Annotated in this window: 44 protein-coding genes and 1 pseudogene; 27 read left to right on the top strand and 18 right to left on the bottom strand. The window is 63.7% G+C overall.

The annotated features are described in order from the left end of the window. Window positions 1-445: hypothetical protein (locus L1080_RS37960; RefSeq protein WP_459032702.1), on the bottom strand; the 445-nt coding region annotated here is incomplete at its 3' end. 758 nt (window positions 446-1,203) lie between these two features. Here L1080_RS37960 and L1080_RS37955 point away from each other — a divergent pair. After that, window positions 1,204-1,860, top strand: a complete 657-nt coding sequence (locus L1080_RS37955) for a TetR/AcrR family transcriptional regulator (protein ID WP_250775900.1) — start codon at window positions 1,204-1,206, stop codon at window positions 1,858-1,860. A gap of 103 nt (window positions 1,861-1,963) precedes the next feature. Here the strand turns inward: L1080_RS37955 and L1080_RS37950 are convergent, their stop codons facing one another. From L1080_RS37950 to L1080_RS37940, 3 genes are all read right to left on the bottom strand, one after another. Next, window positions 1,964-2,317 carry a hypothetical protein gene (locus L1080_RS37950; protein WP_005562459.1) on the bottom strand — a complete coding sequence of 118 codons (354 nt, stop codon included), beginning with the start codon at window positions 2,315-2,317 and terminating at the stop codon, window positions 1,964-1,966. Window positions 2,318-2,516: 199 nt separating this feature from the next. Next, window positions 2,517-2,963, bottom strand: coding sequence for a hypothetical protein (locus L1080_RS37945; RefSeq protein WP_250775898.1), 447 nt, complete (start codon window positions 2,961-2,963; stop codon window positions 2,517-2,519). A 52-nt stretch (window positions 2,964-3,015) separates the two neighbouring features. Next, window positions 3,016-3,513: a winged helix-turn-helix domain-containing protein gene (locus L1080_RS37940; RefSeq protein ID WP_250775896.1), complete on the bottom strand. Its 498-nt coding sequence runs from the start codon at window positions 3,511-3,513 to the stop codon at window positions 3,016-3,018. Between the two features lie 135 nt (window positions 3,514-3,648). On the opposite strand from L1080_RS37940, the gene L1080_RS37935 reads away from it, so the two are divergent. After that, on the top strand, window positions 3,649-4,623 hold the full coding sequence (locus tag L1080_RS37935; RefSeq protein ID WP_250775894.1) for an ATP-dependent DNA ligase: 975 nt from the start codon (window positions 3,649-3,651) through the stop codon (window positions 4,621-4,623). Window positions 4,624-4,881: 258 nt separating this feature from the next. Here L1080_RS37935 and L1080_RS37930 read toward each other — a convergent pair whose 3' ends face one another. Both L1080_RS37930 and L1080_RS37925 read right to left on the bottom strand, forming a co-directional pair. Beyond that, the gene (locus L1080_RS37930; RefSeq protein WP_109336392.1) at window positions 4,882-6,144 is read right to left on the bottom strand and encodes a zinc-ribbon domain-containing protein; all 1,263 of its coding nucleotides are present in this window, start codon (window positions 6,142-6,144) and stop codon (window positions 4,882-4,884) included. Between the two features lie 106 nt (window positions 6,145-6,250). Then, window positions 6,251-6,430, bottom strand: a complete 180-nt coding sequence (locus tag L1080_RS37925; RefSeq protein WP_109336393.1) for a hypothetical protein — start codon at window positions 6,428-6,430, stop codon at window positions 6,251-6,253. Between the two features lie 179 nt (window positions 6,431-6,609). Between L1080_RS37925 and L1080_RS37920 the strand changes: the two genes are divergently transcribed. Further along, entirely contained in the window at window positions 6,610-6,954 is a 345-nt protein-coding gene (locus L1080_RS37920; protein ID WP_109336394.1) for a histone-like nucleoid-structuring protein Lsr2, read from the top strand. A gap of 105 nt (window positions 6,955-7,059) precedes the next feature. Here L1080_RS37920 and L1080_RS37915 read toward each other — a convergent pair whose 3' ends face one another. Beyond that, window positions 7,060-7,602: a DUF2188 domain-containing protein gene (locus tag L1080_RS37915; protein WP_250775892.1), complete on the bottom strand. Its 543-nt coding sequence runs from the start codon at window positions 7,600-7,602 to the stop codon at window positions 7,060-7,062. Window positions 7,603-8,065: 463 nt separating this feature from the next. Continuing rightward, on the bottom strand, window positions 8,066-8,626 hold the full coding sequence (locus L1080_RS37910) for a recombinase family protein (RefSeq protein WP_109336396.1): 561 nt from the start codon (window positions 8,624-8,626) through the stop codon (window positions 8,066-8,068). Between the two features lie 522 nt (window positions 8,627-9,148). On the opposite strand from L1080_RS37910, the gene L1080_RS37905 reads away from it, so the two are divergent. Continuing rightward, complete coding sequence (locus tag L1080_RS37905) at window positions 9,149-9,874, top strand: hypothetical protein (protein ID WP_162603433.1); 726 nt, start codon at window positions 9,149-9,151, stop codon at window positions 9,872-9,874. Window positions 9,875-10,209: 335 nt separating this feature from the next. Here L1080_RS37905 and L1080_RS37900 read toward each other — a convergent pair whose 3' ends face one another. Further along, window positions 10,210-11,016, bottom strand: a complete 807-nt coding sequence (locus L1080_RS37900; RefSeq protein WP_162603434.1) for a DUF2510 domain-containing protein — start codon at window positions 11,014-11,016, stop codon at window positions 10,210-10,212. Between the two features lie 497 nt (window positions 11,017-11,513). On the opposite strand from L1080_RS37900, the gene L1080_RS37895 reads away from it, so the two are divergent. Next, window positions 11,514-11,894: a hypothetical protein gene (locus tag L1080_RS37895; protein WP_109336399.1), complete on the top strand. Its 381-nt coding sequence runs from the start codon at window positions 11,514-11,516 to the stop codon at window positions 11,892-11,894. 425 nt (window positions 11,895-12,319) lie between these two features. On the opposite strand, the gene L1080_RS37890 is transcribed toward L1080_RS37895, so the two are convergent. Beyond that, window positions 12,320-12,535, bottom strand: coding sequence for a recombinase family protein (locus L1080_RS37890; RefSeq protein ID WP_230990491.1), 216 nt, complete (start codon window positions 12,533-12,535; stop codon window positions 12,320-12,322). Beyond that, on the bottom strand, window positions 12,447-12,749 hold the full coding sequence (locus L1080_RS37885) for a recombinase family protein (RefSeq protein WP_230990492.1): 303 nt from the start codon (window positions 12,747-12,749) through the stop codon (window positions 12,447-12,449). The genes L1080_RS37890 and L1080_RS37885 overlap by 89 nt, the downstream gene beginning before the upstream one ends. A gap of 399 nt (window positions 12,750-13,148) precedes the next feature. Here L1080_RS37885 and L1080_RS37880 point away from each other — a divergent pair, with 399 nt between their 5' ends. Next, window positions 13,149-13,736 carry a helix-turn-helix domain-containing protein gene (locus L1080_RS37880; protein WP_109336400.1) on the top strand — a complete coding sequence of 196 codons (588 nt, stop codon included), beginning with the start codon at window positions 13,149-13,151 and terminating at the stop codon, window positions 13,734-13,736. Window positions 13,737-14,258: 522 nt separating this feature from the next. Here L1080_RS37880 and L1080_RS37875 read toward each other — a convergent pair. Genes L1080_RS37875 through L1080_RS37865 form a run of 3 tightly spaced genes read right to left on the bottom strand, consistent with a single transcriptional unit; the run spans window position 14,259 to window position 16,861 of the window. Beyond that, window positions 14,259-14,798, bottom strand: coding sequence for a PaaI family thioesterase (locus tag L1080_RS37875; protein ID WP_204165075.1), 540 nt, complete (start codon window positions 14,796-14,798; stop codon window positions 14,259-14,261). A 21-nt stretch (window positions 14,799-14,819) separates the two neighbouring features. Further along, the gene (locus L1080_RS37870; protein WP_250775890.1) at window positions 14,820-15,269 is read right to left on the bottom strand and encodes a universal stress protein; all 450 of its coding nucleotides are present in this window, start codon (window positions 15,267-15,269) and stop codon (window positions 14,820-14,822) included. Further along, the gene (locus L1080_RS37865; protein WP_109336402.1) at window positions 15,266-16,861 is read right to left on the bottom strand and encodes an MFS transporter; all 1,596 of its coding nucleotides are present in this window, start codon (window positions 16,859-16,861) and stop codon (window positions 15,266-15,268) included. Before L1080_RS37865 ends, L1080_RS37870 begins: the two co-directional genes overlap by 4 nt. A gap of 127 nt (window positions 16,862-16,988) precedes the next feature. On the opposite strand from L1080_RS37865, the gene L1080_RS37860 reads away from it, so the two are divergent. After that, window positions 16,989-17,648, top strand: coding sequence for a TetR/AcrR family transcriptional regulator (locus L1080_RS37860; RefSeq protein WP_250775888.1), 660 nt, complete (start codon window positions 16,989-16,991; stop codon window positions 17,646-17,648). Between the two features lie 260 nt (window positions 17,649-17,908). Here the strand turns inward: L1080_RS37860 and L1080_RS37855 are convergent, their stop codons facing one another. Both L1080_RS37855 and L1080_RS37850 read right to left on the bottom strand, forming a co-directional pair. Then, window positions 17,909-18,427, bottom strand: coding sequence for a hypothetical protein (locus tag L1080_RS37855; RefSeq protein ID WP_109336404.1), 519 nt, complete (start codon window positions 18,425-18,427; stop codon window positions 17,909-17,911). Beyond that, window positions 18,414-18,791, bottom strand: coding sequence for a hypothetical protein (locus L1080_RS37850; RefSeq protein ID WP_109336405.1), 378 nt, complete (start codon window positions 18,789-18,791; stop codon window positions 18,414-18,416). Before L1080_RS37850 ends, L1080_RS37855 begins: the two co-directional genes overlap by 14 nt. A 320-nt stretch (window positions 18,792-19,111) precedes the next feature. On the opposite strand from L1080_RS37850, the pseudogene L1080_RS37845 reads away from it, so the two are divergent. From L1080_RS37845 to L1080_RS37825, 5 genes and pseudogenes are all read left to right on the top strand, one after another. After that, window positions 19,112-20,257, top strand: a pseudogene (locus tag L1080_RS37845) (IS701 family transposase). A 400-nt stretch (window positions 20,258-20,657) separates the two neighbouring features. Further along, the gene (locus L1080_RS37840; protein ID WP_109336406.1) at window positions 20,658-21,764 is read left to right on the top strand and encodes an NDMA-dependent alcohol dehydrogenase; all 1,107 of its coding nucleotides are present in this window, start codon (window positions 20,658-20,660) and stop codon (window positions 21,762-21,764) included. Between the two features lie 28 nt (window positions 21,765-21,792). Further along, window positions 21,793-22,803, top strand: a complete 1,011-nt coding sequence (locus L1080_RS37835) for an NAD(P)/FAD-dependent oxidoreductase (RefSeq protein ID WP_109336407.1) — start codon at window positions 21,793-21,795, stop codon at window positions 22,801-22,803. Between the two features lie 26 nt (window positions 22,804-22,829). Beyond that, window positions 22,830-23,147, top strand: a complete 318-nt coding sequence (fdxA, locus tag L1080_RS37830) for a ferredoxin (RefSeq protein WP_109336408.1) — start codon at window positions 22,830-22,832, stop codon at window positions 23,145-23,147. Between the two features lie 85 nt (window positions 23,148-23,232). Continuing rightward, complete coding sequence (locus tag L1080_RS37825) at window positions 23,233-24,228, top strand: R2-like ligand-binding oxidase (protein ID WP_109336409.1); 996 nt, start codon at window positions 23,233-23,235, stop codon at window positions 24,226-24,228. 178 nt (window positions 24,229-24,406) lie between these two features. On the opposite strand, the gene L1080_RS37820 is transcribed toward L1080_RS37825, so the two are convergent. After that, the gene (locus L1080_RS37820) at window positions 24,407-24,541 is read right to left on the bottom strand and encodes a LuxR C-terminal-related transcriptional regulator (protein WP_109336410.1); all 135 of its coding nucleotides are present in this window, start codon (window positions 24,539-24,541) and stop codon (window positions 24,407-24,409) included. A gap of 122 nt (window positions 24,542-24,663) precedes the next feature. Continuing rightward, window positions 24,664-25,320 carry a response regulator transcription factor gene (locus tag L1080_RS37815; protein ID WP_109336411.1) on the bottom strand — a complete coding sequence of 219 codons (657 nt, stop codon included), beginning with the start codon at window positions 25,318-25,320 and terminating at the stop codon, window positions 24,664-24,666. Between the two features lie 102 nt (window positions 25,321-25,422). Here L1080_RS37815 and L1080_RS37810 point away from each other — a divergent pair, with 102 nt between their 5' ends. From L1080_RS37810 to L1080_RS37740, 15 genes are all read left to right on the top strand, one after another. Beyond that, window positions 25,423-26,760: a sensor histidine kinase gene (locus L1080_RS37810; protein ID WP_109336412.1), complete on the top strand. Its 1,338-nt coding sequence runs from the start codon at window positions 25,423-25,425 to the stop codon at window positions 26,758-26,760. Between the two features lie 510 nt (window positions 26,761-27,270). Continuing rightward, window positions 27,271-28,755, top strand: a complete 1,485-nt coding sequence (locus L1080_RS37805; RefSeq protein WP_040270050.1) for an aldehyde dehydrogenase family protein — start codon at window positions 27,271-27,273, stop codon at window positions 28,753-28,755. Window positions 28,756-28,766: 11 nt separating this feature from the next. Continuing rightward, window positions 28,767-29,177, top strand: coding sequence for an SCP2 sterol-binding domain-containing protein (locus tag L1080_RS37800; protein WP_040270049.1), 411 nt, complete (start codon window positions 28,767-28,769; stop codon window positions 29,175-29,177). Window positions 29,178-29,280: 103 nt separating this feature from the next. Continuing rightward, window positions 29,281-30,960 (top strand): long-chain fatty acid--CoA ligase, encoded by a 1,680-nt coding sequence (locus L1080_RS37795; protein ID WP_096824230.1) that lies wholly within the window; start codon window positions 29,281-29,283, stop codon window positions 30,958-30,960. Between the two features lie 402 nt (window positions 30,961-31,362). Further along, on the top strand, window positions 31,363-32,040 hold the full coding sequence (locus L1080_RS37790) for an MlaE family ABC transporter permease (protein ID WP_230831853.1): 678 nt from the start codon (window positions 31,363-31,365) through the stop codon (window positions 32,038-32,040). Between the two features lie 142 nt (window positions 32,041-32,182). After that, entirely contained in the window at window positions 32,183-32,962 is a 780-nt protein-coding gene (locus L1080_RS37785; RefSeq protein WP_096824229.1) for an MlaE family ABC transporter permease, read from the top strand. A gap of 1 nt (window position 32,963) precedes the next feature. After that, window positions 32,964-34,127: an MCE family protein gene (locus L1080_RS37780; RefSeq protein ID WP_052455227.1), complete on the top strand. Its 1,164-nt coding sequence runs from the start codon at window positions 32,964-32,966 to the stop codon at window positions 34,125-34,127. Further along, window positions 34,124-35,128, top strand: coding sequence for an MCE family protein (locus L1080_RS37775; protein ID WP_040270046.1), 1,005 nt, complete (start codon window positions 34,124-34,126; stop codon window positions 35,126-35,128). The genes L1080_RS37780 and L1080_RS37775 overlap by 4 nt, the downstream gene beginning before the upstream one ends. Beyond that, the gene (locus L1080_RS37770; RefSeq protein WP_208964485.1) at window positions 35,128-36,126 is read left to right on the top strand and encodes an MCE family protein; all 999 of its coding nucleotides are present in this window, start codon (window positions 35,128-35,130) and stop codon (window positions 36,124-36,126) included. Before L1080_RS37775 ends, L1080_RS37770 begins: the two co-directional genes overlap by 1 nt. Next, the gene (locus tag L1080_RS37765; RefSeq protein ID WP_109336414.1) at window positions 36,123-37,232 is read left to right on the top strand and encodes an MCE family protein; all 1,110 of its coding nucleotides are present in this window, start codon (window positions 36,123-36,125) and stop codon (window positions 37,230-37,232) included. The genes L1080_RS37770 and L1080_RS37765 overlap by 4 nt, the downstream gene beginning before the upstream one ends. Further along, window positions 37,229-38,377 carry an MCE family protein gene (locus tag L1080_RS37760; RefSeq protein WP_109336415.1) on the top strand — a complete coding sequence of 383 codons (1,149 nt, stop codon included), beginning with the start codon at window positions 37,229-37,231 and terminating at the stop codon, window positions 38,375-38,377. The genes L1080_RS37765 and L1080_RS37760 overlap by 4 nt, the downstream gene beginning before the upstream one ends. Beyond that, entirely contained in the window at window positions 38,377-39,846 is a 1,470-nt protein-coding gene (locus L1080_RS37755) for an MCE family protein (protein ID WP_109336416.1), read from the top strand. The genes L1080_RS37760 and L1080_RS37755 overlap by 1 nt, the downstream gene beginning before the upstream one ends. Beyond that, window positions 39,822-40,436, top strand: a complete 615-nt coding sequence (locus L1080_RS37750) for a hypothetical protein (RefSeq protein ID WP_109336417.1) — start codon at window positions 39,822-39,824, stop codon at window positions 40,434-40,436. Before L1080_RS37755 ends, L1080_RS37750 begins: the two co-directional genes overlap by 25 nt. After that, window positions 40,433-40,963: a hypothetical protein gene (locus tag L1080_RS37745; protein WP_040270034.1), complete on the top strand. Its 531-nt coding sequence runs from the start codon at window positions 40,433-40,435 to the stop codon at window positions 40,961-40,963. The genes L1080_RS37750 and L1080_RS37745 overlap by 4 nt, the downstream gene beginning before the upstream one ends. A 61-nt stretch (window positions 40,964-41,024) precedes the next feature. Continuing rightward, a complete protein-coding gene (locus L1080_RS37740; RefSeq protein ID WP_040270032.1) occupies window positions 41,025-42,077 on the top strand; it encodes an ABC transporter ATP-binding protein in 1,053 nt (350 codons plus the stop codon). Window positions 42,078-42,150 lie beyond the last annotated feature (73 nt).

Below are 42,150 nucleotides of genomic sequence, written 5' to 3'. Positions count from 1 at the left end.
CGATGAGAGCGAACTGCCCTGCCGGTGCACCGCCGGTGTACTGGTGCAGTGCCGTGCGGGCGCGGGTGACCGCGCAGCCGAGTGCATCGGGGGAGTCGCCGAGTGCCTCGACGCTGGCCTCGCCCATTGCCAGGGCTACCGAGTCACCCTGCGTGTCGTACAGGCCGACAGCCCAACTCGTAATGGGTTCACCGGTCGCCAAGGCAGGGCCACCGTTGGTGGTGGCAAGGAGGTAGATCGACCGGCCATCGGGGGCGTAACCGGCACCGCCGGTGAGTGCGTAGCAATTGCCGCCGGTCGAGGCCACTTCGGGATCGGCGACGCCGACTGCCTCGAGTCGCGTCAGCTCGCGGGCGTACATCTCTTCCAAGGCGCCGTAGCTTCGGTAGTCGAGCACGTCGGACGTCTCCTCGACGGGATCCTCGGGCGTTGTGGGCGGGTTCATATGTCAGTGACCTTTCGTACGGATCGGACCACTCACCGTGTCCCGATCGTTCTTTTTGCCCTGCGGGCAAAGGAGAGTCGGATCGGCGGTATCAGGACGGGGTGCAACCCCTGGGCCGAGAAGTTTCTCAGCGAGCGAAGCGAGTACGCGTTGAGAAAGTTCTCGGAGCCTTGTGCCGGCGCTTGCGCCGCCAGGGGTTGTTCCCCGGCCGCCGTCGATCAGGATCGGAAGGCCAGCAGGTCAAAAGAACGATGCTCTTCAACAGGGCGGAGCGCAGCGGAGCTCGATGTAGGGTCTCGAGACTCGTGGCCAAATCTCATCTGGGATGGCCACTCAGTGGCCAGTTGGCCAATTGGGTGAGATTGCATTCGACGTGGCGGCGTGGCTGATCTCGAATGCGGTGGCGGATCCGCCACCGTGGTGAGACTCGCCCATCTTCGGCGTGATCCAGATCGTTCGGGGTGTCCCGATTGACGCCCCGAAAGCTAAAACATCACCGGACGGGGCTACCGGAACGGCGCTGGTCAGCGAGTTCCGGTCAACGGCCGGCTCTCGGGACGAGCCGGTGAATATTTTTTCGGCAGCGGTCCGGTTTCCGTCTCCATAAAGGTCTTCAGGTTAGTTTCTAGTAAGGTTTTTATGAGCGACAGACTGCTCTGTCGGTTCTTTCAAAACGGGGATACTGTTATGTATGGCTCCACGCTCGTCCCGGAAGGCGAAAGGCGGGGTTACTACATCTGGGAGAGGGATTCACCGTCATGACACGTCAGCAGGAGCGCGCGCGACGCACTCGCGCTGCGCTGGTGGAGTCGGCCGCGATCGAGTTCGCCAAACGCGGCTATGCGGCGGCGCCGCTCAACACGATCCTCGAAGGCTCGAACGCCACCAAGGGGGCGATGTACTTCCACTTCCAGTCGAAGGAAGAACTCGCCCGAGCCGTCCTCCAGTCCGGAATCGAGCAGTTCTCTGCTCTGACCGATCGGTGGACGCGTCGCACGGACATCGGGCCGTTCGAAGCCCTCCACGGCTTCGTTCTCGATCTCGCGAAGCTGTTCCATTCGAGCGTCCTCGTCCGGGCCGAGTTCCGGCTGATCGTCGAACTCGAGTTTTATCCGGACGTACAGTCCGGCGGCTCGCAGTTCTGGGGGCGGACCGCGCACGAGTTCGCGATCCGCGCTCAGCGCGACGGACTGCTCCGCCCCGGCGCCGACCCCGAGCAGTTCACCCGGGTCCTGGCGGCGTCGCTCGCCGGCCAGCGGTACATGTCCGACATGGTGGCGCTGGAGGGCGACCTCGGCGAGCGGTTCACGGAATCGCTCGAAGTGATCCTCACTGCGATGGCTTCACCCGAATGGCTGGAGAACTTTGCGAGGGAAGGATGGCCGGATTCCGGCTCAGAACTGCCCGATTCGTAGTCTGACCTAGCTATTTGGGAAGTTCTCGATCCGTGTCCTAAGCGACGCGAACCTGCCGTCGCACCTGGCCGCGAACGCGAGCGGTTCGCCTGACTCCGCCCTACTAGGAGCTCTTGAAGAGAGAGTTCTTCGTCGAGGAAGCCGGCACGACCTCCAGCCGCTGTAGCTCAGCACCGGCACCGGTGACGTCACCGTCAGCTTGGTCGAGTATTTGCAGTCCTTTCTCAACTGCGCGCCAGTCCGCTGACAGATCGAAATATCCCAGGAGATCAACGACCTCGGCGACCCACCGTTTCGCGCCGCGTCTGTCACGTCGCAGCTGGGCGTAGTAGGTCACCATGGCGTCGCTCACCGACTTCTTGCGCTGCCCCCACTTCTCGCCCTTCCGGGCCGCCTCACTGGCTAGCTGCCACAGCTGTGCAACGTCGACGTGCCGATCCAGCACCGGTTCCCTCACACCTGGCACAGTAGCGATCCAACAGGACATGGCCGCCGTCGCACCGCGGTGGAGTGCTTCGGAAGCGATCGCACTGAGGCGATCTGGGCGGTGGGGCACGATGAGGTCCTTCCTCTTGAATCGGGCGAGTCGCCGCGTGGCCATGACTGCGGGGGCTGTCCGGCATGGTTGTAGTGGCCGGCGACGTCGACAAGGCTGGTCAGATCAGTGGTGTGCCGGTATTTCCCGGCCACGCGGCAACGAGACGTTCCATGCTGGCGTGCAGCTGGTTGAGTTCGTCGACGACCAGGACCAAGAATTCGCCCGGCCGCTGCGTGGGGTCCGGGAAGCTCGCCGGCACGTCTGCCTCTTCTTCCGTGGTCAGCTCGTTCCAGTTGTCCGGGAGATCGGCGAAGATCCCGCCGGTGATCGTCGGCCCGTCCTTCGAGACCATGTAACTGATCACTAGTTCCCGGGGCCGCAGGTCGTCCCGATCCGCCGGCTCGACACCGAAGTCCAGGTGCCCCCACACTGCCTTGTCCCAGGTGATGACCTCGGCGTCGACGGCCTTCTGCAGAAGCCAGTGACCCACGAGACGATAGCCGTCGTTGACCCGGCTGGGGGTGAGTCGGTCGAGGCGGTCGGTGTGCAGTGTCAGCAACGTCATTCGGGGTCCTTACGGGATGAGGTGTTAGGCGAGATGGTTATATTCCAAGGACTCACACGGCGTCTTCCACCTTCCGCCGGAGCCGGTCTGCCGTTTCGGCCCACTCGCTGTGGTGCGGACTGTTCGGATGATCGGGTTCGTCCTCGACCCTGTCGCGCATTCGACCTGCCCATTCTTCCAGTGCATCGGTCAGCACGAAGTACAGATGAGGTTCGGCCGGATCGTCGAGGTCGATCGTCAGGCTGTGCTTGCTCTGACTGTCCATCGCGGCGAGGACCGTAGTGAGTCGCTCCCGGATCTGCGCCAATTCACCTGGCACGTCGACGGCGGTCAGGGGTTCGTTGCCGACCACGAAGGCGCCGACTCCCTGGCGGGTTTCGATCAGTCCTTCCTCGGCGAGACGTTGTTGCGCGGCGCGCACGGTGTTCAGGCTGCGGATGCCGTATTCGTCTTGCAGTTCGCTGATGCTGGGCAGTTTGGAACCGAGTCCCCATTCACCAGACGTGATGCGCTCGCGGAGCCGGTCGGCGAGGTCGTGGTACACAGCCATACCCAACACCATAACACTGTGTGTGATAACCACAGTTAAGGTGCGGCAGGAGCCTGGATCGGTGATCGATGGGATCGGACCGTTCTCGAGTCCTTCCGTCTGTGTAGCTAGCAGGTCACGGGCACAATCGGGGCTATGCGGCTGATCGCGCCCATGCTGGCCACGGCCGGCGCACTCCCGGACGACACGGCGGAACGGCCGTGGAGTTTCGAGATGAAGTACGACGGGTGCCGGATGCTGGCCTCGGTGGGCGGCGGCCAGGAGCCGGTGCTGTGGACCCGCGCCATGAACGTGGTGACACCCTCGTATCCCGAGATCGCCGAGGCATTGACAGCGGCGTTCGGCGGCCGCGGGCGCATCGTTCTCGACGGGGAGGTCGTCGTACTTGATCACGGCCGGCCCTCGTTCGGACTGCTCCAGCGGCGCATGGGGATTGCTCATGCCACGAAGCCGCTGCAGCGGCGAATCCCTGTGACATTTCTACCGTTTGACGTCCTGGTGCTCGACGACCTGGATCTCACGAGTGCGTCGTACCTGGATCGGCGGGCGGAGCTGGCCGAGCTGGATTCGATCCTCCAGGACGTCGGCGGCCTGCCCATCACCGCCCCTCCGCACTGGGAGAATCAGCGCAGCACAATCATGCTCAATGCGGCGAACAGTGCTGGCATGGAAGGGATTTTGGCCAAACGATCGGCATCGATCTACCTTCCGGGCCAGCGCAGCCGATCCTGGATCAAACACGCAATCCGCACGCGCAGCTCGGTTTTGGTGATCGGGTTCGTCGGCTCGAGCCGTTCGGTCGCGGCACTGATCCTCGGAGCGTACGACGCCGAGAATAGATTAATCCAGGTGGGTTCCGTTTCTTCCGGGCTCACGGTGCCGATGCGCCGACAGCTCCGGGAGGACTTCCGGCCGCTGGAGCGCCCTAGCAGCCCTCTCACGGACCCGTCAGCAGCCGCGGAGACCTTCCCTGGGATTCAGTGGCTCACTCCGCGGCTGGTCGTGGACGTCGCCTACAGGGCGCACACGGCCGGTGGGCTACGGCATCCCTCTCTGAAGGGCCGGCGCTTCGACGTCGATTTTCAATCGGTTCGTGCGGAGGACCTGTAGGCCGGCCAGAGGAAAGCCGCCGACACCTTCCCCGGCGTCAGCGGCTCCTCATCCCCTACGCCTGGAACGCTACGCAATGTAGGTCTTACCCGGCTCGGGGGTGACAGTGACGCCATATCGCCTCTCGGCAAGCGGTCGCTCGCAGCGACTTTTCTGGTGTGGTACCCGGGGTATGAGCGCCACCGTCGCCCTCTTCAACATGGGCCGAGCTGGCGGTATTCCGGCGGGGCTCACTGCCGCTTCGGAAGGTTCAGCTGCTCACGGGGCCTGTCCATGATTGATGATGCCGTGAGCAAGGGGATTCGGTGTATGCAGCGGGTCCGGCCTACCGATGAGAGGGTGATCGGTGAGTGGCTCACCGAGGATGGCCAGGCCGCCGCGGTGCAGGGTCAGTCCGGTGATCGACGCAACCAGCACAACTGTCTTGTCGTGGACCAGAAGCATGATCTTCGATGCGGCGACATGATCTGCCCGGAACTTCCAGATCCCCCGGCCACGCTCCCACAGTTCCTGTGACGTGAGACCTGGGGCGTAACCGACGTGAGTTCGGCCGAGAGGGTCGTCGGGTTCGGCGGGTGAGACTGTGGGGAGCGTGACCCGTAAGGCCGCTAAACGCGCGGGAAGCTGCTTCGGCCGGAACCGCCGCAGCTCGGACGACGCTCCTCTCTCACGGTCACGGACGATGTGATCGAAGCTGGGGTAGTGCCGATTCGCGAGGTTGACCGGAGGCAGCGCACCGGTCGCCGTGAACCGCTGTTGTTCACAGAATTGCACGCGCCGCTCGAAATCGTCATCTAGGGCAGCGTCGACAATATCGAAGCCGAGCTTCTTCAACGCCCATCCGATCTGGATGGAATGCTCGCCGGGAACATACCGGTCATGAAAGCGGCCGGCATCTTCCGGCACAGCCGAGTGCATCTCCTCCCGGCAACTCTGCGGCAGCGCGTCGAGGATGCGCAGCATGCACGCGCCGAGCAACCTCGATGCCGGGTAGCTCAGCATGGGACGATGCTCGACGGTCGCAATAGCGACGTACAGGCTCACCATCCGCACGAAGTACGCCTCCACCAGCGGGAAGATCTCTACCCACCACTCGACTGTGTCGGCCGCTCTGCCGCAGAAAAGGGCGTAGTGCGGGCTGTCGTCGAGGATGCGGACCGCGGCCGCGGCCGAGTCCTCATGCGCGTCGAGGATCAGCCGCGTGTGCTCTGTGACCTCGCACTTGTCGCACGGGTCCGCGAGTACACGAAAGGTGGATTCACTGCTCCGGAACCTGCGGTGACCGCAACTGTAAACAACGCAGCCAGGGGCCACGCAGTACAGGCATGCGTGGAGGTCCCCCTTCTTCCACGTCGCGTGTGATCGCCGCTGCAGCGGTGTTTCTCGCCACTCGTGTCCCACGGGGCATCGCCACCACAGCATCTCGTGCGAAGAGGCCGAGATCGAATCAAGATCGACCCCAGCATTGCGGGCCCGATGTAGTTGCTGAAACAGCTCTGGGTGCTCGTCTTTGAAACGCATACCCCCCCTTGAGTTCTATTGGTAAAGAGACTTTCTCTTGTATCAATTGCGCGAAATTGCACCCGACGCAACCCATTGAAAGTCGCTGCGACCCTTGAATGAAGCGCTAGGCCAGCAAGGTCATGAACCCTATGAGGAAGACCCCCAGGCGACCGAACAGCACCGGGAATTCAGTGCTTATCTTCATCCGGAAGATGACACCTCTGGACGAGAGGTACCCGATTGCGGCGGCGATCGCACCGAGAACCATCAGGTGCCATGCCAAGGGAGCGAGAAAGTTCGTCATGGCGCGAACGGTAGCCAAACCTCGGGAGTCCCGAAGAAGGTTGTTGCTTGCCTTGACCAGCAGCGATGCCGTACGGCATCGCTGAGCCTAACAAAGACGACAAAATGTCGGGCGTGTCGAGACGCTGATGCTGCCAGTACTGTCATCCGGTCTGTACCGGAGACTGAGGAGTGGAATCTGTGGCACGCAGGGTCGTAGTTGAGATGGTCGACGACATCGACGGCACCGCCTTCGGTGAGGACGGCGAGAGCATCCACTATGCGGTCGACGGCGTCGAGTACGTGATCGACTTGAAGGACGATGCGAAGGAACTCCGCGAGACCTTCGAGTACTACATCGCGCACTCCACCCGGGTCGGCGGCCGCAAGCACCGCTCCGACCGGCCGGACAACGCCACTGCCGGGAAGCGGCCGCGGGGCGAAACGCAGAAGATTCGCGCCTGGGCGCTCGAGCAGGGCTACGAGCTCTCCTCCCGCGGCCGTATCCCCACTGAGGTCGAGCAGGCCTTCCACGCCGCCCACTGAAGCTCCGAGGCTGATGTCGCGGCCTTCTCGCACCTCGATCGTGCACAGGCACCCCGGTCCGAATGGACCGGGGTGCCTGTTTAACCGGGAGTTTTGCAGGTCCTCTTAACCCGGGGTGTTGCGGGGATCGGTGGCAGGCGGAACAGAGTCCTTAGCCCTGATCTTTCCATCCACACCGTGGATGTTGAGTTCAGCGCCGGCGGAATTTGCACGACCAAGTTCACGAGCCTTGGCGATGCTCTCCTTCTGCGTCCCGGTCACAGCACTTGCCCGGGAGTTCCCTTCGACCTTGACCTTCCAGGCATCGCCACTTTTCACGACGTGGATGTTCTTCTTGGTAGCCACGCGCTCTACCGCCCAGGCTTCGTCGTGATGGTGACCTTGCGAATCGGACCAGGCACGCTGATCGTCTTCTTCTGGCCCGGGCGGATAGTGATTCGACGGATAGTACCCATGTGCACAACTCCTAAGGGCAGCTATCCAGACCAGAATCTCCGCCCCGCATCTTGCGGTCTTAGAGCCACGAGGTATGGTCATCTGTGCATCGGCAAAATGCAGATAAATACACACCTCGAAACTTTCAGTCCCCCCGAGTTGTTTCGAGGTTTTCTGCTGTCTCCAAATTAAGTTAGCACCCGATTTCAACATTTCCGCTTTACTTGAGACGAACGACCGGCATTTATGTGCCCGACGCCCTACTCGTCAGTACGTTCTCCCTGCTCACGGCATTTGAAAATTGCCCATGTGCCATTCGTCACATAGCAGAAATCCCGTAATGCCCCCTGTCGGTCACCTGTGCCAAGCTCGGACACCGCAAGGGTGAATGTCCCGGAAGTGGACTTCGAGCCGTCAGATTTGACGCCAGACGCCTCAAACGAAACTTGGTACAGAAGACCGAACGGAGACTTCGATGCCGAGCTGCATAGCCGATTTGACACAAAATTCTGACAAGGCTATATCTGCTCGCAGCAGCAATGCATAGACATTTTTACGGCTGCTCCACAGAACTTCACGGAGTAATAGATCCGCGAATTTGGCGTTGTTCATGGAGTGCCGAGATCTCCGCATCCGGCCCTTCGGCACAGCAGTCGCCGTCCATGAGACAACGCCTCTATTGCGATGTGGCCGAGAGATGCCGGTATAGCGTGGCGCGGCCAATCCCTAGAACTGCTGCGATTTCAGTTTTCGGGGTTCCCGCCTCGACCATCTGTCGGATGTGACGTGCCTTCGCCGCATCGATCGCCTTGGGCTGCCCGCCGATCCGGCCTCGTGCCCGGGCAGCGGCGAGACCGGCAACCGTCCGCTCTTGGATAAGCGCCCTCTCGAATTGCGCTAAGGCACCGAATATTTGAAAGATCAGCATCCCGCCAGGAGATGAAGTGTCGATCGTCTCCGTGAGCGATTTGAACGCCACCCCGCGGGCCTGAAGGTCTTCGACCGTCTCGATCAGATGGCTCAACGATCGCCCGAGCCTGTCCAGGCGCCACACTACGAGGGTGTCGCCGGCGCGAAGATGCCCGAGTAGGTCCAGCAGTTCGGGGCGGTCCTTCTTGGCACCGCTCGCCACTTCCTCCCAGACTCTCGAACACCCGGCGGCCGCCAGAGCGTCCCTCTGCAAATCCAGCACCTGATCGGTGCCACTTACCCTCAGATACCCGAATACGGCGCTCACAGGCGATGACTGTCCCAGAAACGTCTGACACCCTCCAGTGGGCACCCAAGAGGGTGAGACAGGTTTCTGAGACACATAACAATTCGGTAACGCTTCCCATCGATTCGACTCCTGGACACCTGCCGAGCAGCCGTCGGTCTCGTTCGGCCCACTCGCGGCCGCACGCACTCGATTCCCGTCCGGTGTCTCAACTCCGGGCGTCTCAGTAATGGTCGAATGAGAGACAACCCGAAACAGCGCATAACTATCCAGAGCGGACCCAACTGGTGTCCCGTTCGCCGTCCCGATTCGGGATTCCTTCACCGGACGGGGTTACCGGGACCCGTGCAGCTCAGCTCGTTCGGGACATGGGCCGGCGACGGGAAGCGGCCGAGGACGCTATCCGCAAAATCATCCGGACGGCCCGCAGACGCGCACACGAAAGAACCCCCAGGTTTCCCTGGGGGTTCTTTCACTATTCGTATGTCCTAGAGGGAGGCACTCGGCCCACGATCCTCAATGGCTCTGTGGTAGACACCGTACATGCCTACGGCCTCCTACGCAATGACCCCTGCCGATGCGCAGGCTATCGAGAAATGCCTCTCGCCTGGTCGAGTTGGGTCATATCACCCTCCGCTGGTCACCTGCGATCAGGGCGAGGATCCGCTGGCTGCTGCTCTTAGGCTCTATCGATGGAATGCCGAGATCGCTGCGGCCCTGTGGACTGTGATGCACGTTTTCGAAGTCACCGTACGGAATGCTGTGAGCGATGCTGTGACCCAGGTCCACGGACCGAATTGGACTCACGACGCCTCCTTCCACGCGAAACTTCCACCCGCGCCGCGTGACAGAAGCACGAACCGGCCCGCCGGGTACGGCGCACGGGAAGATCTCCAGAAGCAGAGCCGTCTCCATCCGACACCGGGCAAGGTGATTCCCGAACTGAAAATGGCATTCTGGGAGAAGATGTTCACTCAACGGCATGATGCCGATTTCTGGAATAGCTACCTCTGCACCGTCTTTCCGAACGTTGATTCCGCCGAACCTATCCGCGATCACCGCAATGCGCTGCGCACGAGGTACGAACGGGTGCGCAGGATCAGAAATCGTATGGGACATCATGAACCCATCTCGGACACTTCTCGATTCGACTTGTCCCAGTGCTACACGGGAATGATGGAAGTTCTGTCCTGGCGTTCCAGCGAGATCCATGCGTGGGTTGCCGATGTAGAGAATGTTCAAGAGGTTCTGCTGCGTCGCCCGCGTTAGAAACGCCGTCTCGCTGACCCTGCGGGTGAAGTCATCTCCCGATGATGCAGGATGCGCCCCGCAAGCGATCCCTTGTGGTGTCTCATGAGACCAGCTCCCGGTAACGACCGAAGCTGAGACGGTCGCGGTATCGGTTGTTTCCGAGGTGCAGCAACCCTGTCGCCGATCGCGGCGTGCATCGACTCGATCGTGGACTTCACTGATCCATGCGTGGAGATCTTGACGCTCGATTTCCATCGGCAACTGTATGCGGCCCAAGGGACCAGCATCTGAATGCAAGCAATACCAGCATTGATTGCATTCGAGGGGACCTCCTCGTCGAAGGGTGTCCTGTCCTAACTGGATCCGGTTACATCGAGCATCAGCGCGTTCAGCTTCGGTACCGTCGTCTCCCCGCCCAGGGTCGTCGAGTATGTATGCGAACCGACTACCTCGACGTACATGGTCACGAAGTCCCCGGATACCACATTTGTCAATATCGGCACCGCCCCGGTGACCACGGTGTTGTTGTCGTAGAGGAAGCTGTAGTCCTGTGGCGCAGCCATTGTGTCGGCCCTGAACCGCTCGGGTCCGGTCACCGAATCGAACTGGGTCACATGCCCGTACACAACCAGCTTCCTGCCCTTGTTCGCATCCGGATTCTTCATCACCAGCGCGAAATCCCGGTCACTCAGCGTCTCGTACGTAGACCGATCCCACTTCGCAGCCTCGATCGCAGCCAGCCGAGCCTTCTCCGCGTCAATCGCGGCCTGTCGCTTGGCCTGCTGCTCCTCCTGCTGCCGGCGGGCCTGCTCCTGCTGCGCGGTCCTCGCCGCCACCTCCTCCGGGGTCATGGTCCGGGTGATGCGGGCCGTCGTCGAGTTCCGCGCGGCGTCCGCGGCCGATGGCGAATCGTAGTCATTCACCGTCGCGGCAACGCCCAGAGTGACGATCAGCACGGCGAAGATGCCACCGACGATCCACGGCCAGTTCCGCTTTGGAGCATCAGGTTCACGAGGCGCCCACGGCGGCGTGAACGGTTTCTTCGGCGGCTTCGGAGACTGACCTGCAGTGGGTTGCCCCAACTGGCCCGGTTGCGGCCCCTGCGGGCGCTGCGGCCCCTGCGGGCGCTGCGGCTGCTGGGGGTAAAACGGATTCGACATGTGGGTTGACTTTCTCACGAGAAGGGCTGGTCAGGCTGCCTAGTAGTTCACAGTTGTGTCACCCAGCCACGGTCAGCACATCCGCGACGCGGCGATCAATGATGATCCGGGCAAGGCACCGACTGCCCTCGGTGACACGGACATCGGGGTGGGTGTGGTCACCGACACCCACCAGAGGCAGACATCGGTTACTCCTCCTTGAGCTCATTCATGCCATCGAACCAGGTAACGCCGTCGACGGCCGACAAATCCTGGATCGTCGCATGAGAATTGCCTCCCGGACTTGGGACCACGGCAGCGGCGGAAGGGCCGCTGTGGTCCACACGACGAGCCGTTGGCCAGTCTGAAGGGGCGGAAGGAATTGGAACCGCTCATGGGGCATGACTGTCTCAGAAACATCCGACCGCCCTCGAGCAGGCAATTCAGTGCCTGAATCAGGTTTTCACGACCGGTGTTCTCGCACATCAGCAGGCCCAGTTGGCGGCAAAATAGGGGTCATGAAGAGCGAGCTGTGGCAGGACTACGAAGAGGTAGCAAACTTCCTGCTAGATAAGGTCGCCGCCGAGCTAGGGCTAGAGCGAGTTGAGGGCAAGCAGACGCTCGTCGGTGACGTTGGTACGTCCTGGGAGGTCGACGGCAAAGGTGTGAAGCTCGGCGACGAAGGAATTGTCCTTATCGAGTGCAAACGGTACCCCAAAAGGAGAGTTGATCAGGCGACCGTGGGCGGATTCGCCTTCCGGATTCAGTACCTCGGCGCGTCAGGTGGGATCCTCGTCAATCCGCTAGGTACACAGGAAGGTGGCCGCATTATTGCTGTGCAACGGAGATCATCGAGGTTCATCTCAAGCCGGACTGCACGCGTACCGACTACGTGTTGAGCTTTCTGAACAGGTTTTCCTCGGGGTAATTGACTTCGGCCGGGGCACGGACCATGCGAGCGTCAAGGTGGTGAAGGAAGCCGACGAGGCATCGTGAGTGTGTCGTGTCTCATTTTGCAGCAATCATGAAATGCCGCGCCTGCCCAACTAACACATTTCCGGCCACCGAGCTGCGGTTGTTGGTCGACCCATCTACACCCAAGTGCGAGCACTCGCCCACCCCACCCCACTGGCCGCGTGCGGCCCACCCGCCTTCGATGCCCAATCGAAGCACCGTGCCGCATCTCGGCGCTTCGGTGTCTCGAAAAGGGCCGTTTCTTGGACACCCACCGGCGCGTCAGTGGCCGCAACGCGAGCCGAGCGACCACCACTGGGCCTGCGGATACCCTCACCGAATGCCTGCTTCTTTTACCTGGATGGGACTTCTATCCCTCGCCGTATCGATAACCTCGCTCAGCGTCACCATCGCCATCTTCTTGCTGGGGCGTCGCCTGTCTTTTCGGCAGCAGCGCGAACGCGTGGGCGAGCTTGAGAACGATGCATGGACGGTACTCAAACGCGGTGTCGAGGCCCTGCTCGAGCACCCTCAGCCCGACCCCGCGCTCGCGCAGCTCGGCGCCGAGAGTGATCAGGTGCAGCACCGACCTGCCGAGGCGGTCGAGTCGCGTGATCACCAGCGTGGTCGCCGTCGCGGAGCAGCTTGAGCACAAGATCCAGCTGCGGGCGCGACGCCTTCGCGCCGCTCGCGTGATCGATGTAAGTGTCCTCGGCCGCCACCCCGGCCCGGCGCAACGTGTCGACCTGATGATCCGGGTTCAGATCCGCGGGGGACACCCGCGCGTAGCCGAGCAACATGCGTCGACAATACCCCGACCACCCTGGTTTTCGACGTCGAGAGCCGACGTATTTACCCTGAATAATGGCTATTCGTGATGGTGTTGAAAAACCGAACCAGCCCGTGCCATCGTTGCCTCCTCACGGCACTGCTGTGTCGCCGGAGCCATTGCAACTCTGATCGTCTGCTGAATTGCCACGCCGGGGCCCGAGCCCCCAGCCAGCGACGAGCTCGACCGGTATCGACACGCCGACTGTCGGCGCGCGCGGCGAATCGAGGGATCTGTCGGCGACCGGGAACGGTAGAAGAATCGACTGGGGCCCAGCGCCTGTCGCTCACGTAACTCATAGACCGATTACGGTCATCAGTCGTGATTTCCGCAACTTGGAGCCAGATTCTGAATGCTTCGCATCTAGATAATGGCGAACACCCGAGAGGGGTTGGCCGCCGCCCGCGCACGCGGCCGCAAGGGCGGCCGGCCGTCGAAGCTGAGCCCGGATCAGATCGGACTCGCTCAACGCCTCTACGACGCCGGCGAGCACACCGTCGCCCAGATCTCGGGCATGCTGAAATTGCCGCGCACCACGGTATATGGACATCTGAACAAACGGCAGATGGACCGCGCACCGGCCGAGCAGGCGAGCGCCGTGGTCACCGATCCTCCAGTCCGCCCGCCTCGGACGTGCCCGACCTGCGGACATGAGCCGACCACTCGCGCCGAGGCAGCACACCAACGTGCCGACCTCGCGGTGACCTGGGTCCACGCCGACCCCAATCGCCGGGGAAGGGTCATCAGCCGCCACCACTGTCGGCATTGCGAACCCGGGCAACCAGCATTCGACATCGCCTGCAGCGTCTGCGGCGACGGACCCATCATCGCCGGCGCGCTCGCCGAGCAAGCGAAGAACGGCAACCTGGCCGAGCCCGTTCGACGATGGCTCACTGCAGCGGAATGGGCAGTCACCCCGGATCTCTTGTGTCCGGGCCACGCATATGCCGCTGACTGATCCCTGGGCGACCACGCTGGCCTACCTGGTGCCGCCAAGCCGAACTGGCCGCCACTGGGACCATACCGTTGAGATGTCGCGATAGCTGTGCCGCAACGGGGCTGCGGTAAGGCAGCTATGGCGGCTTCCGCGACGAGCAACAGGTCACCGACATGCTGCGCAATCTGCTCGACGAACGCTCAGATCGAGGACGGCCGAGGAACTGAAAGGCCCGCTCCCCCAACCATTTTCACTATCCGATAAGTGTTATCAACTAGCGCGGACGAGGCACGCCCGGCGTCCGTTGTCGCGCTCCGCGGCAGTATCCGACGCGGAAGGGCTTACCCATCTTCCGGATTGTTCCGGATCGCGGGGGTGCAACGGGACGGTTCGCGGGACATCTCTAGGTAACACCGGTGAGCTGGACGGGTATTCATCCGATGTGGTGTTCCGTTGGTGACGGCTTACGGAGCAAATCAGGGGGTTTCCATCTGCGGCGTTGTGTGTCTTCGTGTGCGTGGGCATTGCCGCAATCTGGGGGTGTTACCGGTGGTGGGGTTGGTGTGTTGTGGTCAGGAAGTGGTCGATGTCGACGATGAGGAACAGGGCGGTGGCGGTGGTCACCACGTGGGCGTGGTCGTTTTCGATGGTGGCTCGCAGGTGTAGTTTGCGGCCGTCGCGGGCGTGGATGTGGGCGCGGAGGGTGTAGGGGGTGTCGAGCAGGACCGGGGCGAGGTAGTCGATGGCGAGGTGGCGGGTGACGGCGAGTTCTCCCACGGTGTAGAGCAGGAATCCGAACAGGTCGTCGAGGACGGTGGCGACCGCACCGCCGTGGGCGATCGTTGGGGCGCCGACGTGGCGGGAGTCGAAACGGTGATGGGCGTGGACGCCGTGTGCGTCGCGTCGGACGCGCAGCTGGTGGCCGTGGGGGTTGGCCGGTCCGCAGCCGAGGCAGTGGTCGTGGTGAGGCGGCAGGTCGGCGGATCCGGACGCGACCACGGGGAAGGTGGGGATCGAGTCCTCGGCCTCGCAGGGTTCGGATCCGGGCTCGTGTGTGCCGGTGCGGGGTGTGTCCTCGGTCATGAGTGCTTTCTGTGGGTTTGTCTACCGGGTGGCGGCGATGAGGATGTCGCAGGGGATTTTGCGGGCAAGCTCGATCGGTGGGATGGACAGCAGCCGGGCCAGCAGTGGTGACCGGTGGGGGTTGGCGGTGACGATGAGGTCGGCGGCGGCGGTGGCGGCCAGGTGCAGCAGTGCGGGCAGGAGGGGTTCGGGCAGGATGTGGGTTTCGATGTCGGTGGCGCCGTGGGCGAGGGCGTGCTGGTGGGCGGTGCGCAAGATGGTGTCGGTGGGGGCGGTGCCGCGCAGCAGGTAGGCGTCGGGTCCGAGCCGGTCGAGGTCGGTGCCGACCGCGCGTTCGTCGATGTCGTGGCGGGCGCTGATGATCAGTAGTCGGGCGTGAGTGGTGTGGGCCAGCTCGGCCGCCTGGTCGACCACCCGGTAGGAACGGTCGGATCCGTCGGTGTCGACGATGATCGTGCGGTAGGCCGTCATGACGGGCGTCTTTCGCGAGCGGCGGGCGTCTCAGTGGGACGGGGTGGACGTGTGAGAGCGCGCGGTGTGCGGCGAGGGGTGGGTCCGGGGGCGAGCAGAGCCAGCACGATCGCCCCAGCGGCGGTGAGGGCGGCCAGCACGAGCGCGGCCTGGCCGCTGCCGTGCACGAACGCGGCCTTGGCGAACTCGGCCAGCGGCCGGGCCACCGGTCCGGCCTCGTCGGCGACCTGTAGGGCGGCGGCCAGGGAATCGGCGACCGGGCCGCGGGCTGGCTCGGGCAGCCGGGGCAGGGCGGGCTGGATGCGGTGGGTGTAGCCGGCGGCGAGCACGCTGCCGGCCACGGCGATCCCGATCGCAGCGCCGATCTCGCGGGCGGCGTCGTTGACCGCGGCGGCGACCCCGTGTTTGGCCTCGGGGGTGTCGGCGACGATGGCATAGGTTGCCGGGGCGGTGCACAACCCCAGGCCCGCGCTCATGATCAGCAGCGGCCACAGCAGCTCGGGGTAGTGCGCGGTGAGGGTCAACCGGCTCACCAGCACCAGTCCGGCGGTGATGGCGAGCAGGCCGGTAACGGTCATCACCCGCAATCCGACCAGGCTCGACAGCCACGGCGCGATCACCGAGATCGCGACCAGCGGCACCACCATCGGCGCCAACGCCACCGCCGAGGCCAGCGGCCCATAACCGAAGATCAGCTGCAGGTACTGCACCAGCAGCAGGAACACGCCGAAGGTGACCAGGAACTGGATGGTCACCGACAGCGCGCCGGCACCGAAACCGCGGTGGGTGAACAACCGCACATCCAGCAGCGGCGCCGAGGAACGCAGCTCGACGACGACGAACGCCACCGTCGCGAGCAGACCGACCCCCGCACTGACGGCGACGAGCGGGTCGGCCCAGCCGCGCGCGGGGACCTCGATCGCGGCGAACACGATCGCCGCGACCGCAACCGCCACCGCGACCGCGCCCACCCAGTCCACCGGCGGATGCTCACGCTGGCGGGACTCGGCGATGGTGCACGCCAACCCCGCCATGACCGTCCCGGCCACGGTCAACCCGACGAACACCGACAGCCACGACCACCGCTCGAGCAACACCCCGGTACCGAGGATTCCCAGCACCGCCCCGGACCCGGCGACCCCGGCCCACACCCCCACCGCCCGGCCGCGATGAGCGGGGGCGAACCCCGCGGTCAGGATCGACAGCGTCGAGGGCATCACCAGCGCGGCGCCCGCCCCGGCCAGCGCGCGCGCCGCAATCAGCCACACCGGGTCGCCCAGCAACAGCGGCAGCGCCGAGGCGGCGGCGAACACCGCCAACCCCGCCACCAGCACCGCGCGGCGCCCGTAGCGGTCACCGACGGCTCCGGCGGGCAGTACCAGACACGCCAGCACCAGTGTGTAGCCATCGACGATCCAGGTCAGCTGGGCTTGCGTCGCCCCCGTCTCGACCGCGATCTGCGGCAACGCCGAATACAACGCCGCCATCGCCGCGACGACCAGCGCCACCGCCAGGCACGACACCGTCAGCATCCACCACTCGGCCCTGGTCCACCGGGCGATCTCGACAGTGTCCGTCCCGTGCGTGTTCACCGGTACCTCCCGACGATGAAGACCAATGGTCTCTGTGCGAGACCCTTAGTATCATAGTGGTCGAGGCGTGGGATAGAGTCCACCCATACCCAAAGCCGAACGGCACGAATCGGAGGAAAGCGCGGCCATGACCGACCCGGCCCCTCCGGCGACCGACCCGGTCGCCGCGGACGACGAGCAGGCCGATCCGCGGCTGGCACGCTCACGCAACCGGTTGCTCGACGCGGCCACCTATCTGCTGTCCACCGGCGGTGTCGAGGCGGTCACCGTCGAGGCGGTCACCCGCGTGTCGAAGGTCGCGCGCGCCACCCTCTACCGGCACTTCGGCAGCACCACCCATCTGCTCGCGGCCACCTTCGAACGGCTGCTTCCCCACGTCGACGCCCCCACCGGCACCGCCTCGGTGCGCGAGCGGCTCATCGCGCTGCTCACCACCCAGGCCGACCTCATCGAACAGGCCCCGGTGCAGATGACCACCCTGGCCTGGCTGGCGATGGGCTCCATCGGCGACGACCACACCGACCCGGCCGCGGTCACCTCGCTGCGCGCCCGCGTCATCGAGCAATACCGCCAACCGTTCGACCAGGTCCTCACCAGCCCCGACGCCCGCGCCGTGCTCGGCGAGCTCGACACCACCTTCGCCATCATCGAACTCATCGGCCCGATCGTGTTCGCCCGCCTCACCGGACTACGCACCATCGACCACGACGACTGCGCCCGGCTCGTCGACAACTTCCTCGCCACCCACCCAACAGCCACGGCCGTAAACGCACCGACCGACGACTGAATCGTCGACCGCCCTCACCCCGACCGTGGTGTCCACCTCCGGACCGTACAGCGCCCGGACCGAAGAGAGATACGTAGGCCGCACCTGATCGCTCCGATCAGAACAGGGTGTCGCGCACGCGAAGTGGCCGGTAGCCGGTGGGGCGAGTTCGGCGTCGATGTCGACCAAGATGGATACGAACCGATCAGCGAAGCATCAACTTCCAGCTGCTCCGCCAACCGCGCCATCGCCACCGGCGGCGCGGGCCAGTGCCGCTAACGTCAGCCCGCAGCAATCGGCGGACTCCCGCACGTCGCGGCCCTTGCCGCCCGAGGCCTCCGCGAAACAGCGCACGGTGCGGCTCGGCACCGGCGCAGGACCTGGAAGGTGCGGACCGCGGCCAGCAGCGGTCGAGCGGTGGGTGGGACGGCGAGTGCGCCGGGTGCGGCCCGCTGCGGCGGGATTCCAGCCAGCAGGACATCGGCGCGATCGCTGAGTGCGGTGATCGGTATCGAGACCAGGGTGCCGTAGCCGACGCCGGTGATCAGCGCGGTGGCGAGCGCACCGGCGCGGACAGGATGGGCGATCCGCTCCCGGATCCGGGCGGCGGTCTCGGCGGTGAACGGGCCGGTGGTCAGCCCCGGACCTACCATGTAGGGCAACTGCTGCGGTGGTAGCTCGAGCCGATAGCCGTGCAGGGCGAATCCGTGCTGGGCGAATCCGTGCTGGGCGGCGCGCAGCATGGTGACGGTGTGCCGGTTGGTCGGACTCTCTGCACCAGCGCGGTCAGCAACACTCACAGGTGTGACGGTTCCACCGGACCGTCCCCGGTGGCCGGCGCGCACGGTGGTCGAGTTCTGCGGTGTCGCAGTCGGCGAGCCAGCGGCACGCGGTGCGGCCATGGTCATAGAGCTCGGCGATCCGGTCGGACTCGGCGCGCGGAAGCTGTTCGCGCGCCACGGCGCGGAAAGCGCCGGTGTCGACGTTCGGGAGCGGTGGCAGCGGACTCGGGTCGAACGTCGAGGCGGCAGGTGAGGGCGGCGCCGCGGTGGTGCGACGGTCGGTGACATCGGCGAGCCGATCGGTGATCCGGTACGGCACGTCGTCGAGCACGAGCCGCGCCGGGGCGTCGCCGGTGTGCCAAACCAGACGTGCTGCATTCACCGAGATCTGATCTCCTACTATGCCACGACCCTCTTCCTCTTGGGACCTTCACGACCCAGTGTTCACGATGTCCTCACTCAGGGGGAAGGGCCCGAGGTCGACGGTGGGGCGCGTGTGGAGGGCTACGTCTATCGCCGGGTCGCGACCCGGCGATCCCTTCGCCGCCGGTCATCACCCACGCTCGTCGCGCAGATCCACACCACACCGTGACCCGTCCCGTGACACTCCAATCGCTCTACGACGCCCCGACCCCGCCGACAGAGGCTTAGTACTGCAACGACAGTTTGTGACTAATGGGACTGTTGTGGTAATTGATCTGTGTGCAGTCAGAGGTGCTGGAGTGGTCAGCGGGGTTCACGGCGTTCTGTACGCGGTTCGCCCACCGGTTTTCGCGGGTGGAGTCGCGGCGGCGGATGGGCGCGTATGTGCGCGGACTGCTCGGTGAGGTCGAGCGCAAGAACGGATGGACACTGGCCGAGGCGGCCGGTGATGCGGGCCCGGAGGGCATGCAGCGGCTGCTGAACTTCTACTCCTGGGACTGCGAGGGCTCCGCGACGACGTGCGTGAGGTCGTGGTCGAGACGATCGGTGACGCCGACAATGGCGTGTTGATCGTCGACGAGACAGGGTTTTTGAAGAAGGGCACGCGCTCGGCCGGGGTGGCCCGGCAGTATTCCGGCACGGCCGGACGGATCGAGAACAGCCACTGGGATCGGGGTGTTTCTCGCCTACGCCTCCGACCGGGGCCGGGCGCTGATCGATCGGGAGTTGTATCTGCCGAAGGCCTGGACCGAGGACCGCGATCGGTGCCGGGCCGCCGGGATCGGCGACGAGGTGGCTTTCGCGACGAAACCCGAACTGGCGCAGACGATGATCGAACGGGCTCTCGATGCCGGGATGCCGTTCGGATGGTTCGCCGGTGACGAGGCCTACGGGCAGGTCGGCCGACTCCGGATGTGGCTCGAATCCCGTGGTGTGGCCCATGTTCTCGCCGTTCCGAAGTCGCAGATGGTGATCTCGATGGAGTTGCGTCAGCGCCGGGCCCACGCCGTGATCGCCGACCTGCCGGCGACCGCGTGGCAGCGGATCAACTGCGGCGACGGCGCCCACGGACCCAGGCTCTACGACTGGGCGGTCGTAGACATCCGGCCACTGCGAGAACGCGGTCGCGGTCACTGGCTGCTGGCCCGACGGTCGATCACCGACCCCGACGAGATTGCCTACTACATCTGCTACGGCCCCGCCGACACCGAACCCGCCGAACTGGTCCGGGTGGCCGGCAGTCGCTGGGCGATCGAGGAGTGCTTCCAGACCACCAAGAACGAGACCGGACTCGACCACTACCAGGCGCGTGGGTACCCGGCCTGGTACCGGCACATCACCTTGTCGATGGCCGCGGCCGCCTTCCTGACGATCCTGCGCCGCGGTGCTCAAAAAGGGGATCTCCAGCCGGTTCCCGAGATCTAATACCTCTGACAATCAACGAGATCCGGCGATTGTTCAACCGCGTCGCCTGTCCGGTGCAACACGCCCTCGTCCACGTCTGGCACTGGTCGAACTGGCGCCGAGCCAGCCAGGCCAGAGCCCGCGCCAGCCACTACAAACGTCGACATCACAAACTGTCGTTGCAGTATTAGGCCCTGACCTCTCGGAGGGTTCGTGCCGCCCGAACCCGGGGGCACAAGCCAACGACAACTACCGCGGGCGGGCCCCTTCCGACCGACCTCACAGGCCGGTCTAGGTGGCTTTCTGACGTGCCGCCATTGGCGCGTTCGGGCCAAACGTGGCGCGTAAGGACCGTGCGGTGACGTAGACCACACGCGCACAGTAGACGTGTCTCGGGTGACTGATGAATGGAGAAAATGGGATGAAAACTAAGGCTGCGGTCCTATGGGGGCTCGGCGAGAAATGGCAGGTCGAAGAACTCGATCTCGACGATCCCAAGCCTGGCGAGGTGATGGTCAAGCTCACAGCCAGCGGCTTGTGCCACTCGGACGAGCATCTGGTCACGGGCGACATCCCGATTCCCTTCCCCGTGGTCGGTGGCCACGAGGGTGCTGGAATTATCCACAAGGTCGGAGCCGGCGTCACCGATGTCGAAGAGGGCGATCCCGTCGTCCTTTCCTTCCTGCCCGCGTGTGGGCGATGCAGCTATTGTGCTCGGGGAATGACCAATTTGTGCGACATGGGCGCTTCCATCATTCTGGGGCCACAGCTTGACGGCACCTACCGGTTCCACGGTCGCGGTCAAGATATCGGGCAGATGTGTGTGCTCGGCACTTTCAGCGAGTACACCGTGGTCCCGGTGGCCAGCGTCGTGAAGATCGATCAAGGCTTCCCACTCGACCGGGCCGCACTAGTCGGCTGTGGCGTGACGACCGGCTTCGGTTCGGCGGTTCGCACAGGCGAACTGCGCCCCGGCGACAGTGCGGTCATCATCGGAGTGGGAGGTATCGGCAGTAACGCAGTGCAGGGCGCGCGGATTGCTGGTTGCCGCTATGTGATTGCGATCGATCCGGTCGCATTCAAACGTGAGAAGGCACTCGAGTTCGGTGCAACGCATGCCTTCGCCACTGTCGATGAGGCATGGCCGGTGGTCGCGGATCTCACCCGCGGGCAGCTGGCAGATGCATGCATCATCACCACGGATGTCGCCGAAGGTTCCTACGTTCTCCCGGCCCTGTCGTTGGTCGGAAAGCGCGGTCGAGTGGTCGTCACCGCCATTGGCCATCCGGATGAGGATTCTTTTTCCGGGTCACTCTTCGAACTCACCCTGTATGAGAAGTCGATCAAGGGATCCCTCTTCGGCTCGTCCAACCCTCAGATGGATATTCCTCGTCTCCTCGAGCTCTACAACCTCGGCCAACTCAAACTCGACGAGCTCATTACCAAGGAGTATGCGCTCGAGGACATCAATGATGGCTACGAAGACATGCGTCAGGGACACAACATTCGCGGGTTGATCCGCTTCTAATCCCTGGACTGACAGAGAGATCAGCGGAATGGATAGTACGGAATATTCAGTCGATGTCGACCTGCTCATCGTCGGTGCCGGCCCGGTGGGTCTGTACGGCGCCTACTACGCGGGCTTCCGCGGACTGTCGGTCGCGGTCATCGACGCACTACCGAACCCGGGTGGACAGATCACAGCGATGTACCCGGAGAAGCCCATCTTCGACATCGCCGGGTTCCCAGCGATCAAGGGACAAAAGCTGATCGACGGGCTTCTCGAGCAGGGCGCACCGTTTCAATCGACGTATCTGTTAGGTCAGCAGGCGGTCAGTCTCGACCCAGTCGGTGACCGGTGGAAAATCGTCACCAGCACGGGCCAGCAGATTCTGGCGTCCGCTGTCGTCATTACCGCCGGGGTGGGGTCGGTGTCGCCTCGCCCTCTGCCCTGCGGCGAAGAATTCACGGGCAAGGGTGTGCAGTATTTCGTCCCCAAGCTCGATGTGCTCGATGGGCAAGATGTGCTCGTGGTCGGGGGCGGCGACTCCGCCGTTGACTGGGCGCTGGCTTCGGTTGAGCGTGCCCGGTCGACGACCCTGGTGCATCGCCGCAAGCAGTTCCGCGCCCACGCACACAGCGTCAAGCTGTTGCAGGAATCGTCCTGCCGTCAGCTGGTCGACGCCGAGATCACCTCATTGCACGGAAATGGCAGCGTCGAATCCGCCGTGGTCAACGTCAAAGCCGCCGCCGAGCCGGTCACCGTGCCGTGCACGTTGGTCGTCGCCGCCCTCGGGTTCACGATGCAGCTGGGTCCGCTCGCGAACTGGGGACTCGAACTAGAGAACCGGTCGATCCTGGTCGACACCGCGATGAGAACCAACCGCAACGGCATCTTTGCTGCCGGTGACATCGCCACATATCCAGGCAAAGTGAAACTCATCGCGGTCGGTTTCGGGGAGGTCGCCTCCGCGGTGAACAACGCCGCGGCCGTTCTTCAGCCCGAGGTCGGTCTTGCACCCGGTCATTCCAGCGACAATGCGCCGGCATTCGCAGCCATCAGCTAGAAACCCAGATCGGAAAGGAGCTCGTCATGGGCTTCGTCATCGGCGAACATTGTATTGACATCATGGACAAATCCTGCATGGAGGAGTGTCCGGTCGACTGTATCTACGAGGGCGGGCGGATGGCGTACATCAACCCCACCGAGTGCATCGACTGTGGCGCGTGCGAAATCGTCTGCCCTGTGGAAGCGATCAAACCCATGCAACGTCTGGCCGACGAGTGGAAGCCTTTCAAGGAAGCTGCTGCAAACCTTTTCGAGACCGTTGGGAATTCTGGCGGCTCAACCAACGTCGAGGGAGCACTCGAGGATCCCGATTTCGTCAAGAACTTCGTCAAGGACGACTAACCGGGCGAGTCTCGCCTCCGACATATCACATGCATAAGTCGTCGCAGAACGCGGCGACGTCACCGAAAACTGTTAGGAGCAAAGCATGGAGCGCTCGATCACACACAACGGTCGGACCGGGTTCGGCAGCCTTACCCCCGGTGGCCTGAATCTCGACAACTTCCCGATGAAACTTTTCACCAAGGGCAACGGGAAGGTTTGGAATCCGGCGGATATCAACTTCACGCAGGATGCGGTGGATTTTGCCGCGATGAGCCCGGACGAGCAGCGGTTGACCATGGTGCTGGCCGCTCACTTCATCGGCGGCGAGGAATCGGTGACCCAGGATCTGCAGCCGTTCGCGGCGGCCATGGCTGCGCAGGGACGCCTCGGCGACGAGCTGTACCTGACCCAGTTCATCTACGAAGAAGCCAAGCACACCGAAGGTTTCCGACGTTTCTTCAACGCCATCGGCCACGAGAACACCGACCTGCACCAGTACGTCGAGTACAGCGATTCGTACAAGCAGATCTTCTTGGACGAATTGCCCAGCGCCCTTTACGCATTGGCCGACGATCCCTCTCCGGTGAACCAGGTGCGGGCGAGCGTGACTTACAACCACGTGGTAGAGGGTTGCCTCGCTCTGACCGGTTATTTTGCGTGGGCCAAGATGTGTCAGCGGCGCGGGATCTTGCCTGGCATGCAGCAGCTCATCAAGCATATCGGTGACGACGAGCGCAGGCATATGGCGTGGGGAACGTTCACGTGCCGTCGTCTCATCGCCGCTGACGATGGTAACTGGGGCGCGATCAGTGACCGTATGCAGGAACTGCTCAATCCCGCATTGAGTCTGATCGTCAGTCTCTTCAGCGAGTACGAGGATCGTGAGATTCCCTTCGGCATTACAATCGACGAGATGACCGACTACGCACTCGACAAGGTCAACCGTCGACTCGAATCGATGGAGAGTGCTCGCGGTGCCGATCCTGCGAGTATCGATCTCGACTACTCCCCCGCCGACTTGGAAGAGCGTTTCCACATCGAGGATCAGAAGGTAATCGCAGATTCCATCGCACAGGACGAGAACCTGGTCGGCAGCTAGCTGTTTCGTCTTGGGGCTGGCGTCGACCAGCCCCAAGACCCTTAGGGTGCTGCGCCGTTGAACGGACGGGCTTCACTCCCGGATCAGATGCACGCGCGTAGGCCCTCAGCTGTCGGCCGAGGGCTTCTCGTCTCAGGAATCGGCGTCGAGTAACCCGTAACGCCCCCATGGCCGCTGCTTAGATACGGTTTCGCGCCCCCACCCGTTGAATGAGTGAGGCGACCAGCCTCTTGGCTGTTCGTTCGCTGACATGCAGTCGCTCGGCGATTTCCGTTGTCTCCAGACCATGAGCGAGCAGGCTCCACAGTGTCACCTGTTGGGTGCCTGACCGGCGTCACCGAAGACTTCCCACCGGTGATCCCGCCCGAAGAGCGTGAAATCTTGCTCTATTCGGCCTCGAGGCGGGGCACTAAGCGAAATGTTCTAAGTCAGGTCTCAGGAATCGGCGTCGAGTAACCCGTAACGCCCCCCCATGGCCGCTGCTTCGATACGGTTTCGCGCCCCCACCCGTTGAATGAGTGAGGCGACCAGCCTCTTGGCTGTTCGTTCGCTGACATGCAGTCGCTCGGCGATTTCCGTTGTCTCCAGACCATGAGCGAGCAGGCTCCACAGTGTCACCTGTTGGGGGCCGAGCTTGTCTAAGAGATCATTTTCGGGCTTGCGACTACTGGTGAGTAATTTTTCGAGCAAGTCCGCCTCGACGACTTTCATTCCGGCGGCGAGGGCGAGTAGCGGGGCCACGAGCGCGTCCGCGTCGGACGACTTCGCCATGAATCCGTCCGCACCGCTCCGCAATGCACGCTCGGCCAAGGCGAGGTCCTCGGTGCCCGAGAGCGCAAGTATCCGCGTTGCGGGATAGGCTGCCCGTACTGCGGCGATGGCCTCCAATCCGCCTCGTGGCGGCAGAGTCAGGTCAATCGTCACAATGTCCGCTCGGTTCTTGCCGACCAGTGCTACCGCCTCATCGCCGTTCGTCGTGGTGCCGGCAACGTCGAAAAGATGGTCGGCCCTGGTGCCCAACAGGAGTTCGAGGCCCTGGGTGAAGAGCGCGTGGTCGTCCACAATAACTACGACGAGTGGGGAACCAGGCATAGGTTGTAGTGTGACACGCCCGATCGGCACACGGCGCTGTGAGGTCGCTTACGGCGCGGATCTGACAGGACCGATTCGGTGCGGCCTTGAGGAGTAACGATCATGTCGAGAAAGAACGACTCTGTCGTGGGAGCTGCTGCGACGAAGCCTGTTCAATGGAAGGAACCCGAGCGCGTCATCGCGGTGCTCCGGGTTCTGGTCGTCGTCAGCATCACCGTGGTCGTAGCGTTCGGAACGCCGATAAACCGCACATACCTGCCGCTGGCGGTGATCGGTCTCGGGTTCGCCTACACGTACGCCACTTACGTCTTGATTGCTGATCTACGAGGGCTGCGCCAGCTGCCCCAGGATGCGGTCGCAGCCCTCGACGGGGTGGTGTCGGTGACGGTGGCGGCCGCGACCGGTGCAGCAGTGAGCCACCTGGTCGCGGTTCTGCCTTTGGCGATCGTCGCGATCGCGGTACGCCAGGGGATGCGGCATGCCATTGTCGACGCAACATGTGTGGGTGCACTCTTTGCCGTGGTTACACTCGCCACCCCGCTGCCCGATGTGGCGACGGCGTACCGCATAGAGACGGCATTGTGGTGGTTCGGCTACCTAATTATGTTTGCCATATTGACCGGCACCCTGCGGAGCCTCCTCGATCGTGAACACGACCGGGCGATCCGGGCCAAGGCCGAGGCACTCTCGGAGCACCTGGCAGTTATCGAGGAACGCGATCTGCGCGCCAGACTGCTCGAAGCCCAAGCGATGCGAGATGATGGGCTGCGGGTGGTGCTGCACGAATTTCGCACGCCGATCTCTTCATTGAGTTCGTTGGCCAACTCCCTCACCACCCCAGGCCGGTTTGACGCCCAGGCCCAGGAAAGGGCAATCAGCCTGATTGCAGCACATAGCCGGCACCTCACCGACATGCTCGACAGTTTGGCCGATGTGGCGTTGCGGACGGGTGATCCCACCGGCGTCGCCCGCGTCCGGCGCACCGCATTGGACGAGCTTGCCCACGCGTCTATCGAAGCGGCGGGCATCTCGCGCGCGAACAGCAAGATCACCATCACACCTCCCGGCGCCGTGGTCCGCTGCGATGCCCACCGACTACGCCGTGTCATGACGAACCTTCTCGAGAATGCGCGACGGTACGGTGCGGACCATCCGGTGGAACTGTCCCTGGTTTGCACCTCATCGTCCCTGAAGGTCGAAGTCGGCGACCGCGGGCCGGGTTTGACCGATGACGAGACCACCCTGGTTACCCGCAAGTTCGTCAGCCTCGGCGAGCGAGGAGGCACCGCGGGGCTCGGATTGTGGATCGTCGCGGAAATATCGAGCGCGATGGGCGGTACCTTCGTCCTCGTGCCGCGCACCGGGGGAGGACTGATCGCCCGCGTCGTCATCCCACTGGACAGCCCCCCGGAGGCCCCAGCACGCGCCGGCACACGCTGATGCGACTCCTCCACGCCGAAAGGGCGGGAATCGGTCCCAGCCTCAACCTCTGCTCGTAATGCGGCGGCCCGCCGGCGCCGCCCACCACCTGCACTGCGCAGCGTCGGCCCGATCGCCGCCAATCAGGCCGTCAACCCGCCCGCGTAACAACATTGTCCACGAAAACTGGCACCACTCCGCGACAGGATCCGGTCACTACGGACGGTTCATCCCGGTGCGCCACAGCCAGTTCTGCCGTACTGATCCGGCGTACTTCTCGACCTTGCTCCGGTGCCGGGCTTACCCGTAGTGAACGGATCTGGGGGCGGCGGTTCCCCTGTGTGCGCATTGTGGGCGCTTTCTACCCGTCCACCCAGTGCTCGCTCGGTCGGAAGTCTCGGGCCTTCCAGCGCGGCCGCGACGGCCTGCTCGGGCCATCCATGGCCCGTACGCCCCGCGCGAAGACGTGACCTGGATCACCAGACTTGCCTCTGGTGCGCCGAAGTCCGGCGTCCTCAAGCAGGAGATTCGATGACCACGATCATCCCTGAAGGCACGGCACCGTCCTTGGAAGGTGCCGAGGAGAGCATCTTCATTGCAGGACAGCGACGCCCAGCGTTGAGCGGCAACACCCTGGACACCGTCGACCCAGGAAACGGGAAGGTCCTGACCCGGATCGCGCTGGGCACCAGTGACGATGTCGACGCCGCTGTGCGCTCGGCCCACGCCGCCCAGACCGAATGGGGCGCGCTCAAGCCCACGGCACGCAGTCGTGCGCTGGCCGAGCTCGCGCACCTCGTCGAACAGAACGCGGAGGAGCTTGCCATCCTCGAAACCCTGGACAACGGTAAGCCGCTCACGGAGTCACTCTTCCTCGACATGAGCATCGCAACGGAAGTCTGGCGATACTACTCCGGTAGTCCATCCCGGCTGACCGGCGATGTTCTGCCCGTATCGCCGCTGGTGGGCGAGGCCCTGACATACACGCGGCGGCAACCACTCGGTGTCGTCGGCGCCATCGTCCCATGGAACTTCCCGCTGCTGATCGCCAGCTGGAAGATCGCGCCCGCCCTGGCCGCAGGAAACGCCGTCGTTGTCAAGCCCAGCGAGATGACCTCGCTGACGGCGGTGCGGCTCGCAGAACTCGCCATCGAGGCAGGGCTGCCTCCGGGATTGTTCAACGTCGTAACCGGCTTGGGCCACGAGGCGGGACAAGCGCTCGTCGAACATCCGGGTGTGGACAAGATCACGTTCACCGGGTCGACGGAGACGGGTCGGCGCATCGTTGCCGCCAGTGCCCGCAACCTTGCGAAGGTGACGCTCGAGCTCGGTGGCAAGTCCGCCAACATCGTCTTCGAGGACGCTGACCTCGACGCAGTGGTCGAGGGTGCCCTGACAGCCATCTTCGTGAATCAAGGGCAGGTCTGTTGCGCCGGTAGCCGACTGTTCGTACACCGCAGCGTCCATGACGAGGTGGTGGCCCGACTGGTCGAGGCGACACAGGGAATCGTGACCGGGCACGGACTCGATGACGACACGCAGATGGGACCGTTGGTCTCGGAGAGTCAGCTCAACCGGGTCGAGGGTTTTGTCCAGGCCGCACTCGAGGAAGGAGCGGTTCTGCAGATCGGTGGCAACCGCCGCCCCGAGTCCGCCGGCTTCTTCCTCGAACCCACGATCTTCACCGGCGTCACCGATCACATGCGCATTGCCCGCGAGGAAGTGTTCGGCCCGGTTCTGTCGGTGCTGACCTTCGATGACGAGGCCGAGGCAATCGCCCGCGCGAACTCGAGCGAATACGGACTCGCGGCCGGCGTGTGGACGCGTGATGTGTCACGCGCACACCGGGTTGCGCACGCACTCGATGCGGGGACGGTGTGGGTCAACATGTACAACATGCTGGACCCGACCTCACCTTTCGGTGGTTTCAAGAATTCCGGGTATGGACGTGACCTCGGCGAGGAAGCGCTTCTCGGCAATACCCAGACCAAGTCGGTCTGGATAAATCTCGACTAAGGAGAAACGCAATGGGCGTCTTCAAGAACGACGACGATGTGTACAAGTATGTCGGTGGGGTGTTCACTCAGGGAGTTGCAGACCCCGAACTCGGACCGAAGTTTGCGGAGTCGGGTGTGACCCTTCGGATCACCTACACCGATCCGGATTCGGTGATCACCGTCGACTTTCCGAATGGCAAGGTCTACACCGGAGCGGGCGTCGGGCCCGACCCGAACGTCGAGCTGTTCATGTCGGCCGACAACGGAAACAAGTTCTGGCTCGGCAACCTCAATCTCCCCGTTGCCATGGCGAAGGGCACGGTGCGCGCCAAGGGGCCGGTGCCGAAGCTCCTCAAACTCATCCCTGCAGCGAAGACACTGTTCGACCCGTACCGAAAAATGCTCGCCGCCGACGAACGCGCTGATCTGCTGAACGCCTAAGTCACCCTGAGGGGGCGCGGCACGCCGATTTCGCCGCGCCGCGCCCCCTCGACGACAAGTCCCCCCTTTTTCCTGGAGCCTGGAGACCCCCGTGCTTAGTACGATGCAAACCTCTCCCCTGCTGGTCCGCGAGATTCTGCTTCACGGACAGCGCATATACGGGAACTCCACTGTCGTGACCTACGAGCCGGATTCCTGCCGTCGCACCACATTTGACGAGGTAGCCCACCGCGCCGAACGCCTCGCCAGCGGGCTGACCGAGATCGGAGTTTCTCCGGGCGACCGGGTCGCCACACTCCTGTGGAACACGCAGGAACATCTCGAGTGCTACCTCGCGATCCCTTCGATGGGCGCGGTCCTCCACACCCTCAACCTGCGACTGACTCCAGAGCAATTGGCGTTCGTGATCAACCATGCTCAAGACAAAGTCGTCATCGCCGACAGGACCACCCTTCCGCTGCTCGCCCGGGTCTTCGACCAGCTCACGACCGTCGAGCATGTCATCGTCGTCGGCGACACCGACACCAACGAGCTGCCCGACGACCGGAACTTTCGCTACGAAGACCTACTCACCTTGACCCGCACACCGTTCGTCTGGCCTGATCTAGACGAATCTCAGGCTGCAGCAATGTGTTACACCAGCGGCACGACGGGCGACCCGAAGGGTGTCGTCTACAGTCACCGCTCGACATACCTGCATTCCCTGGCGTCGGCCGCAGGAAATGTTTTCGGTGTCAACGAGCACGACATCGTGCTTCCGGTGGTACCGATGTTCCACGCAAATGCGTGGGGATTGGCCTACACATCCTGGCTCTCCGGGTCCGATCTACTCTTGCCCGGCCGCTACCTCCAGGCTGAGCATCTGGCAAGAATGATCGAGTCCGAGCGACCCACCCTCGCCGGTGCCGTACCGACAATCTGGAACGACCTCCTCGGCTACGCCCGCACACACAGCACAGATCTGAGCAGTCTGCGGCTCGTCGCCTGCGGAGGATCCGCGGTTCCACGCTCTCTCATCGAGGGCTACGAGTCCGATTTCGGTGTCCGCATCATTCAGGCATGGGGAATGACCGAGACCAGCCCGCTCGCAGCGGTCGCCCTGCCGCCGAAGGGAAGTGCGCCGGAGGACGAAATGTACTGGCGATCCAAGACCGGCCGGGTGACCGCGGGCGTCGAAGCGCGTCTGATAGACGACTCCGGCAACGAGGTGCCCTGGGACGGAAAGTCGATCGGCGAGATCCAGGTGCGAGGGCCATGGATTACCGGGGCCTACTACGGCGTCGACGCCACCGACAAGTTCGCGGACGGATGGCTGCGCACCGGTGACGTCGCCCATATCGACCCCCGCGGATACATCCAGATCACCGACCGGACGAAAGACGTCATCAAGTCGGGAGGCGAGTGGATCAGCTCCGTCGACCTCGAAAACGCCCTGATGGGGCACCCAGAGGTCTTCGAAGCAGCCGTTATCGCCGTACCCGATGCCAAGTGGGAAGAGCGGCCCCTGGCCTGTGTGGTGCGCAACCCAGGCTCGACGATCGGCCCGGACGAACTGCGCACCTTCCTCGACTCACAGGTCGCAAAGTGGTGGATTCCCGAACGCTGGGCATTTCTCGAGACGGTGCCCAAAACCAGCGTCGGAAAGTTCGACAAGAAGGCGCTGCGCGCGCTGTACGCACGAGGTGACATCGAACAGCACATTTCGACCGACGCAGCACAGCTCACCCGCGATTCACCCATCGCCGACGGTGATCGGAGTCTCCCGCAGGGAACGCTCGGATAACGCGACGAGCATTGTCAGCCGATGTGACACCTTTCTGACACGGTCGGCACCGGGGCCGCGCGGCTCTCCCCACGACTTCGGACCCGGCACGGACCCCGGCACGGTCGAATCGACGGTAGTGGGTGGCCGCACCCCGCTGGGCACCGAGCACCGGAAAGGGCTCCGCCCCTGCCAAGGCCGACCGAAGACCGTCTTTGGCAGGGGCGAATCGAACGGTGACGGCGCACCCGCCGTCACCTACTCACACACAGGCACCCACTTATCAGCGCGGAGGATTACGTGCAAACGCTTGAAGAATCCGGATCGGCGAGCGAGAGAAGAGCGCAGGCGTCGGCCGCCCTACGCGTGGCACCCCGCGCGGTGGGCGCCTTCTACGCCACTTCACTCGAGACGTTCCGCTTCATGTTTCGTCGACCATTTCATCTGCGCGAATTCCTCCTCCAGGCGTGGTTCATTGCCGGTGTGTCAATCATGCCGACTCTGTTGATGGCGATCCCGTTCTGCATGATGTTCGTCTATCAGATCAACATCTTGCTGGCCGAGATCGGTGCCGTCGACCTGAGCGGCGCCGGCGCCGGTGTCGCCATCGTCCGCGAAATCGGACCGATCGTCACAGTCCTGGTCGTCGCGGGCGCGGGATCGACCGCGGTCTGCGCCGATCTCGGATCGCGGACGATTCGCGAGGAGATCGATGCGATGAAGGTCCTCGGCATCGATCCCATTCACCGCCTGTGCGTTCCGCGAGTGTTGGCCTCGACGGTCATCGCCATGTTCCTCAACGGCCTGGTGTCGGCGGTCGGTCTGGTCGGAGGCTATATCGCCACCGTGTACATGCAGGGCGCTTCCCCCGGCCAGTACGTCACCTCGATCTCGATTCTGACCGGTCTCGGGGACTTCTTCGTCGCCGAAATCAAGGCGGCGGTGTTCGGGATGCTCGCCGGACTGGTCGCCTGCCACCTCGGCCTGAACGTGCGCGGCGGGCCGAAGGGCGTCGGTGACGCCGTCAACCAGACAGTGGTCTTCAGCTTCCTGTTGCTGTTCCTGGCGAACTCGATCATCACCACATTGGCCTTGCACTGAACACGTTTGGACAACTGACAGAAAACCGCACGACAAGAACGACGGGAATCTCGTGTCGAAATCCAACAGACCTACTGGTCTCCGGGGAACCGGAGCCGCCGCGATCAAGTTGATTGATGCGCCGGTCGGCCATCTCGAAGAGATGGGTAGACAGCTCTCCTTCTACAACCACACGATCGCGTCGGTTCCGCGGACCTTCCGGCGCTACCGCGCCGAGACGATTCGGCTCCTCGCAGAAGTGAGCATGGGCACCGGAGCCCTCGCCGTGATCGGGGGGACCCTGGTGGTCATCACCATGCTCACCGCCGCAGTGGGGTACGAGGTCGGCCAGCAGGGCTCGACCTCTCTCGGCCACATCGGCCTTGGTGCACTGTCCGGCTTCATCTCTGCCTTCTTCAATACCCGCGAAGCGATCCCGGTGATCGCGGGCATCGCCTTGACGGCAACCGTGGGGGCTGGATTCACCGCACAGCTCGGCGCCATGCGCGTCAGCGAGGAGATCGACGCGATGGAAACCATGTCGATTCCTTCACTGCCGTACCTGGTCACCACGCGGGTGATGGCAGGGGTGATTGCGGTGATCCCGCTGTACTCGGTGGCGTTGTTCATCGGCTTCGCCTCCACCCAGCTGGTCACCGTCTACATGGTCGGGGAAGCAGAAGGAACGTTCTGGCACTACTTCAACGTGTTCCTCGTACCCAGCGACGTGATCTGGTCGGCGGTCAAGGTGCTGGCGATGTCCGTGGTGGTGATGTGCGTGCACTGCTACCACGGCTACAACGCCAGCGGTGGTCCCGCCGGTGTGGGTGTCGCGGTCGGTCGGGCAGTTCGAACGTCCCTGATTTCCATCATGGTGATCGACCTTCTGATCGGTATCGCCGTGTACGGCGGCACCGCCGGGGCAGTGCGGGTGTCGGGCTGACATGAGTGGACATCTGGCAGAACGCAGCCGCAAAACCTACGTCGCACTCGGCCTGCTGCTGGTCGTGGTGGGCGCGTTGGCGACGGCCACCTCAATCGCCGTCTACCGGGGAAACTTCACCTCGGCTATCCCCGTCAAGTTGTACGCAACCCGCGCCGGCTTGTCGCTCGAACCCGGATCCGACGTGAAGATACGCGAGGTCGTCGTCGGCCGGGTCACCGACGTGAAGCTGGTTGACGGGCAGGCCGAGATCTCCATGGACATCGACGACAACCGTGCGAGCACCATCGCCGCGAACGTTTCAGCGGCGATCGATCCCACGACCCTGTTCGGCCGCAAGTTCGTCACCCTGGTGCAGCCTGCAACGCCCTCCTCCGAGACGATCTCGGCGGGCACGGTGCTCTCGACGGGACAGGTGGCGACGGAAATCAACGATCTACTCGAATCGTTGGTGACCGTGTTGCGCACGGTGGAGCCGGAGAAGGTCAACGGGTCCTTGAACGCATTGGCGACGTCACTGCACGGCCGGGGCGACCACCTCGGGGACACCCTGGTCGAACTCAACACCTATCTCTCGAGTTTCAACGACAGCATCCCCACCCTGCAGCGTGACCTGATGCAGGGCGCACAAACCACCGACATCCTCGCCGCCGCGACTCCCGACCTCATGGCAACTGTCGATCACGCCAGCACCACCGCGACGACAATCACCGAACGCCAAGACCAGCTCAACGCGTTCATCCTCAGCTTCACCGGCTTCGGCAACAGTGGTCACGGCCTTCTCGACGCCGCCGGCACACCGCTGACCGAATCCCTGTCATCCTTGGCGCCGACCACCGCCCTGCTCGCCGAGCGGGCTCCGGCCCTTCCCTGCTTCGTCGAAAGCCTGAAGCAGACCAACACCTACCTCGAACGGATCTTCGGGGGGAGTGACATGCCCGGGTTGAACATCACCAGCACCCTGTTGATGGGTGACCCGCCCTATACGAACTCGGCCAATCTGCCGGTCGTGGAGGCCGACGGTCCCGTGGCCTGCTACGACTGGACACAGCCGCAGGGACACACCAACTTTGACGACGGCAGTGACGCATACCGTCCCGCGCGTACCCCGATGGATCTGATCGGGAACCCCTTCGCGCAGTTCTTCCTGGGAGGTCTGCGATGACAACGAAAGCACCCGTCCTCAAACTGCTGATCTTCATGCTCGTGACCACGCTGACCGGGTTCGGTGTCGCCACGGTGGTCGGCAACCTCCGTTTCGGCAGCACACACACCTACAGCGCGGTCTTCACCAGCGCGTCCGGACTCGGAAACGGTGAGGACGTCCGGGTGGCCGGAGTGCCGATGGGCAAGGTCACCGATGTCGCCCTCAATCCGGACGGCACGGCACTGGTCACCTTCTCACTGTCCACCGAGCGTCCCCTGCCCTCTACCACCGAAGCGAAGATCAAGTACAAGAACCTGATCGGGGACCGGTATGTCGACCTGTCCCAGGGCGCCTTCGATACGCATGCGCTCGACGGCCCGATTCCGCTCGAGCAGACGACCTCGGCCCTCGATCTCGACCAGGTCGTCAACGGTTTCCGTCCACTTCTCCAGGGCCTGGATCCGGATCAGACCAATCAATTGTCCACCTCTCTGATCCAGGTTCTGAACGGTCAGGAAGCCAGTATCAGCGCGTTGATCTCCCAGATCGACACGTTCACCAACACCCTCGCCGACCGCGATCAGGCCATCGGCCAAGTGATCACCAACTTCAACACCGTGCTCGGCACCGTCAACAACCGGCACGACCAGTTCGGGGCACTCGTCGACCAACTGCAACACCTGGTCGCCGGCCTCAACGACGACCGGGATCTGATCAGCCGCTCCCTGGGGCAGATCGACGACGCCTCCAAGACACTGGCCGAGGTTCTCACCGAAAACCGGCCCGCCATCGCGCAGGACGTATCCGCCCTCGGCGACCTGGCCGGCCAACTCAATGCCAAGACCGACACGGTGAACATGATCCTGGCCAAGTTGCCCGAGAACTACCGTCTGACTGCTCGCGCAGGAGGATACGGAAGCTACGTGAACCTGTTCGTGTGTGGGCTGGCGATCAAGTACGCGCAAGGGCCGGGCGGACTCACGCCGATGTTCACCGCGCCCGCCGAAAGGTGCAAATAATGATGACCAAATCATTCCTCGAACGAAACCCGATCCGCGTCGGCGTCGTCGGCACCCTCGTCCTACTCGGCGTAATCGTTGTGGCCCTCAACTACGACACGATCCCCGGCATCGCGGCGAAGACCTATCACGCCGAGTTCGGCGACGCGAGCGGCCTGGTAGTGGGTGACACCACCCAGATCGCCGGCGTCAAGGTCGGCGAGGTGCGGGAGATCTCGCTGGACGGAGACAAGGTCGATGTCGAATTCGATGCCGACAGCGGTGATGTACGCCTCGGCGACGACACGCACGCCACAATCAAGGTCGAGACCGCGCTCGGACGTCGATACATCGAACTCACACCAGGAGGTGACGGGGAACTTGGCCGCGGTGGCACGATACCGCTGTCCAACACCACCTCCGGATATGACCTGACACGATCGCTCGAAGAGGTGACCGACAAGGTTTCCAAGACGGACACCGTCGATCTGTCCGGTGCCCTCGACCAGCTTTCGGAAGTCGAGCAGGCGCTGCCCCCGAACCTGCAGTCGTCGCTGACGGGGCTGTCCCGGCTGTCCGAGACGGTGGCCAGTCGCGATGCCGACCTGCGTCACCTTTTGACGAACACCGCCGGGGTGAGCGCCCTACTCTCCGACCGTAGTCAGCGTGTCGCCGAACTACTCGGCCAGGGTCAGTCGCTTTTCGCCGCGCTCAATCAGCGGGCCGACGCCATCCACCACATCCTCGTGCAGGCCCGGCAGATCGCCGACGAACTCACCGCGCTGAAGCGGGACAACGAAGCCACCCTCGCACCCACCCTCGCGCAGATGGACACCCTGGTGACCACCTTGAACAACAACTACGACAACATCAACGCCTCCCTCACCGGTCTCGAGCGCTATTCCCAGCAGATCGGTGACGTCGTGGGCAGCGGACCGTTCTTCGCGGCACTGTTGCAGAACATCCTGCCCGCGAATCTCGCCGGCCAGCTTCCCGGCAGCCTCGGAGGCCCTCGATGAAGGGGACACGCAGGCCGACTGTGCGGATGCCGGCGAAGGTTCTGCTGCTTATCGTGGTCATCGTCGCCGTCGTGGCCGGAACCGGGGCCTGGGTCGCCAATAACGCCACCCACCACATCTCGGCCTACTTTCGGAGCGCGACGGGACTGTATGTCGGGGACCGAGTCATGATCCTCGGCGTCGAGGTGGGCCGGGTCAATGAAATTGCCCCGGAAGGCGATCGCGTCCGGATCGAGTTCGAATACGACGGCGACTACGACGTCCCGGCCGACGCGCAGGCGGTGATCGTGGCACCGGTCCTGGTCACCGGCCGCTACATCCAACTCGCACCGGCCTACACCGGCGGCGAGAAGATGCAGGACGGACAGACCATCCCAGTCGAACGCACCGCGGTACCGGTGGAATTCGACGAGGTCAAGGAGCAGGTCGTCAAGCTGGCCCAGGACGTCGGGCGCACGCCCGAAAATCCCAACGGATCGCTGAACGATTTCGTGTCGAACACCGCAGACACCCTGCGCGGCAACGGTCAGACCCTGCACGATTCCCTCGTCAAGCTCTCCGATGCCAGCAGCACCCTCAGCAAGGGCGGGGAGGACCTGTTCGCCTCCGTCCGGAACCTGCAGTCGTTTACCAGCGCACTGGCGGCCAACGAGCAGCAGATCACGGCCTTCAGCCGGGAACTCGCGACCACGTCGTCGGTGCTCAACGCCAATCGCACCGAACTCGATGCACTGCTCAACAGCATGCTCGTGACCTTCGGTGAGGTCACCCAGTTCCTCCAGGACAATCGTGGGGCACTGACCACCGACGTAGGCAAACTGACCGACATCACCCGCCAGCTGGTCGACCGTGAGGACGCCCTTGCCTCCATCCTCCACACCGCTCCAACGACGCTGTCGAACTTCTACAACATCTACGACCCGGACTCGAATTCACTGACCGCCGCGATAGCCGTTTCCGATACCCCCGACCCACGGTCGTTGATCTGTGCCCTCCTCACCACAGTCGACGCCCCCGCCGACGAATGCATCAAAACCACAGGAGCACTGGCAACCGGACTGGTCCAACCCCCGGGCGCGCCGGCACCGAGCGGAGGAACCCGATGACCTCGATCAAACAACTCACCGCTTACTCGGCCCTGGTACTCGGGGTGGCGGTGACCTCGACCGGGTGCCGATTCGATGGGATCAACTCCATTCCGTTGCCAGGCAACGCCGTCGGCGGAGACACCTACCAGGTCACGGTCGAGCTCGCCGACGTCCAGAATCTGGTGGGCAACTCGCCGGTCAAGGCGAACAACGTGATCGTCGGGAACATCGCCCGAATCGGCGGACAAGACTGGATCGCTCACCTGACACTCGAGCTCCAGGACAACGCCGAGATCGCGGCGAACGTCACCGCGAAGCTGGCTCAGAACAGTGTGCTTGGATCGCAGTATCTGGAACTGACGGTTCCCGCCGGTGAAGAACCTAGGGGAACCCTGCAGGACGGGGCCGTCATACCCCTGTCCCGCACCAGCCAGTACGCTTCCACCGAAGAGGTTCTGTCCGCGTTGTCCCTCGTACTCAATGGCAGTGGGCTGCAGCAGATCCGCACCGTGACCTCCGAACTCGTGCGAGTCCTGGACGGTCGGGAGCAGAACCTGCACGAGCTGTTCGGGAACCTCGAGACCCTCATGGGCGGGCTCGATCAGCAGCGCGCCGACATCGTCCGCGCGATCGACGGGCTCGACCGGCTCGGAGCCGAGCTGGCGACGCAGAGCGGAACACTCGATCGCGGCATCGAGACCATCACCCCGGCCATGGGGGTGCTCAACGACCAGCAGCAGCAGCTGACGACCATGCTGACCAGCGTCGGTGAGTTCGGTCAGGTCGCCACCGAGGTGCTCGACAGCAGCCGGGAGGATCTGCACGCTAATCTCACGGCGCTGCAGCCCACGTTGAGCCAGCTCGCCTCCGTCGGGGATTCGATCCCCGAGGCGCTCAAGATCGCCACAACCCTGCCGTTCCCGATCGAAACCACCGACCGCGCGGCGCGTGGTGACTACGTGAACCTGTTCCTCACCCTCGACGTGAGCGCCGAGACCGTGGGCGGCAAGGTCCTCGGCAGCATTCCGGTATCCGAGCTCGCCGGGCTCAACCCCGCCAGACAAGCCGCCAACCCGCTGCTGGCACCCACCGAGCCGCGCCAGGCCACACTCCCCGCAACTCCGGCTGCTGGCACACCTCAACAGCAGGGAGGTCAACGCTGATGCGCACCAAACTGGTTCGAATCCAACTCGTCATCTTCACCGTCGTCGCTCTCGTCGCCGTGGGCAACTCCGTCTACAGCTACATGGGCCTGAAGCGGTTCTCGGGTATCGGAATGTACTCGGTGGATGTCGAACTCGAACGAGCGGGAGGACTCTATCCGAATGCGCTCGTCACCTACCGCGGCGTCGATGTCGGCGTCGTCGAATCGCTCGACGTGAACCCCGACCATGTGACCGTGCACCTGCAGCTGGACTCCGACCACAAGGTTCCCCAGTCGACCGACGCCTACGTGCGCAGCGTCTCCGCGATCGGTGAGCAGTATGTCGACCTGGTGCCGACCACCTCGGAGGGGCCGTTCCTGGCCGACGGCGACGTGATCGACCGATCGCGCACCACCCTGCCCGTGCCGGCCGCGAAGGTGGTGGACGAGGTCAACACGCTCCTCGAGGGGCTGCCCAAAGAGGATCTGAAGACCACCGTCGACGAGGCGTACATCGCCTTCAACGGCGCCGGGCCCGCCCTGTCCCGGTTGATCGACTCCGCCCGCCCGCTCATCGCGCTCGCGCAAGCGAACCTGAAACCGACCACCACCTTGATCGACGACGTCGAGCCGGTCCTCGGTGCGGCCAACGAGGCCGGCCCGGATATCTCCAGCTTCGCCACCGATCTGGCCTCGTTCACCGAGCAGCTGACCATGAACGACACTCAGATTCGCGGCGTGTTGGACAACGGCCCCGCCTTCTTCGACGCGTTCGGTGGAACCATGACCGACCTCCAGCCGTCTCTGCCGTTGCTGTTGGCGAACCTGCAGAGCGCCGGGGAAGTGTTGCGGGTCAACGTGCCCGGTCTCCGCCAGATTTTGGTGATCTACCCGGCGATCTCGGCCGCGATGAACTACTCAGCTCTGGGCGTGCAGGGCGCAGACCGCACCTACGGGCAGGGACCGCTCGATATCAAGCTGGGCAACACCGCCAATCCCCTGCCCTGTACCGAGGGATACGAGCAGACCCAGCGCCGCGACCCCGGCGACCTGTCCGCCGCCGAACCAGCCACCGACCCCTACTGCAAGTTGCCTCCGAACGAGCCCCGCGTGGTCCGCGGCGCCCGCAACCTTCCCTGCGCCACCGACCCCTCCGTGCGCACGGCTGAAGTCGGTGAATGCCCCGGCGGCCTGCCCTCGAGCTGGCCGCAGATGCTCGCACGGCCGGGGCAGCCCTACGTCCCGGCACCGGGAGAACCGCCCGCCGCTCCACCGGAGCCCGAGCAGTCGGGCAACTCGCAGCAGGCGCCTGTCACGGTAACCCCGGCCTCCTGGGACAGCCGGCAACCACGGGCGATCGCCACCGCACCCTACGACCCGATCACCGGCACGTTCCGCGCCCCAGACGGCGCCCTGTACTCCATCGACGCCAAGTCCCCAACCCAGTCCGAGGAGGAACTGACATGGCAAAGTCTGCTACAGCGTTAGCCACCGAGACGATCGACGACGAAAACGTCCTCGATCGACCCGAACCACCACCCGAAACCCCGACGACCGCCGCCGACGATTCCGGCGACTCCGCCCGCCGACGGACCGGCCGGATCACTCTCGCTGCGATCGTGTTCCTCGGCGCCCTCATGCTGGCCGGCACAGTTCTGGGGGTCAGATCGTGGAACGACTGGCGGACCACGGAAACCGCCGCAACCCGCGACGTCACCATCCTCGACACTGCCGCCCAGATGGCGACCAACCTGGTCACCCTCCGCCACCAGAGCCTCGACGAGGACATCCAGAAAGTCTCCGACGGAACCACCGGACCATTCCACGACCAATTCACCACTTCCTCAGGCGGTTTCGGTGACGTGCTGAACCAGGGACAGGTCGAGTCCACGGGCGAAGTGAAATCCGCCGGGATCGTCGACGCGACGGACGATCACGCCACCGTCCTGGCGGCAGTCACCTCGACGGTCAAGAACACCGAGGCCCCCGACGGTGAGATGCGGGTCTACCGCATGAAAATGACCCTCGACCTGGTCGACGGTCGCTGGCTCGTATCCAACGTGGAGTTCGTCGCATGATTACCTACCTCGCTCGCATCACCTCGCTCCTCGGCACGTGGAGCAGCCGCAAACGCGCCCTGGTGGTCGCCGGACTCGGCGTCCTGGCGGTCGCGGTGACGATCGCCAGTGCGACACTGACGATCCGCGCCCACGAAGGCCGCAGCCAGGAAGACACCCGGCACCAGGCCCGCGCGCATGCCGCGCAGATGGTTCCCGACATCCTGTCCTACGACTTCAACACCATCGACGACCACTTCACCAACGCACTGGAGTATCTCGGGGGCGACTTCCGCACTCAGTTCGAAAGCGTGAGCAAAGACGTCATCATCCCCTCCGCGAAGGAACGACAGGTGGTCACCTCGGCGACCGTCGTGGAATCCTCCGTGGTCTCTGCCGACGCCGACGCCGCCACCGTGCTGATGTTCCTCAACCAGTCGACCACCAGCACCGACAGCCCTGCACCCAAGCTGGACGGCAGCCGCGTCCAGGTTTCACTGCAGCGCGATGGAGATTCCTGGCAGATCACCGAAATGACCCCGGTATGAGCTCCCGCATCAACTACCCGAGTTCCCCCCCAGTTCACGAAATCGACGTAAGGAAGTCACGATGGGTGTCGAAGTTTCAGTCAGCGACCTGACCAAGTCGTTCGGCTCGCAGAGGATCTGGCAGGACGTGTCGTTGACGCTTCCGTCAGGTGAGGTCAGCGCGCTGCTCGGGCCGTCGGGAACCGGTAAGTCGGTGTTCTTGAAGTCGCTGATCGGCCTGCTCCGCCCGGAGCAGGGCTCCATCGTGATCGACGGCACCAACATTCTCGAGTGCTCCTCCAAGGAGCTCTACGAGATCCGGAAACTGTTCGGGGTGCTGTTCCAGGACGGCGCCCTGTTCGGGTCGATGAACCTATACGACAACGTGGCGTTCCCGCTGCGCGAGCACACCAAGAAGTCCGAGTCCGACGTCCGCAAGATCGTGATGGAGAAGATGGAACTCGTCGGTCTCCTCGGGGCCGAGGAGAAGCTCCCCGGCGAGATCTCCGGCGGTATGCGCAAACGCGCGGGCCTGGCCCGCGCCCTGGTGCTGGATCCGCAGATCATTCTGGTGGACGAGCCGGACTCAGGCCTGGACCCGGTGCGCACCACCTACATCTCGCAGACGTTGATCGACATCAACGCCGAGATCGACGCGACGATTTTGATCGTCTCGCACAACATCAACCTCGCCCGGACGGTGCCGGACAACATTGGCATGCTTTTCCGTAAGGAACTGGTGATGTTCGGACCCCGCGAGGTGCTGCTCACCAGTGAGGAGCCGGTGGTCAAACAGTTCCTCAACGGCACCATGATCGGCCCGATCGGCATGTCCGAGGAAAAGGACGAAGCCACCATGGCCGCCGAACAAGCGATGGTCGACGCCGGCCACCACGCCGGTGGCGTCGACGACGTCGAGGGCATCGTCCCGCAGATGAAGGCCACCCCCGGAATGCCGTTCCGCCAAGCCGTCACCCGCAGACAGGAACGCGTCCGTCACATCCTGCACACCCTGCCCGAAAGCGCGCAGATCGCGATCCAGGAAAGCTTCGACGAACACCAGCTTTATAACGAGTTCGATTACGTCACTGAGGAAATCGACACCACCGACGTGCATGAATGGAGCACGCCATGACCCGGCTCGCGGAACGGGCGAGCCCAATGGGGGGACGCGAAGACGACTATCCGATGTAGAGAAACGAGCGCAA

Origin of the sequence: Rhodococcus sp. MSC1_016, assembly GCF_023667485.2 — a bacterium.
Lineage (GTDB): Bacteria > Actinomycetota > Actinomycetes > Mycobacteriales > Mycobacteriaceae > Rhodococcus_F > Rhodococcus_F oxybenzonivorans.
The sequence above is the reverse complement of the archived record's forward strand: the minus strand, read 5'-3'. Positions and strand labels throughout refer to the sequence as shown.

Coding starts and splice junctions, on each gene's coding strand:
- L1080_RS37955 (WP_250775900.1), top strand. CDS start 1,204: ATGACACGTCAGCAGGAGCGCGCGCGACGCACTCGCGCTGCGCTGGTG.
- L1080_RS37945 (WP_250775898.1), bottom strand. CDS start 2,963: ATGACGTTGCTGACACTGCACACCGACCGCCTCGACCGACTCACCCCC.
- L1080_RS37940 (WP_250775896.1), bottom strand. CDS start 3,513: ATGGCTGTGTACCACGACCTCGCCGACCGGCTCCGCGAGCGCATCACG.
- L1080_RS37935 (WP_250775894.1), top strand. CDS start 3,649: ATGCGGCTGATCGCGCCCATGCTGGCCACGGCCGGCGCACTCCCGGAC.
- L1080_RS37930 (WP_109336392.1), bottom strand. CDS start 6,144: ATGCGTTTCAAAGACGAGCACCCAGAGCTGTTTCAGCAACTACATCGG.
- L1080_RS37925 (WP_109336393.1), bottom strand. CDS start 6,430: ATGACGAACTTTCTCGCTCCCTTGGCATGGCACCTGATGGTTCTCGGT.
- L1080_RS37915 (WP_250775892.1), bottom strand. CDS start 7,602: ATGTTGAAATCGGGTGCTAACTTAATTTGGAGACAGCAGAAAACCTCG.
- L1080_RS37905 (WP_162603433.1), top strand. CDS start 9,149: ATGCCTACGGCCTCCTACGCAATGACCCCTGCCGATGCGCAGGCTATC.
- L1080_RS37900 (WP_162603434.1), bottom strand. CDS start 11,016: ATGTCGAATCCGTTTTACCCCCAGCAGCCGCAGCGCCCGCAGGGGCCG.
- L1080_RS37895 (WP_109336399.1), top strand. CDS start 11,514: ATGAAGAGCGAGCTGTGGCAGGACTACGAAGAGGTAGCAAACTTCCTG.
- L1080_RS37885 (WP_230990492.1), bottom strand. CDS start 12,749: ATGTTGCTCGGCTACGCGCGGGTGTCCCCCGCGGATCTGAACCCGGAT.
- L1080_RS37880 (WP_109336400.1), top strand. CDS start 13,149: ATGGCGAACACCCGAGAGGGGTTGGCCGCCGCCCGCGCACGCGGCCGC.
- L1080_RS37875 (WP_204165075.1), bottom strand. CDS start 14,798: ATGACCGAGGACACACCCCGCACCGGCACACACGAGCCCGGATCCGAA.
- L1080_RS37870 (WP_250775890.1), bottom strand. CDS start 15,269: ATGACGGCCTACCGCACGATCATCGTCGACACCGACGGATCCGACCGT.
- L1080_RS37860 (WP_250775888.1), top strand. CDS start 16,989: ATGACCGACCCGGCCCCTCCGGCGACCGACCCGGTCGCCGCGGACGAC.
- L1080_RS37840 (WP_109336406.1), top strand. CDS start 20,658: ATGAAAACTAAGGCTGCGGTCCTATGGGGGCTCGGCGAGAAATGGCAG.
- L1080_RS37835 (WP_109336407.1), top strand. CDS start 21,793: ATGGATAGTACGGAATATTCAGTCGATGTCGACCTGCTCATCGTCGGT.
- fdxA (WP_109336408.1), top strand. CDS start 22,830: ATGGGCTTCGTCATCGGCGAACATTGTATTGACATCATGGACAAATCC.
- L1080_RS37825 (WP_109336409.1), top strand. CDS start 23,233: ATGGAGCGCTCGATCACACACAACGGTCGGACCGGGTTCGGCAGCCTT.
- L1080_RS37815 (WP_109336411.1), bottom strand. CDS start 25,320: ATGCCTGGTTCCCCACTCGTCGTAGTTATTGTGGACGACCACGCGCTC.
- L1080_RS37810 (WP_109336412.1), top strand. CDS start 25,423: ATGTCGAGAAAGAACGACTCTGTCGTGGGAGCTGCTGCGACGAAGCCT.
- L1080_RS37805 (WP_040270050.1), top strand. CDS start 27,271: ATGACCACGATCATCCCTGAAGGCACGGCACCGTCCTTGGAAGGTGCC.
- L1080_RS37800 (WP_040270049.1), top strand. CDS start 28,767: ATGGGCGTCTTCAAGAACGACGACGATGTGTACAAGTATGTCGGTGGG.
- L1080_RS37795 (WP_096824230.1), top strand. CDS start 29,281: ATGCAAACCTCTCCCCTGCTGGTCCGCGAGATTCTGCTTCACGGACAG.
- L1080_RS37790 (WP_230831853.1), top strand. CDS start 31,363: ATGTTTCGTCGACCATTTCATCTGCGCGAATTCCTCCTCCAGGCGTGG.
- L1080_RS37785 (WP_096824229.1), top strand. CDS start 32,183: ATGGGTAGACAGCTCTCCTTCTACAACCACACGATCGCGTCGGTTCCG.
- L1080_RS37780 (WP_052455227.1), top strand. CDS start 32,964: ATGAGTGGACATCTGGCAGAACGCAGCCGCAAAACCTACGTCGCACTC.
- L1080_RS37775 (WP_040270046.1), top strand. CDS start 34,124: ATGACAACGAAAGCACCCGTCCTCAAACTGCTGATCTTCATGCTCGTG.
- L1080_RS37770 (WP_208964485.1), top strand. CDS start 35,128: ATGATGACCAAATCATTCCTCGAACGAAACCCGATCCGCGTCGGCGTC.
- L1080_RS37765 (WP_109336414.1), top strand. CDS start 36,123: ATGAAGGGGACACGCAGGCCGACTGTGCGGATGCCGGCGAAGGTTCTG.
- L1080_RS37760 (WP_109336415.1), top strand. CDS start 37,229: ATGACCTCGATCAAACAACTCACCGCTTACTCGGCCCTGGTACTCGGG.
- L1080_RS37755 (WP_109336416.1), top strand. CDS start 38,377: ATGCGCACCAAACTGGTTCGAATCCAACTCGTCATCTTCACCGTCGTC.
- L1080_RS37750 (WP_109336417.1), top strand. CDS start 39,822: ATGGCAAAGTCTGCTACAGCGTTAGCCACCGAGACGATCGACGACGAA.
- L1080_RS37745 (WP_040270034.1), top strand. CDS start 40,433: ATGATTACCTACCTCGCTCGCATCACCTCGCTCCTCGGCACGTGGAGC.
- L1080_RS37740 (WP_040270032.1), top strand. CDS start 41,025: ATGGGTGTCGAAGTTTCAGTCAGCGACCTGACCAAGTCGTTCGGCTCG.